Source organism: Streptomyces sp. NPDC048436, assembly GCF_043200355.1.
Classification (GTDB): domain Bacteria; phylum Actinomycetota; class Actinomycetes; order Streptomycetales; family Streptomycetaceae; genus Streptomyces.
This window is the reverse complement of the sequence record NZ_JBICXP010000001.1, coordinates 705,300-761,883: the sequence shown is the minus strand read 5'-3', so window position 1 is coordinate 761,883 and position 56,584 is coordinate 705,300. Positions and strand designations below refer to the sequence as shown.

General features: G+C 69.8%; 50 protein-coding genes and 1 pseudogene (1 of these 51 running past the window's edge). 22 read left to right on the top strand and 29 right to left on the bottom strand.

The features are described from left to right. The first annotated feature begins 16 nt into the window (after window positions 1-16). Window positions 17-709 carry a hypothetical protein gene (locus tag ACGFX9_RS03530; RefSeq protein WP_393463926.1) on the top strand — a complete coding sequence of 231 codons (693 nt, stop codon included), beginning with the start codon at window positions 17-19 and terminating at the stop codon, window positions 707-709. A gap of 27 nt (window positions 710-736) precedes the next feature. On the opposite strand, the gene ACGFX9_RS03525 is transcribed toward ACGFX9_RS03530, so the two are convergent. Together ACGFX9_RS03525 and ACGFX9_RS03520 are read right to left on the bottom strand one after the other, a co-directional pair. Then, window positions 737-3,499: a hypothetical protein gene (locus ACGFX9_RS03525; RefSeq protein ID WP_393463923.1), complete on the bottom strand. Its 2,763-nt coding sequence runs from the start codon at window positions 3,497-3,499 to the stop codon at window positions 737-739. 319 nt (window positions 3,500-3,818) lie between these two features. Then, a complete protein-coding gene (locus ACGFX9_RS03520; protein WP_393463920.1) occupies window positions 3,819-4,277 on the bottom strand; it encodes a MarR family winged helix-turn-helix transcriptional regulator in 459 nt (152 codons plus the stop codon). Between the two features lie 129 nt (window positions 4,278-4,406). On the opposite strand from ACGFX9_RS03520, the gene ACGFX9_RS03515 reads away from it, so the two are divergent. Further along, the gene (locus ACGFX9_RS03515; protein WP_393463917.1) at window positions 4,407-5,450 is read left to right on the top strand and encodes an NADP-dependent oxidoreductase; all 1,044 of its coding nucleotides are present in this window, start codon (window positions 4,407-4,409) and stop codon (window positions 5,448-5,450) included. Between the two features lie 150 nt (window positions 5,451-5,600). Continuing rightward, a complete protein-coding gene (locus tag ACGFX9_RS03510; RefSeq protein ID WP_393463914.1) occupies window positions 5,601-6,029 on the top strand; it encodes an organic hydroperoxide resistance protein in 429 nt (142 codons plus the stop codon). A 70-nt stretch (window positions 6,030-6,099) separates the two neighbouring features. Here ACGFX9_RS03510 and ACGFX9_RS03505 read toward each other — a convergent pair whose 3' ends face one another. Both ACGFX9_RS03505 and ACGFX9_RS03500 read right to left on the bottom strand, forming a co-directional pair. After that, window positions 6,100-7,257, bottom strand: a complete 1,158-nt coding sequence (locus ACGFX9_RS03505; RefSeq protein ID WP_393463911.1) for a serine hydrolase domain-containing protein — start codon at window positions 7,255-7,257, stop codon at window positions 6,100-6,102. A gap of 108 nt (window positions 7,258-7,365) precedes the next feature. After that, entirely contained in the window at window positions 7,366-9,966 is a 2,601-nt protein-coding gene (locus tag ACGFX9_RS03500; RefSeq protein ID WP_393463908.1) for a M14 family zinc carboxypeptidase, read from the bottom strand. 151 nt (window positions 9,967-10,117) lie between these two features. On the opposite strand from ACGFX9_RS03500, the gene ACGFX9_RS03495 reads away from it, so the two are divergent. Beyond that, window positions 10,118-11,005: an EI24 domain-containing protein gene (locus ACGFX9_RS03495; protein ID WP_393463905.1), complete on the top strand. Its 888-nt coding sequence runs from the start codon at window positions 10,118-10,120 to the stop codon at window positions 11,003-11,005. Here the strand turns inward: ACGFX9_RS03495 and ACGFX9_RS03490 are convergent. The 3 genes from ACGFX9_RS03490 to ACGFX9_RS03480 form a co-directional block, all read right to left on the bottom strand. Next, window positions 10,953-12,185, bottom strand: a complete 1,233-nt coding sequence (locus tag ACGFX9_RS03490) for a pyroglutamyl peptidase (protein ID WP_393465596.1) — start codon at window positions 12,183-12,185, stop codon at window positions 10,953-10,955. The genes ACGFX9_RS03495 and ACGFX9_RS03490 overlap by 53 nt on opposite strands. A gap of 171 nt (window positions 12,186-12,356) precedes the next feature. After that, window positions 12,357-13,478: an abortive phage infection protein gene (locus tag ACGFX9_RS03485; RefSeq protein ID WP_393463902.1), complete on the bottom strand. Its 1,122-nt coding sequence runs from the start codon at window positions 13,476-13,478 to the stop codon at window positions 12,357-12,359. Window positions 13,479-13,580: 102 nt separating this feature from the next. Next, the gene (locus ACGFX9_RS03480; protein WP_393463899.1) at window positions 13,581-13,991 is read right to left on the bottom strand and encodes a hypothetical protein; all 411 of its coding nucleotides are present in this window, start codon (window positions 13,989-13,991) and stop codon (window positions 13,581-13,583) included. Between the two features lie 71 nt (window positions 13,992-14,062). Here ACGFX9_RS03480 and ACGFX9_RS03475 point away from each other — a divergent pair, with 71 nt between their 5' ends. Continuing rightward, entirely contained in the window at window positions 14,063-14,878 is an 816-nt protein-coding gene (locus ACGFX9_RS03475; RefSeq protein ID WP_393463896.1) for an NAD(P)-dependent oxidoreductase, read from the top strand. A 208-nt stretch (window positions 14,879-15,086) separates the two neighbouring features. Here ACGFX9_RS03475 and ACGFX9_RS03470 read toward each other — a convergent pair whose 3' ends face one another. After that, window positions 15,087-15,647, bottom strand: coding sequence for a TetR/AcrR family transcriptional regulator (locus ACGFX9_RS03470; RefSeq protein WP_393463893.1), 561 nt, complete (start codon window positions 15,645-15,647; stop codon window positions 15,087-15,089). A gap of 169 nt (window positions 15,648-15,816) precedes the next feature. On the opposite strand from ACGFX9_RS03470, the gene ACGFX9_RS03465 reads away from it, so the two are divergent. Beyond that, window positions 15,817-18,270, top strand: a complete 2,454-nt coding sequence (locus ACGFX9_RS03465) for a beta-glucosidase (RefSeq protein WP_393463890.1) — start codon at window positions 15,817-15,819, stop codon at window positions 18,268-18,270. On the opposite strand, the gene ACGFX9_RS03460 is transcribed toward ACGFX9_RS03465, so the two are convergent. Beyond that, the gene (locus tag ACGFX9_RS03460; RefSeq protein ID WP_393463887.1) at window positions 18,260-19,243 is read right to left on the bottom strand and encodes an aldose epimerase family protein; all 984 of its coding nucleotides are present in this window, start codon (window positions 19,241-19,243) and stop codon (window positions 18,260-18,262) included. The genes ACGFX9_RS03465 and ACGFX9_RS03460 overlap by 11 nt on opposite strands. A 10-nt stretch (window positions 19,244-19,253) precedes the next feature. Further along, window positions 19,254-20,162 carry an SGNH/GDSL hydrolase family protein gene (locus ACGFX9_RS03455; protein WP_393463884.1) on the bottom strand — a complete coding sequence of 303 codons (909 nt, stop codon included), beginning with the start codon at window positions 20,160-20,162 and terminating at the stop codon, window positions 19,254-19,256. 292 nt (window positions 20,163-20,454) lie between these two features. Between ACGFX9_RS03455 and ACGFX9_RS03450 the strand changes: the two genes are divergently transcribed. Continuing rightward, window positions 20,455-20,949 carry a DUF3145 domain-containing protein gene (locus ACGFX9_RS03450; protein ID WP_393463881.1) on the top strand — a complete coding sequence of 165 codons (495 nt, stop codon included), beginning with the start codon at window positions 20,455-20,457 and terminating at the stop codon, window positions 20,947-20,949. 106 nt (window positions 20,950-21,055) lie between these two features. Here the strand turns inward: ACGFX9_RS03450 and fabF are convergent, their stop codons facing one another. From fabF to fasR, 5 genes are all read right to left on the bottom strand, one after another. After that, the gene (gene fabF / locus ACGFX9_RS03445; protein ID WP_393463878.1) at window positions 21,056-22,318 is read right to left on the bottom strand and encodes a beta-ketoacyl-ACP synthase II; all 1,263 of its coding nucleotides are present in this window, start codon (window positions 22,316-22,318) and stop codon (window positions 21,056-21,058) included. 70 nt (window positions 22,319-22,388) lie between these two features. After that, complete coding sequence (locus ACGFX9_RS03440; RefSeq protein ID WP_393463875.1) at window positions 22,389-22,640, bottom strand: acyl carrier protein; 252 nt, start codon at window positions 22,638-22,640, stop codon at window positions 22,389-22,391. 97 nt (window positions 22,641-22,737) lie between these two features. Continuing rightward, window positions 22,738-23,739: a ketoacyl-ACP synthase III gene (locus tag ACGFX9_RS03435; protein WP_393463872.1), complete on the bottom strand. Its 1,002-nt coding sequence runs from the start codon at window positions 23,737-23,739 to the stop codon at window positions 22,738-22,740. 17 nt (window positions 23,740-23,756) lie between these two features. Further along, the gene (locus ACGFX9_RS03430) at window positions 23,757-24,704 is read right to left on the bottom strand and encodes an ACP S-malonyltransferase (protein WP_393463869.1); all 948 of its coding nucleotides are present in this window, start codon (window positions 24,702-24,704) and stop codon (window positions 23,757-23,759) included. 89 nt (window positions 24,705-24,793) lie between these two features. Next, the gene (gene fasR / locus ACGFX9_RS03425) at window positions 24,794-25,933 is read right to left on the bottom strand and encodes a fatty acid biosynthesis transcriptional regulator FasR (RefSeq protein WP_393465593.1); all 1,140 of its coding nucleotides are present in this window, start codon (window positions 25,931-25,933) and stop codon (window positions 24,794-24,796) included. A 185-nt stretch (window positions 25,934-26,118) separates the two neighbouring features. Between fasR and ACGFX9_RS03420 the strand changes: the two genes are divergently transcribed. Further along, window positions 26,119-26,793: a pirin family protein gene (locus ACGFX9_RS03420; protein WP_393463866.1), complete on the top strand. Its 675-nt coding sequence runs from the start codon at window positions 26,119-26,121 to the stop codon at window positions 26,791-26,793. 248 nt (window positions 26,794-27,041) lie between these two features. On the opposite strand, the gene ACGFX9_RS03415 is transcribed toward ACGFX9_RS03420, so the two are convergent. Both ACGFX9_RS03415 and ACGFX9_RS03410 read right to left on the bottom strand, forming a co-directional pair. Next, a complete protein-coding gene (locus tag ACGFX9_RS03415) occupies window positions 27,042-27,863 on the bottom strand; it encodes a serine hydrolase domain-containing protein (protein ID WP_393463863.1) in 822 nt (273 codons plus the stop codon). 4 nt (window positions 27,864-27,867) lie between these two features. After that, complete coding sequence (locus tag ACGFX9_RS03410; RefSeq protein WP_393463860.1) at window positions 27,868-28,365, bottom strand: GNAT family N-acetyltransferase; 498 nt, start codon at window positions 28,363-28,365, stop codon at window positions 27,868-27,870. Window positions 28,366-28,488: 123 nt separating this feature from the next. Here ACGFX9_RS03410 and ACGFX9_RS03405 point away from each other — a divergent pair, with 123 nt between their 5' ends. Both ACGFX9_RS03405 and ACGFX9_RS03400 read left to right on the top strand, forming a co-directional pair. Further along, window positions 28,489-29,007, top strand: a complete 519-nt coding sequence (locus ACGFX9_RS03405) for a MerR family transcriptional regulator (RefSeq protein ID WP_393463857.1) — start codon at window positions 28,489-28,491, stop codon at window positions 29,005-29,007. 5 nt (window positions 29,008-29,012) lie between these two features. Beyond that, a pseudogene (locus ACGFX9_RS03400) lies at window positions 29,013-30,051 on the top strand (aldo/keto reductase). Window positions 30,052-30,162: 111 nt separating this feature from the next. Here ACGFX9_RS03400 and ACGFX9_RS03395 read toward each other — a convergent pair. The 7 genes from ACGFX9_RS03395 to ACGFX9_RS03365 form a co-directional block, all read right to left on the bottom strand. Further along, window positions 30,163-31,392: an acyltransferase gene (locus tag ACGFX9_RS03395; protein ID WP_393463854.1), complete on the bottom strand. Its 1,230-nt coding sequence runs from the start codon at window positions 31,390-31,392 to the stop codon at window positions 30,163-30,165. Beyond that, a complete protein-coding gene (locus ACGFX9_RS03390) occupies window positions 31,389-32,636 on the bottom strand; it encodes an alpha/beta hydrolase (protein WP_393463851.1) in 1,248 nt (415 codons plus the stop codon). The genes ACGFX9_RS03395 and ACGFX9_RS03390 overlap by 4 nt, the downstream gene beginning before the upstream one ends. A 159-nt stretch (window positions 32,637-32,795) precedes the next feature. Then, window positions 32,796-33,467, bottom strand: a complete 672-nt coding sequence (locus ACGFX9_RS03385; RefSeq protein WP_393463849.1) for a response regulator — start codon at window positions 33,465-33,467, stop codon at window positions 32,796-32,798. Beyond that, a complete protein-coding gene (locus tag ACGFX9_RS03380) occupies window positions 33,464-34,828 on the bottom strand; it encodes a sensor histidine kinase (protein WP_393463846.1) in 1,365 nt (454 codons plus the stop codon). Before ACGFX9_RS03380 ends, ACGFX9_RS03385 begins: the two co-directional genes overlap by 4 nt. Before the next feature lie 165 nt (window positions 34,829-34,993). Continuing rightward, on the bottom strand, window positions 34,994-35,866 hold the full coding sequence (locus tag ACGFX9_RS03375; protein ID WP_393463843.1) for a DUF4429 domain-containing protein: 873 nt from the start codon (window positions 35,864-35,866) through the stop codon (window positions 34,994-34,996). A 75-nt stretch (window positions 35,867-35,941) separates the two neighbouring features. Next, complete coding sequence (locus ACGFX9_RS03370; protein ID WP_393463841.1) at window positions 35,942-37,153, bottom strand: alpha/beta hydrolase; 1,212 nt, start codon at window positions 37,151-37,153, stop codon at window positions 35,942-35,944. Between the two features lie 287 nt (window positions 37,154-37,440). Next, window positions 37,441-38,142, bottom strand: coding sequence for a TetR/AcrR family transcriptional regulator (locus ACGFX9_RS03365; protein ID WP_393463838.1), 702 nt, complete (start codon window positions 38,140-38,142; stop codon window positions 37,441-37,443). A 119-nt stretch (window positions 38,143-38,261) separates the two neighbouring features. Between ACGFX9_RS03365 and ACGFX9_RS03360 the strand changes: the two genes are divergently transcribed. Together ACGFX9_RS03360 and ACGFX9_RS03355 are read left to right on the top strand one after the other, a co-directional pair. Continuing rightward, window positions 38,262-39,872: an MFS transporter gene (locus tag ACGFX9_RS03360; RefSeq protein ID WP_393463835.1), complete on the top strand. Its 1,611-nt coding sequence runs from the start codon at window positions 38,262-38,264 to the stop codon at window positions 39,870-39,872. Window positions 39,873-40,093: 221 nt separating this feature from the next. Continuing rightward, a complete protein-coding gene (locus ACGFX9_RS03355) occupies window positions 40,094-40,510 on the top strand; it encodes a peptidase inhibitor family I36 protein (RefSeq protein ID WP_393465590.1) in 417 nt (138 codons plus the stop codon). On the opposite strand, the gene ACGFX9_RS03350 is transcribed toward ACGFX9_RS03355, so the two are convergent. Further along, window positions 40,491-41,438 (bottom strand): potassium channel family protein, encoded by a 948-nt coding sequence (locus ACGFX9_RS03350; protein ID WP_393463832.1) that lies wholly within the window; start codon window positions 41,436-41,438, stop codon window positions 40,491-40,493. The two genes, ACGFX9_RS03355 and ACGFX9_RS03350, sit on opposite strands and share 20 nt — an antisense overlap. 123 nt (window positions 41,439-41,561) lie before the next feature. Continuing rightward, window positions 41,562-44,294: a pyruvate dehydrogenase (acetyl-transferring), homodimeric type gene (gene aceE, locus ACGFX9_RS03345; RefSeq protein ID WP_393463829.1), complete on the bottom strand. Its 2,733-nt coding sequence runs from the start codon at window positions 44,292-44,294 to the stop codon at window positions 41,562-41,564. A gap of 413 nt (window positions 44,295-44,707) precedes the next feature. Here aceE and ACGFX9_RS03340 point away from each other — a divergent pair, with 413 nt between their 5' ends. The 6 genes from ACGFX9_RS03340 to ACGFX9_RS03315 all read left to right on the top strand — a co-directional run bounded on the left by ACGFX9_RS03340 (window position 44,708) and on the right by ACGFX9_RS03315 (window position 49,386). After that, window positions 44,708-45,145 (top strand): DUF3052 domain-containing protein, encoded by a 438-nt coding sequence (locus tag ACGFX9_RS03340; protein WP_393463826.1) that lies wholly within the window; start codon window positions 44,708-44,710, stop codon window positions 45,143-45,145. Window positions 45,146-45,331: 186 nt separating this feature from the next. Continuing rightward, window positions 45,332-45,799, top strand: coding sequence for a peroxiredoxin (locus ACGFX9_RS03335; protein ID WP_393463823.1), 468 nt, complete (start codon window positions 45,332-45,334; stop codon window positions 45,797-45,799). A 181-nt stretch (window positions 45,800-45,980) separates the two neighbouring features. After that, the gene (locus ACGFX9_RS03330; RefSeq protein WP_393463820.1) at window positions 45,981-46,556 is read left to right on the top strand and encodes a TerD family protein; all 576 of its coding nucleotides are present in this window, start codon (window positions 45,981-45,983) and stop codon (window positions 46,554-46,556) included. A gap of 152 nt (window positions 46,557-46,708) precedes the next feature. After that, window positions 46,709-47,284, top strand: a complete 576-nt coding sequence (locus tag ACGFX9_RS03325; protein WP_393393324.1) for a TerD family protein — start codon at window positions 46,709-46,711, stop codon at window positions 47,282-47,284. 64 nt (window positions 47,285-47,348) lie between these two features. Then, window positions 47,349-48,497, top strand: a complete 1,149-nt coding sequence (locus ACGFX9_RS03320; protein WP_393463817.1) for a DUF475 domain-containing protein — start codon at window positions 47,349-47,351, stop codon at window positions 48,495-48,497. Window positions 48,498-48,639: 142 nt separating this feature from the next. Beyond that, window positions 48,640-49,386, top strand: coding sequence for a Tellurium resistance (locus ACGFX9_RS03315; RefSeq protein ID WP_393463814.1), 747 nt, complete (start codon window positions 48,640-48,642; stop codon window positions 49,384-49,386). Window positions 49,387-49,454: 68 nt separating this feature from the next. On the opposite strand, the gene ACGFX9_RS03310 is transcribed toward ACGFX9_RS03315, so the two are convergent. Beyond that, window positions 49,455-50,291, bottom strand: coding sequence for a TerD family protein (locus ACGFX9_RS03310; RefSeq protein WP_393463811.1), 837 nt, complete (start codon window positions 50,289-50,291; stop codon window positions 49,455-49,457). Window positions 50,292-50,471: 180 nt separating this feature from the next. On the opposite strand from ACGFX9_RS03310, the gene ACGFX9_RS03305 reads away from it, so the two are divergent. The 4 genes from ACGFX9_RS03305 to ACGFX9_RS03290 are packed head-to-tail and all read left to right on the top strand — an operon-like array spanning window position 50,472 to window position 55,328. Beyond that, on the top strand, window positions 50,472-51,638 hold the full coding sequence (locus ACGFX9_RS03305; protein WP_393463808.1) for an HpcH/HpaI aldolase/citrate lyase family protein: 1,167 nt from the start codon (window positions 50,472-50,474) through the stop codon (window positions 51,636-51,638). A 59-nt stretch (window positions 51,639-51,697) separates the two neighbouring features. Continuing rightward, a complete protein-coding gene (locus ACGFX9_RS03300; RefSeq protein ID WP_393463805.1) occupies window positions 51,698-54,229 on the top strand; it encodes a phosphoribosyltransferase in 2,532 nt (843 codons plus the stop codon). Next, on the top strand, window positions 54,226-55,044 hold the full coding sequence (locus ACGFX9_RS03295; protein ID WP_393463802.1) for an HAD family hydrolase: 819 nt from the start codon (window positions 54,226-54,228) through the stop codon (window positions 55,042-55,044). Before ACGFX9_RS03300 ends, ACGFX9_RS03295 begins: the two co-directional genes overlap by 4 nt. Before the next feature lie 59 nt (window positions 55,045-55,103). Beyond that, window positions 55,104-55,328: a zinc ribbon domain-containing protein gene (locus ACGFX9_RS03290; RefSeq protein WP_393463799.1), complete on the top strand. Its 225-nt coding sequence runs from the start codon at window positions 55,104-55,106 to the stop codon at window positions 55,326-55,328. 93 nt (window positions 55,329-55,421) lie between these two features. Here ACGFX9_RS03290 and ACGFX9_RS03285 read toward each other — a convergent pair whose 3' ends face one another. Beyond that, complete coding sequence (locus ACGFX9_RS03285) at window positions 55,422-56,411, bottom strand: sugar kinase (protein ID WP_393463796.1); 990 nt, start codon at window positions 56,409-56,411, stop codon at window positions 55,422-55,424. Continuing rightward, window positions 56,408-56,584, bottom strand: partial view of a bifunctional 4-hydroxy-2-oxoglutarate aldolase/2-dehydro-3-deoxy-phosphogluconate aldolase gene (locus ACGFX9_RS03280; RefSeq protein WP_393463793.1) — the final stretch only. 486 nt of this gene lie beyond the right edge of the window; only the last 177 of its 663 coding nucleotides appear in the window; its start codon lies beyond the right edge, outside the window — the gene reads right to left on this strand; its stop codon occupies window positions 56,408-56,410. The genes ACGFX9_RS03285 and ACGFX9_RS03280 overlap by 4 nt, the downstream gene beginning before the upstream one ends.

The window sequence follows — 56,584 nt, the reverse complement described above, 5'->3', positions numbered from 1 at the left end:
TTAGCCTCCATGCCTCATGGACTACTGCCACCCGTGCCACAGGCACCTCAACGGCGCCCTGGCCTGCCCGGGATGCGGAACCCCGGCCGAAGCCTGCCGTGAGTACGCGGAGGCGGTCACCGCGCAGAACGAGCCGGACGGTTCCGATGGCCCGTACGACGACGAGGGCCCCCGTACGAGGAGCCGCCGCCGGGAGCGCGGGCGTCGCGCGCACCGCCGCAGACGGCGCAAGATCCTGCTGATCACCGCGGGGCTCGCGCTGGCGGCCGGCGGTCTGAGCCTGGCCGAGCTCGGCATCGAGGGCCCATCGGACGAGCCGGCGGCGGCCTCCGCGCCGGACGCGGAGTCCAGCCGGTCCGCTTCCCGGCAGTCGGCGGACCCGGACAGCGGGGCGGCGGCGGGCGCGGAGTCCACGGCGGCCACCTCTGGCGCGCCCTCGGCTTCGGCGTCGGCCACGGACAAGGAGTCCAAGAAGGCCAAGGACGACGAGAAGGCGACGGACGAGGCCGCCCAGGACCCCGGCTCGGCCGACCCGGCCACGACCTCGGCGCCGAACGCACCCGACGACGACACCCCCGGCAGCCCCGATGCACCGGGCACCCCGGGGACCACGCGCCCCACGCCCCCGCCGAGCTCGCAGCAGCCGGACCCGACACCGGAGCCGGAGCCGACAAAGACGTGCGACCGCTTCCTGTGGTGGTGCACCTAGACCGGCGTCCTCCCCGAGCCGGCTCCGCTACCTCTTCTTGCGGTGGGTCGGCTTGGCCTTGCGCCCGTGGATCGTCACGCGGGTCTCCTCCGCCTGCGCCTGGATGGTCTTCTGGACCGGCGCGGGCAGACCCTTGCCCCGGAACGTGGCGACCATCCTGTCGAGCACGGCGTCCGCTTCGACGAGGTTTCCGTCCTTGGCGTGTACGCGGGCGAGGCGGCGCATCGTCTCGTTGAGGGTGATGTTGTCGAGCCCCTCGTCACCCAGGGACGCGTTGATGGCCGCGCCGAGCTGTTGGACGCTCTCCTTGATGTCGGGTTCGCGGACGACGAGCCGGCCGTCGCGGATGTGCTGGAAGTGGCGGCCGGCATTGGCACCGCGGGCCAGGCGGGCGTGCGCTGCCAGGGGGTGGTCGCCGTGACGCTCGATGACCTCCCGCAGTGCGTCGTTGCCACCCTGGAGCTGCGACGCGTCGGAGCCGGTGAACGTCAGCAGCTGCCCCTGTTCGTCGCCCATCAGGAGCTCGCCGACCTGCTGGTCCTCACGGGAGAGCGGCTGGCGTACCCGGACCGTTCGCGGAGCGGAGACCACGCGAGAACCGTCGGGAGCCTGGTAGGCGGCAGCCACCTTGTACAGGCCGGGCTCGCTGAAGTAGAGCCCGTCGGCGCCGTAACCGAGGTACACACTGGCATAGACGGCCGGTGCCTCGGCCGTGAGCGCGGTGGTGTCGTGCCCTGCGCACGTGCGTGAGAGGGGCTGGAACAGGCGGGTGTGGCCGTAGGGATCGGTGATGGCGACGAGCACGTGTCCTGCCGAGGGATCCAGGTCGGGAAGTACGGCGACCGTGCCGCGGCTGCCGGTGCGGCCCAGCTTGAGCTGTGCGACGACCGGTTCGCCGTATTCGAACGCCGCCTGCCCCTCAAGTTCCAGGATGAGGCCGGACTCGTCGGTCAGCGGCTGCGCGAACAGCTCCGTGCCCGGCCGGTCCTTCGCGGCGCCGGCCATGAAGTCGCTGCCTCCCATGACCAACTGCCGGTAGAAGCCGTGCCGCAGGTGCCCGATCTCGTCGTCGGTGAACCGGAACGCGAAGGCACGGAAGAACGCGACGGCCCGATCGGACCCGGTCTGCGCCGCTTCGTTCCCCTGGTAGAGATGCGGATAGGACATCCACGACAGGTCGCCGTAACCGCTCAGGGGCCCCAGCGGTGCGGGCGGGTCCGCCTTGTGCTTGTCGAACGAGTGCAGCAGGTTGAAGGCGTGGCCGATCTCGTGGACGTAGGTGTGCAGCTCGTCGTTCGTACCGGCCGTGTTGCTCTGCGTGAACACCGCGAGACCCTGACGGTGCAGCCCCGTCTGGTCGAACATGGTCCCGGCCGCGCCGCGCTCGCTCCGGCCCGCGATCAGGGTCCACAGCTTCCACTGCGGTATGTCGCGGTGTCCGCTGAAGTTCGCCACCATGGCCGCGTGCAGCTCGGCGTTGGACCACATCAGGTCCGTACCGGCCCCGGTGGTGTCCAGGACGTTGCGGGTACCGGCGGTACGCAACTCGACGCCCGCCTCGGCGAACGAGGAGGGCACGGTGAGCACCCGGTCGGCGTATCCGGGCGGCGTCGCGGCGTTGGCGGTGTCGTAACTGGCGATCTCCTTCTCGCCGACCACGGTGTCGACCTCGTAGTCGACGGTGCGGAAGTACGTCGACACCCTGGGGAGTTCGTACCACAGGGCCCGGGAGTAGCTCGCGTCCTCCAGGCACAGCCACCCGGCCGTCCGCGGTGGCCTGCCGGTCTCGGTGAGATGTATCAGGATCCGGAGCTGGGTGATGTCGGGCGACGGGGTGGCCCAGGTGAGTTTCTTCCCGTAGATCACCATGTAGTCCAGGGTCTGCTCCACCTCCACACCGGTCGCCCGGAAGGAGTTGGAGTAGGCCGTGGTCCCGCCCGCCTCCGTGAAGAGGTCGCCGCTGATCGTGGACAGCGTGCCGGGTCGGTCGATGTCGACCCGGACTTCGACGGTCCGACCGTCGTCGTTGGTGGCCCGATAGGTCCCCGACACCGGCAGGTACGGCGTCTTGTAGCGCGCCGGAAGTACGCCGAGGCCCGTGGTCAGCGAGGTGAGTTCACCGGCTTTCTCCACCCCGGTGCGCCAGTTGAGAATGAGTCCCTGCGCTCCCTTGACCAGGAGTGAGCGGCGTACGCCGCCGGAGGCGGGGGGCAGTGCGACGACGTGGTCGAGGTCCGACCGGAAATCGGCCGGGAGCTGGGCCCAGCCCGGCTCGCCCGCGTCCGGACCCTCGGTGATCAGTACATTCCGTTCGACGGGCGGGGAGGAGGCGCCCCAGTTGAAGGTGAGGACGCGGTTGCCCTTGAACAGGTAGGTGCGCCACTCGCCCGCCGACGAGCTGGGTGCCTGCAGCAGGACGTCGACGTTGTACCGCCAGTCGGCCGGCAGCCAGGAGAGCATCATCAGCTGCTCGCGCCGGACGACGCCGGTGCCCACGAGGTATCGCAGGCTGTCCGTGCCGGTGACGAACATGTACTGCTTCGACCCGTTCTCGTGGGCGGGCAGTTCCAGCACGGCTTCCGGGTACAGGTAGAAGCGCTGGTACTGGTACTGCCGCAGGTCTGCGAACCGTCCCTCGTACGCGTCATAGGTCGCCGCGTCGAAGAGCAGGGCCGTTTCGCTGATACCCACAGCAGCGGAGGGCTGCAGGAACATCGCGGACCACCCCTCGCCGGTCGGGCACGCCACCGCACAGCGGAACCCCGTCGACTTGTGCCTGAGAAACGCCATGAGCGTCCCCGCCTTCTCTTGAGTGATCGCCGCTCCGGGCACGCGACCGCTGGGCCCTCACTTCAACACCGAGCCACTCGTTCCCCCCTGCGCGCTACCGGCCAAGTCGCCCGGCACCGGGTCGCCGGTCAGCGGACGTTCCACCGGGCGGTCCAGTCCTCAGCGGACCGGATGTGACCCATGCCCCCCGGCTGTGCCCGAAGCTGCCGAAGTCGTCGTACGACGAACGTCCTCAGGCCTCACCCGTTGGCCTCGGGGGCTTCCGGCGTCCGGAAACTGGACAGAAGCAAGGCCGGTCTTGGCGGAGGAGCGGCTGAGATCAGGCCGTGGGTGCGCCGTCCTCGCCGATCATCCTGCGCAGCAGCGCCCGCAGCGAGAGCCGCTCCTCGCGGGAGAGCTCGGCCAGCGGCTCCCGTGCGAAGTCCAGTGAATCGCGCAGGCTGCGGGCGACCGTCATGCCCTCTTCCGTCGGCGCCGCGAGCTTCACCCGGCGGTCGGCCGGGTCGGGCCGCCGCTCGACGAGTCCACGCGCTTCGAGCCGGTCGACGATTCCCGTGATGTTCGACGGTTCGCACTTCAGCTTCTGGGCTATACGACGCATGGGCAGCGGTGCGAGCGAGAGCAGCCCCAGGACGCGTGCCTGGGCGCCGGTGAGGGCGTGTTTGCCCGCCGCGTCGTCGTACTCCTCGTAGTAGCGCGCGACGACCGTGCCGATGAGCTCGACGACTTCGAGCGTCAGCGGGTCCGTGCGCGGGCTGCGGGAGCTGGTGGTGGCCATGCACACCAGGCTACCCGGATACTTGACATCATGAAATATGTAGGAGCATGGTTGTTTCACAACCTGAAGCATTTTCGATGTCGCAGACTGCCGGACACGGCAGCCTGAAGCAGCAGGAGGACGCCCCGCATGCCCGTCACCCCCGAGGCCAACACATCCGAGCTCCCCGCCGTCAGCCGTGAATGGCACCTCGTGCGCCGTCCGCACGGCTGGCCGGTCCCGGAGGACTTCGCGCTGCGCGAGGCCCCTGTCGCCGCCCCGGCCGACGGTGCGGTCCTGGTCCGCAATCTGCACTTCTCCGTGGACCCGTACATGCGCGGCCGGATGAATGACGTGAAGTCGTACACCCCGCCGTTCCAGCTGGACGAGCCCATGCAGGGTGGCGCGGTCGGCGAGGTCGTCGCGTCGAACGCCGAGGGCTTCGCGCCCGGCGACCACGTCCTGCACTTCGCGGGCTGGCGCGAGTACGCCCAGGTCCCGGCCAAGCACGCCGTCAAGGTGGACGCGCAGGCCGCGCCGCTCTCGGCGTACCTCGGCGTGCTCGGCATGCCGGGCCTGACCGCGTACGCGGGCCTCTTCGAGGTCGCCTCCTTCAAGGAGGGTGACGCGGTGTTCGTCTCCGGCGCCGCGGGTGCCGTCGGCTCCCAGGTCGGCCAGATGGCCAAGCTCAAGGGCGCATCGCGCGTCATCGGCTCGGCGGGCTCGGACGAGAAGGTGAAGTACCTCGTCGAGGAGCTCGGCTTCGACGCCGCGTTCAACTACAAGGACCCGCGCCCGGTCGTGGAGCAGCTGAAGGAGGCGGCCCCCGACGGCATCGACGTCTACTTCGACAACGTCGGCGGCGAGCACCTCGAAGCGGCCATCAGCCGCATGAACGTGCACGGCCGCGCCACCATCTGCGGCATGATCGCCGCGTACAACGACACCGAGCCGACGCCGGGCCCGCGCAACATGGCCATGATCATCGGCAAGCGGCTCCGTCTGCAGGGCATTCTCGTCGGGGACCACGAGGCGCTGCAGCCCCAGTTCGTCTCCGAGGTCGGCGCGTGGATCCGCTCCGGTGAGCTCAAGTACAACGAGACGGTCGTCGAGGGCGTCGAGAACGGCGTGGAGGCCTTCCTCGGCATGCTGCGCGGCGAGAACACCGGAAAGATGGTCGTTTCCCTCGGCTGAGAGTGGTGAGCGGAGACGTGAGGGCGACGGGCGGCGGCAGCCGGAGCAGGGTGGCCGCCGCTCTTCGTTTTCCGTCATCCGATATTGTCATTCCACATTGTCGCGGCTGTGGGCGCGCGTCGCGGCACGTCTCAGGAGGAACCGGCACTTATGTCCATCCAGCAGATCGACGTCAAGTACACCGCCGTCGCCACCGCCGAGAACGGCCGTGACGGCCGCGTCGCCACCGACGACGGCAAGCTCGACGTCGTCGTCAACCCGCCGAAGGAAATGGGCGGCAGCGGCGCCGGCACCAACCCCGAGCAGCTCTTCGCGGCCGGCTACAGCGCCTGCTTCCAGGGCGCGCTCGGTGTGGTCGCCCGCAAGGAGAAGGCCGACATCTCCGGCTCGACCGTGACCGCCAAGGTCGGCATAGGCCAGAACGAGGCCGGCGGCTTCGGCCTCGAGGTCGCGATCACCGCCTCCATCCCGAACGTGGACGCGGCCACCGCGCAGTCCCTGATCGAGAAGGCGCATCAGGTGTGCCCCTACTCGAGCGCCACGCGCGGCAACATCAAGGTGGAGCTCGCCGTCGCCTGATCCTTGCGACGCGTACGTGGCACAGGGCCGCACCCCAGGCAGGGGTGCGGCCCTCTGTCGTGCCCGGCCCTCAGCCGGTGACCGCCGCCGTGTGGATCGCCCGTACGAGGCGCTCGTCCTCCGGGACCGGTCCTGCGGGGTAGGGAAACCGGCGCCGCGTGTACCCGTAGGCGAGCCCGGTGCGCGGATCGGCGAACGCCTGCGAGCCGCCGACGCCCTTGTGCCCGATGGAGCCCACGCCGAGGAACGGATACCAGGCCTCGGCGACGTTCTGGAACCCCACCCCGAACGATTTGTGGGCCCGCGCCACCAGGTCGTACCCGTTGGAATGGATCTGCCCGAACTCGGCCACGGTCTCCGCCTTCAGGAGGGGCTCCCGCCCGTCGAGCCCGCTGACCGCCGCCGCGTACATCCTGGAGAGACCGCGCGCGGAGGCGACACCGCCGACGGACGCCGGGCCCTTGGCGCGCACCAGGCGGGAGTTGGGGAGCGACTCCAGGGCGGTGGGGTGTGCGCCGTTGCGGTTGAACGCGATGGACGTGAGGCTGCCCGGGTCCGGCGGCTGCGCGTCCAGCAGGGCCCGCTCCGTGGGCGTCGGCATCATCGGCAGTACGGAACGGAAGCGGGGCTCAAGCGCCTCGGGCAGCCCGAGGTGGAGGTCAAGCTCATACGGGACGCGGACCCGCTCCTCGTACACCTCCTGCAAGGTCTGCCCGGTGACCCGGAAGACGACCTCACCGGCCAGCGCGCCGATGGACAGGGCGTGGTAGCCGAACGCGGTGCCGGGCCGCCAGTAGGGCCGCTGGACGGCGATACGGGCGGCGATGGCGCGGTCGTCCGCGATCTCCTCCGGAGTGAATCCACTGTCGGCCCCGACGACGCCCGCGCGATGCGAGAGAAGCTCCCGGAGGGTGACGCCTCCCTTCCCCTCGGCGGCGAACTCCGGCCAGTAGTAGGCCACTTCACGGTCAAAGCCCAGGACGCCCTCCTGGACGAGCAACGCCACGGTGAGGTAGGCGGCACCCTTCGTGGAGGAGTAGACCCCGAAGAGGGTGTCCCCGTCGGTATCCGGCCCCACCCACAGGTCGACGACCTGCCTGCCCTTCACATACGCGCAGAGCTGCGAGGCATGGCCGGGCTCCGCACCGGCGAGCAGGGCGGTGAACTCGTCGCGTACGGGTTCGTAGCCGGCCGCGGTGGTGCCTCGAACCTTGATCTCACGGGTCATGTGGTGCCTTCCTGGGCCGGACGGGCTGGAAATCCGGCCCGTCCGGCGTTCGAGGACGAACTCGGCGAGGCCGGTGACTCTCCCCGGCCTCGGTGATTCTCCCCGACCTCAGCTCACACTCAGCAACGCCCGCCCCACCTGCGGGAACGCCCCCTTGGGGTGATCACGGAACAGCGGCTCGGTGCCGAAAAGGACGACTCGGGACCCCGCGGCGGACCCACTGACGACGGAAGCCTGACCCGCGGCGTCCGCTGGACCACCCGCACCGTCCACCGCCCGCCAGTGCCCCGAAAGCAGCGGATTCCCCGCCCCGTAGGACTGATCGACCCGCACCCCGCTCCCAAGGCCCGTGAACCACATGGGCGCGTACACGAAGGAGTGCTCGATCGCACCGCCGGTGACCGGCCCGCCGGAATTGACCACCCGCACCACTCCATTGGCGTCCCCGTTCCCGGCGACGGCCTTCACGGACAGAAGCTTCGCGTCGGAGTTCAACGCCGCCCCCTCCGCCCCGCGCCCGACAAGCCCGCCCCCATCGGCGAGAAACGCGTCGAGCCCGGCCTTCGCACCGGCGTTCAGGTCCCCGTACGCGAGCCCGGCCGAGACGAACAGCGCGTCCGCGCCCAACTTCTTCCAGTCGAAGCCTGCGTTGAGGACATCCGTCGAAACCGGCACCACGTCGAAGTTCATCTCCCGCAGGGCGAAGAGTTCCCCGGGCGTGACGGCCGCGGCCACCCGCGTGCGGTGCACGACGGCCCCGCCCTTCGCCTTGGTCGCGTCGAAGGCGACGTCATACTTCTTCGCCGCGGCAGCCGCCGCACCCCGCGCCGACGCGGGCACGATCACGCTGCCGTCATCGGCCCGGCGTACGGAAACACCCTTGCCCGTAAGCCAGTTGAGGGCGGCCACCTCGCGCGAGTCGTCCAGCCGCAGCCGAAGGTTCCCGCGCGGTGCGACATACCCGACCCGCGAGGCCGCTTCCACGACCCGCGACCGCCCACCGTTCAGCGAATCACCCTTCACCGAGTCCACCGTGGCGCCCCACAACCGCCCGAGGCTCCACCCCGAGATGTCGTACATGGTGGACACCTTGTCGCTGATGTCGCGGCCGTCAGCGAGCATCACGTTGGCGATCCCGCGCTTGGGCTGACGCATGTCGACGACGTAGGAACCAGCGTCGTACGACTTCCCGCCCAGCCTGAAGTCCCTTGTCGCCTTCCGCACTTCGACGTCATTGGCGAGCAGATGCTCCACGAGCCGCGACGCGGCGGCGGCCGACCGCTGACCGCGCTCGCCCTTCCCCTTCGCCTCGCCCCGCGGAATCACGTACGCACGAGGGAAGTCCGTCGTGTAGACGTCCTCAGGGCCGATGCCCGGCACCCCGGGCACGGTCTCCGGTGAGACCGGAACCTGCGCCGCGCCCGTGTCACCCCGCCGGAACGTCTCGATCTGGTCGGCGATCACCGAAGTCCGGTGCTCCTGCGTGTACTTGAGCGTCGCCGACATCGCGGCGCCCGCGATGTCCACGTTGATCGCGGACCGCCGCCGCAGCTCCGGCACCGGCAGCTCGTCGTACTCGTCGTTGTTGACCGTCATCGGGAACTCGATGGTGTGCGCCGCGACCGCGCCGTGGAACGGCATGTACTGCGGGGTGAAGATCGGCGGCCAGTCGTCCCAGCCCTCTTCCTGGTCGCGGAAGGGGATGATGGCGGGTTCCACGCCGTCCTTCTCGGGCGTGTAGCCGAGGCCGTTGACCGCGGCCTCCATGCCGAGGGCGTTGGCGTAGCTGTTCTTGAGGAAGAGGTCGTACTCGTAGTTCTCGCCGTGCGGGGGAGTCGTCGGCTCGATCAGTGTGCCGTTGACGTACCCGTGCAGGTCGATCATGACCGCGGGCTGCTTGTCGATGGCGATCTGCCGCATCGCGCGGACCTCGGGCTGCGAAGCGGTGATGAAGTCACGGTTGAGGTCGAAGCCGTTGGCGTTCTCGCGGGTGCCCGCGATGCGGCCGTCGGGGTTGGCCGTGACGTTGAAGTACAGCCGGTTGTGCGCGAGCAGATCGGCCGTGCTGCCGTCCTTGGCCTTCGCGAGCTTCTCGATCAGCTTGAGGGCGGCGTCCGTGCCCTCCCACTCGTTGCCGTGGATGTTGTTGTTGATGAAGACCGGCGTCTTGTACGAGGACTTGACCGCCGGATCCTTGGCCGCGGCGCCCGGCGCGTTCTCGATCAGGTCGCGCATCCGCTCCTGGCGGGCGGCCTCCTTGACCGACTCGGGCGAGGTGACGGTCACCAGGTAGAGCTGGTGCCCGCCCGCCGAACGGCCCGCGCTCTCCACGCTGACGCGGTCTCCGATGCCCTGGATGTCATTCAGCTTCGGAGCTATGGAGTGATAGGGCGCCAGGCCCAGTTTTATCGACTTGTCGTCCGGATTGGCGGGCGGTGCGGCGAGCTTCTGCTCACGCGGATAGCCGCGGTCCTTGCCGACACCCAGATGGGGACTGTCGGGGGACCCCAAGGTCCGGTCGGCGGCGCTCTCCGGCGCCTTCGCGGCCCGCTCCGTGGAGCTGAGGGGCGAGCCCTCGCGGAGTATGTCGCGAGCGCGGGGACCGGGGTCCGCGGTCGCGGCGCCCGGGGCGAGCGTGGTGAGGACGAGGGCGCCCGCCGAGGCGAGGGTGGTGAGCAGAACGGGTCTTGATGGCCGGGATATGCCCATACGTGCCTCCTGGAGGAACAACTGGAAAGAAGTCAGCCGGAAAGAGTCAGTACGCGTGGTCTACCGTTTCAACCCCCGCGCAACAAGAGGGCCTTCGACCCCACGGGTCCCCTGAGCCGCACGGCCGTGACCGGCGGATAGGGTGTGCCGCATGCGTGATCTGGGACGGGGCTTCGGCTACTTGATGAAGGGCCAGCGCTGGGTCGCCCAGCACGGCAAGCAGTACGGAGTGGGCCTGCTGCCCGGCCTGATCACCCTGCTCCTCTACGCGGCGGCGCTCGTCGGGCTCGCCCTCTGGGGCGAGGACTTCGTCGGTTGGGCGACGCCCTTCGCGGACGACTGGTCCTCGCCGTGGCTCGGCCTGTTCCGCGGCTTCCTCACGGCCCTGCTCTTCGCGCTCGCGCTGCTCCTCTCGGTGATCACGTTCACCGCGGTGACGCTGCTGGTGGGCCAGCCCTTCTATGAGTCCCTTTCGGAGAAGGTCGACATCTCCGTCGCCGGGTACGCCCCCGAGTCGGGACTGCCGCTCTGGCGCGAACTGTGGATCTCCGCCCGCGACAGCCTGCGCATCGTCCTGCGGGCCGCCGTCTGGGGAGTCCTCCTCTTCGCCCTCGGTTTCATCCCGGTCGTCGGCCAGACCGCCGTGCCGGTCATCGGCTTCTGCGTGACGGGCTTCTTCCTGGTCGAGGAGCTGACGGCGGTGGCTCTGCAACGCCGGGGCGTCGAACTCCGCGACCGGCTCGCGCTGCTGCGCGGCAGAAAGCAGTTGGCCTGGGGCTTCGGCACTCCGCTCGCCGTGGCCTTCCTGGTGCCGTTCGTCGCGGTGTTCCTGATGCCGGGCGCGGTCGCGGGCGCGACGCTGATGGCGCGGGACCTCGTGGGGGAGGACGCCGGGCACGGCGCGGACGACGATCCGCGGGACCCGGCCGATCCGCGGGACCCGGCCGGCCCAGGTGGACCGGCGGGCCCCGGCGGACCGCAGGCCGCTACCGGCGGGCGTTCATGGCCGCCGTCAGGATCTGCCGCACCTGGGCGATGATGTCGACGCGGTTGCGCACGAACTCCGGATCGGTGATCTGGCCCGTGGCCGGATCGGTGTTGCCCGCGCCGAACTGCAGCACCGGCGTGTGCACATGGCCTCCCGGCAGCCTCTCGTGCAGCCCGAGGCGGTCGCGCAGCAGCGTCGCCCGGTAGGCGATCTCGTTCGACAGGTAGTTGCCGCCGCCGCCCTCGCGGGCCGTGGAACCCGCCGTGGGCCCGTCGGGACGGACCACCGGCGCGCTCTGGCCCGCCGGGATCTCGGTCACCAATGTGTTGTCGTACACGGGGAAGCGGCCGGTCTCCGCGCTCACGATGTCCTTGTACGGGAGGGTCGTCGACGTCCACTGGGGCTGCGAGGCCGGATCGCCGACCGGCACGGTCTCCGTACGCGAGAGGTTCTCGTTGTCGGGGAATCCGCCGCGCCAGGCCCCGTTGGTCCGCTCTATGTCGAAGCGGCCGACGCGGCCCTGGCTGATGGTGGTGAAGAGGTCCACGCGGGGAAGATGCGGGCGCAGGGTGCGCTCGACCGTCCCGTCCGCGAAGTCCTGCCAGCGCACGGGGAAGACGGTGGTCTCGACACGGGCCGGCCCGTCGGCGGTCTGGATGACGGTGCCGTCAAGGGCGAGGGCGGTGGCACCTGAAGGGTTGCTGATACGGGTGTCCCGGTCGAGCGTGAAGGGGTCGAAGCCGGTGACGAGGACGCGCTTGAGGCGGTGGCCCGCGGCGTCCCGCTTCGGGTAGCGGATGGAGTCGTGCCCACGGGAGGCCGTCTCCAACGCGCTGATGAGACTGCCGCCGCGGGCCTCGCTCAACCCGAAGCGGGTGGGCTCCCACTGCCGCAGCTCCCGGGTCATCCCGAGCCGGGCCCAGTACAGCGGCCGGTCGTCGTCCCGGCTCAGTCCGTCACCGGGCCCCCGCCCCTGTGCCCGGTCCACGGCACGCCTCCACAGCGCCGAGCCCTGGCGTACGACGATGCGCCTGGCCTCGGCGTACGAGTGGGCGCGGCCGAGCGCCTGGGCCAACTCCGGGGCCGCGGAGTCGAATCCGCTGCGGCGCAGTATCTCCTGCGGGGCGGCGCGGTCGAGGCGCTGCTCCTCGACGGTGGCTTCCGTGGTGGCTTCCGTGGCGGCATCCGTGGTGGCCGCCGAGGAGGCGGGCGCGGCGGCGAGGGAGAGCAGAAGCGTGACGCCGAACGCGACGACGCGGCGAGGAGCGAGGCTCGTGCTACGAGGGGAGTGCGGGGGGCGAGGGGAGCGAGGGGAGCCATGGTGCGTGGGTGACACGGGAGTCCTTCCGTGGCCGGTGGGGTGGCCGCAGTATCCCGGCAGGGGCGGCGCCACCGCTACGGGTCACCCCCGGCGCCCCGCACGCGCGAAATGCTCCGCCACCGTGTGGAACGCCTCCTTCGGCTCCCAGTGCCAGCGCCCCGCCGCCCCTTCCCGGATCGTCTTCACAATGCTGTAGCTCGCCATGTCGAGGTCGTGGCGCGCGTCCGCCGTGTGCGGGGCGTCGGGGCTGACGAAGTTGTAGAGCGTCGCCGAGTAGAGGTTCATCGACTCGAAGACCTCCAGCACGTCGGCGATGTACGCCGCCTGGGTCCGCTCGCTGCGGACGAGCCCGCCCTTGATCTCCGGCGGTTCCTTGGAGTAGTCGACGACGTCCCACCCCATGCCGCCCTGCTCCGGCGCGCCCCGGAACGTGCACGTGCCGAACTCGGTGACCGCCACCGGCTTTCCCCAGCGCCGGTAGGGCTTCAGATCGCGGACATAGGCGTCCCGACTCCGGTGGTACGCGTAGTAGTTGACGCTCACGATGTCGAACAGGCCCCAGTCGACCTCGTCGTCCTCCGCCGCGCCATACGTAAGGCTGCCGCCGAAGACGGATCTGCCGACCGCCGCCGCCCGCCCGATGAACCGCTTCAGGCGCCGCTGCATCAGCACGGGGTCGAAGTTCCCCTTCATGATGTTCTCGATCCGCTCCACCGCGCTGTCGCCCGGCACGATGCCCGGCACGAACAGCACGAATTCGCAGCCCACGCTCAGATGGACCCGCGCGCCGTGCCGCCGCAGCCGCTCGGCGTACCGGCCCGTCTCCGCGAGGTGGTCCAGGATCTCCCGCTCGGGGCGGTCGCCCAGGCGTGGCTGCAGCCAGACGTGCAGTCCGCGTTCGGCGGCCTCCGACGCGGTGGCGCAGAGCCGCTCGACCCCGTCGCCGAAGACGGAGACGGTCGTGGCGTGCAGCCGGTCCTTGATCGCGCACATGTCCGCGCGCATACGGGCCGCGTTCCAGCCGGTCGCGGGTGTCTCACCTGCGCCGACCTCGTAGCAGACCCCTCGATAGGTGAGTCCGCTCTTCCTGGGGCCGGTCGCGGAGGCCGGACCGGCCCCGAGCAGCTCCCCTGCCGCCGCCGCGACTGTCACCGCCCCCGCCCCCGCCAGAAACTGCGCCCGGTTGATCCCGCCACTCGGCACGGTGCCTCCCTGTGTCGCCTGCGTCGCCTGTGTCCGTCCGTACGGTGCGTACGGTGGACCCAGTCTCGCCAGCGACGACGCCCCGCCTCGCCCGCCTTCGGTCTACGGCGCGGCCGACCTTGGTAGCCGCTCGCCGCCCCGCGTCGCGACTTGAGTAGCCCGCAGCGCCGCAAGGAACGGCTCCACCGCAGGTGGAAGCGCCCGCCCGCGCGCCGTCGCCGCGTACACGGTGCGCGGCGTCAGACCCTCCTCGCGGGTGAGCGTCACGCCGGGGTGCCGGGACCGGAACGCCGCGATCGCCCGTGGCACGAGCGCCGCGTCGGCCGTCGCGAACGCCCCGAAGCGCAGGGCGCTGCCGGTCAGCTCGCGCTTCGCCGCCAACTCCCGTACCAGGGCGCCGAGTCGGGCCATGGTCTCCTCGGCGTGCGGCAGGAGCGTACGGCCGTGGGCGGTCAGGCGTACGCGGAGACGGCGCCTTGGCCTGGGACCTGGCCTGGGCCATACGTGCGGCATGCGAGGTCGGCATGGCCGGCATGCTGGACATTCGCTTGTCGCATCACGTGGGCGGGCCTAGCGTCGGACGCATGAAGAAGATCGCGTTTCTGGGACTGGGCCACATGGGCGCACCTATGGCCCGCCAACTGCTTACCGCCGGACACCCGTTGACCGTATGGAACCGCACCGCCGAGAAGGCCGAGCCGCTGGTGGACGCCGGTGCCGTGCTCGCCACCGGTCCCGCGGAGGCCGTGCGGGACGCCGACGTCGTCATCACCATGCTGGCGGGCCCCGACGCGGTGCGCGCCGTCGCCGACGCCGTCGTGCCGGAGCTGCGGGCCGGCATGTACTGGGTGGAGATGTCCACCGTCGGGCCGGATGTCGTAAGGGAGTTGGGGGCGAGGCTGCCGGACGGCGTGACCCTCGTAGACGCCCCCGTCATGGGGAGCACCGACAAGGCCGCATCGGGGGAGCTCGGCATTCTCGCGGGGGGTGACGCGGACGGGATCGCACAGGTGCTGGCCTGCTTCGGGCCCGTGACCCGTACGGGCCCGCTCGGTTCGGGGGCCGCGCTGAAGCTCGTCGTCAACACCGCCGTCATCGGCGGCGTGGCCCTGGTGGCCGAGGCGATGAAGCTGGCCGACGCGCTGGGCCTGGACGAGGAGACCGCGAGGGGCGCGCTGGCCAAGGGCCCTCTCGGCGGCGCGGTGGGCCGCGCGTTCGCCACGGATGTGCACTTCGGCAGTGACCTCGCCGTCAAGGACGTGGCGCTGGCGACAGCCTCGGCCCAACTCCCCGCCATGGAGGCGGTGCTGGCCCACTACGAGGCCGCCGCGGCCGACCCGGACGTCGTCCACGAGGACATCGCACGGGCGGTCGCCCACATTCGACGCAGGACAACGTGAAACGTGAAACGTGAAACAGAAAAGACAGCTCACCCCATGCGCATAACCCTCGACAACCCCACGACCGCCCCTCAGCCCCTCGGCCCCTACTCCCAGGTCGCCCGCGTCGAACTCGACGGCGGCGGAGCCCTGTTGTACCTCTCCGGACAGAGCGCCGAAGGCGACGACGACGCTCGACGACGTCATCAACATCCGTACGTCCGCCTGATCACCCGCTGCCCTCCAGCAGGGCCAGGAAGTCTCTGAACGCCCCCGCCATGTCCACCGATTCGGGGTCCAGGAGCCACTGGTACTGCAGCCCGTCCATCACCGCTACGAGCAGCGGCGCCGCCGCCTCCGGAGTGAGGCCGCCGGGGAGCCGCTCCCCGTACTCCGCACGCAGGACCGCGGCGAACCCCCCTCGCACCGAGCGGTACCGCTCGGTGAAGTACCCCCGTGCCGGATGCCCCTCCGTGACGCTCTCGCCGAGCAGCGCGGAGAAGGTCTGGATGATGCCGGGGCGCATCGCGTTGTACTCGACGAGCGAGCCGAGCAGGTCGAGGCGGATGTCGCTGGCCGGCACCGCGTCCCACTGGTCGCGGGCCTCCAGGACGGCGACGAGGAGGGCGTCCTTCGTGGGGAAGTAGTGCAGCAGGCCCTGCTGGGTCAGCCCGACCCGCTCGGCGACGGCCCCCAGGCTCGCACCGCGGTAGCCGCGCTCGGCGATCACCTCCAGGGCGGCTCGGAGGATCTCCGCACGCCGCTCCTCACTTCTGGCCCTGGTCGCCATGGTGTCCGCCCTTCACGTTCTCGGTCCTGCTCGCGGGACGACCGTACGTCACGCCTTCCATGATTATAACGTCCAGGTTACGAAAACTACCGACCTACAGGTAGTCGAGGCAGGATGGAGGGAACGTACGGAACGGACAGCACCCGGACTTCAACGAGGAGGCACCGCCATGGCGGGAACCCAGGACCCCGGAGCCACGAAGGCGGACCAGGCGCGCGAGGTGGTCGTCGAGGCCGCGCTCGCCGTGCTGGATCTGGACGCGAAGGCGCGGCTGCTCGGCGGGCGCGACATGTGGTCGCTGCACGCGCTGCCCGAGATCGGCCTGGAGTCCCTCGTGATGTCGGACGGCCCGATCGGCGTGCGCGGCACCCGCTGGACCGCGGACGACCCGTCCATCGCCCTGCCGTCCCCGACAGCGCTCGCCGCCACCTGGGACCAGGACCTCGCCCGCCGCGCGGGCGCCCTCCTCGCCCAGGAAGCCCGGCGCAAGGGCGTCCACGTCCTCCTCGCCCCCACCGTCAACCTGCACCGCTCGCCGCTCGGCGGCCGGCACTTCGAGGCCTACAGCGAGGACCCGTATCTGACCGGCGTCATCGGCACCGGCTACGTCCAGGGCGTGCAGTCGGGCGGCGTCGGCACGACCGTCAAGCACTTCGTGGCGAACGACGCCGAGACCGACCGCTTCACCGTGGACAACAGGGTCGGCGCGCGCGCCCTGCGCGAGCTGTACCTCGCGCCCTTCGAGGCGATCGTCACCAACGCCCACCCCTGGGGCATCATGACCGCGTACAACCAGGTCAACGGCTCGACGATGACCGAGCACCGCTACCTCGTCAACGAGGTCCTGCGCGGCGAGTGGGGCTTCGACGGCTACAACGTCTCCGACTGGATGGCCGCCCGCTCGACCGCCGGTGCCATCGAGGGCGGCCTCGACGTCGCCATGCCGGGGCCACGGACCGTGTACGGGGAGGCGCTCGCCGAGGCCGTGCGCGCGGGGCAGGTCAAGGAGACGACGGTCGACGAGGCCGTGCGCAACGTCCTGCGGCTCGCCGCCCGCGTCGGCATCCTCGAAGGCGCCGAGCCCGTGGTCGCCGACGTCCCCGCCGAGATCGACGGCGAGGCCCTCGCCCGCGAGATCGCCCGCCGCGCCTTCGTCCTCGTCCGCAACGAGAACGACGCGCTGCCCCTTGGCCCCGCCGCCTCCGTCGCCCTCATCGGCGCCGCAGCACGCGACGCCCGCGTCCTGGGCGGCGGCTCCGCCACCGTCTTCCCCGCACATGTGATCTCCCCGCTAGACGGGCTGCGGGCAGCACTGGGCGAGGACGCCGTGACGTACGCCGTAGGCGCCGACCCGAGCGACGAACTCGCCCCCGCGGACAAGGGGTTCGGGCTGCGCGCCATCTGCCGCGACGCGCAAGGCACCGTCCTCGGCGAGGGCAGTCTGCCCTCCGGTCAGGTCCAGTGGATCGGCGACGACCTGCCCGACGGCGTCACCCACGAGACGCTGGCGAGCATCGAGGTCGTCGGCACGTTCACGCCGCGCGTGAGCGGCGAGCACTCCTTCGGCACGCGCGGCCTCGGCGCCTTCACGATCACCGTCGACGGCGAGACCGTCTTCGACGGGGCGCAGGTCCTGGGCTCCGAGTCCGACCCGTTCGAGGCGTTCTTCGGCTCACCGGTCGAGCGCGCCAAGGTGAGTCTCACGGCGGGCGAGACGGTCGACGTCTCCCTCTTCCACCCGCTCGACAAGGAGTACGCGGCCCCGCTGCCCGGCGTCGTGTTCTCCTTCGTTCACCTGGAGCCGCGGCGGGACGCCGACGAGCTGATCGCCGAGGCCGTCGACGCGGCGCGGGCCGCCGACACGGCGGTCGTGGTCGTCGCCACCACCGAACGCGTCGAGTCCGAGGGCTTCGACCGGCGGGACCTGCGCCTTCCGGGCCGCCAGGACGACCTGGTGCGCGCGGTGGCCGCGGCCAACCCCCGCACGGTCGTGGTCGTCAACTCCGGTTCCCCGGTGGAGCTTCCGTGGCGCGAGGACGTGGCGGCGGTGCTGCTTAGCTGGTTCCCCGGGCAGGAGGGCGGCGCCGCGCTCGCCGATGTGCTGGTCGGCACCGAGGAGCCGGCAGGCCGGCTGCCCACGACGTGGGGCGCCCTGGCGGACGCCCCGGTCACCCGGGTCACCCCGAGCGACGGCGAACTCGCCTACACCGAGGGCGTGTTCATCGGCTACGCCGCCTGGGAGAGGGCGGGCGCCACCCCTTCGTACGCCTTCGGTCATGGCCTCGGCTATACCGACTGGACGTACGACTCCCTCACCGTGGAGGGCGCGACGGCCACGGTCCGCGTCCGCAACTCCGGCCCGCGCGCCGGCCGCGAGGTCGTCCAGATCTACCTCGCCCCGGCCACGGACGACGGCACCCGCCCGGCCCGCAGGCTCGCCGGCTTCGCGGGCGTGGAGGCCGCACCCGGCGAGACGGTGGAGGCACGGATCGAACTCCCGCGCCGCGCCTTCGAGGTCTGGGACGAGGGCACCAACGCCTGGGCGTACCAAGGGGGTTCGTACGAGGTGCAGGCATCCCGCTCGGTCACCGACCGCCGCCTGAGCGAGACGATCACCGTCTGAAGCCGTACACCGTCTCCGACCTGTACACCTCACCCGGCCGCAGCACCGTGCTCGGAAACTCCGGCCGGTTGGGGGAGTCGGGGAAGTGCTGCGTCTCCAGGGCGACCCCGTCGCCGGGGGCGAACGGGAGCCCCTCGTCGAAGTGGTCCGCCGTGTACAGCTGGAGGCCGGGCTCCGTCGTCGCGATGGTCAGCACCCGGCCGGACGCTGCGTCGCTCAGCTCGGCCACCTCGACCGGCTCCGCGGTCAGGCCCTTGTCCAGCACGTAGTTGTGGTCGATCCCCGCCCCGACCTTCCGCGCGGCCCGGAAGTCGAAGCGCGTCCCGTCGACATCCTCGTACGCCCCGGTGGGAATCTGCGTCCCGTCCGTCGGCGTGAACCGCGACGCGTCGATCCGCACCTCGTGCCCGCCCGCGCCACCGCTCCCGGCCCCGGCGAGGTTCCAGTACGTGTGGTTGGTGAGGTTCACGACCGTCGGGGCGTCGGTCCTCGCCTCGTACGCGATCCGCAGTCCGCCCGCCTCGTCGAGCGTGTACGTCGCCGACACCGCGAGCCGGCCCGGATACCCCTCGTCGCCGTCCGCGCTCACCAGGGAGAGCCGCACCCCGTGCGCCACCTCCGCGGCCTCCCATACGCGCTTGTCGAAGCCCGTGTCACCGCCGTGCAGCGAGTTGGGCGCGTTGTTGCGCGCCAGGCGGTACGCACGGCCGTCGAGCGTGAATCCGGCGTCCGCGATCCGGTTCGCGTACCGGCCGACCAGCGCCCCGAAGTACGGCCCCGGGTGGTCGAGATATCCCTGGAGGGCGTCGAAGCCGAGAGCCACCGGCTCCCGCCGCCCCGACCGGTCGGGAACTTCCGCCGACTGGATGATCCCGCCGTACGTCAGGACACGTATCCGCGTCCCGCCCCTTTCCAGGGTCCAGCGGTGGACGGGCGTGCCGTCGGGGAGCGTCCCGAAGAGTTCACTGCGCATGATCGGGACCCTACGCCTGAGGATTCTTGGCCTTCACCTGGTGGTAGGCCAGCTCCGCGAGCCGCGACTGGCCGTCCTTGCTGGGGTGGAACCAGTCCCAGTGGCTCAGCTGGTCGCCGTCGAAGCGGTAGTCGAAGACCGCCCCGCCGTCGTAACGGCAGCGCAGATCCTTCGCGCACACGTCCTTGAGTACGTCGTTGTACGCGATCACGCGGCCCTGCACCGTGTCCCGCCGCTCCGTCGCCGCCGCGTCCCGCGCGTCCGGGTCGGCCAGCATCGAGGCGCAGATGCCCAGCTTCCAGACCTGCTTGCCCAGCGGGTTGGTGCGCCCCTTGGACCAGAGCCGCTTCAGGTCCGGCACGGAGGTGACGTACACCTGCGTCTTGGGAAGCTCGCGCCGCAGGGTCCGCATCGCCTCCGTGAAGTCGGCGCGGAACTCGGAGACAGGAGTCATGGAATCCGCCGAGGGACGGCAGGCGTCGTTCGCGCCCGCCATGACCGTGATCAGCTCGGGGCGCTTGGCCGTTGCCTGCTCTACCTGCCCGGTCAGATCCGCCATGCGGGCGCCGGTCTTCGCGTAGTTCCAACTGCGCTCGGCGGCCCGCTCCTTTCCCAGGAGGCGGGTCGCAAGGCTCCGCACCCCGGAGTCCGTGCCGGTCGCCCAGGACGCTTCCGGGCAGTCGGCGAGCACGGAGCAGGCGTCGAAGCCGCGGGTGATGGAGTCGCCGACGGCAGCCAGGGAGTTCGGCGTCGAGTCCCAGGTGGGGGTGGGCTTGGGGGAGGGCTTGTTCGCGGACGGGCCATGGGGCGCCGGGGCGTTGCCACCGGAGGCGTCGCATGCGGCGAGAGCGGTGGCGCCGAGGAGAACGGCCGTCACGGCGGCGACGGCGGCGCGCGGACGGTGCCTTCGGTTCCGCATCCCGTATCCCCTCTGTTGTCCCACGCGGTCATACGCCAGCCGCCACATTCAGGCGCCCCCTGCGAGTGAATGGTGGGTGATTCCTGGCCTTGGGACCGACGGTACGTCACACTCCTTGCGCCGCCGCACGGTAGCCTCGCCACCCAGTGGCACCGTCTTCGCTCGCTTCCGCTAAATTACATCACGTCACATCTGTCCCGTTTTCGGGAGTTTCCGAATTCAGGGCGACAACGCTCGGCACGGGCGCGAGGCCGCTGGGGAAGGCGAACCTCGACCCACACTGGAGGTCCCGGTGACGACACGTGGAGTTCTGTACGTGCACTCCGCACCGCGCGCGCTGTGCCCGCATGTCGAATGGGCAGTCGCGGGCGTACTCGGCGCGCGCGTCAACCTCGACTGGATCAGGCAGCCCGCGGCGCCCGGCAGCTGGAGATCCGAGTTCTCCTGGCAGGGGTCCGTGGGCACCGCGTCCAAACTCGCCTCCGCCCTGCGCGGCTGGCAGCTGCTGCGCTTCGAGGTCACATCCGAGCCGTGCCCCACGGCCGAGGGCGAGCGGTACAGCGCCACGCCCGAACTGGGCATCTTCCACGCGGTCACCGGCATCCACGGCGACATCCTGATCCCGGAGGACCGCCTGCGCGCCGCCCTGGGCCGCTCCCAGCGCGGCGAGAGCGACCTGGAGGCCGAGCTCGCCAAACTCCTCGGCAAGCCCTGGGACGACGAGCTGGAGCCCTTCCGGTACGCGGGCGAGGGCGCGCCGGTGCGGTGGCTGCACCAGGTCGTCTGACGGGTCTCTGACGCACGTGAAGGGCCCCCGCCATGTGGCGGGGGCCCTTCACGTGCGTACAGCTGACCGCTCAGACAGACCTGACCGTTCAGAGAGACCTGATCGCTCAGACAGACCTGAACGCGAGCACCACGTTGTGCCCGCCGAAGCCGAACGAGTCGTTCAGCGCCGCGATCCTGCCCTCGGGCAGCGCGCGGGCCTCGTCGCGGATGATGTCCGCGTCGACCTCGGGGTCGAGGTTCTCGATGTTGATCGTCGGCGGGGCGATCCGGTTCTTCAGCGCGAGGACCGTGGCCACGGTCTCCACGCCGCCCGCGCCACCGAGCAGGTGACCGGTCATCGACTTCGTACTGGCGATCGCCATGTGGTCGACGTCGTCACCGAACGCCTTGCGCAGCGCCTTGATCTCGGCGACGTCACCCTGCGGCGTCGAGGTCGCGTGCGCGTTCACGTGCACGATCTCGGCGGGCTTGAGGTCCGTGCCGTCGATGAGGTTCTGCAGCGCCGCCGCGATGCCGTTGCCGGACGGCTCGGGCTGCGTGATGTGGTGGGCGTCGGCCGAGATGCCCTGGCCGACGGCCTCCGCGTAGATCTTGGCGCCGCGGGCCTTGGCGTGCTCCTCGGACTCCAGGACGACCACGCCCGCGCCCTCGCCGAGCACGAAGCCGTTGCGGTCGACGTCGTAGGGGCGCGAGGCGCCCGCCGGGTCGTCGTTGTTCTTGGACATCGCCATCATGTTGCCGAACGCGACGATCGGCAGCGGGTGGATCGCCGCCTCCGTACCGCCGGCGACGACGACGTCGGCACGGCCGGTGCGGATCATCTCGATCGCGTAGCCGATGGCCTCCGCGCCCGACGCGCACGCCGACACGGGAGTGTGCACACCCGCGTGGGCGCCCAGCTCGATGCCGACGTTGGCCGACGGGGAGTTGGGCATCAGCATCGGAACGGTGTGCGGGGAGACGCGGCGTACGCCCTTCTCCTTGAGCACGTCGTACTGGTCGAGCAGGGTGGTCACGCCGCCGATGCCGGAGGCGATGACCGCGCCCAGACGGTGCGGGTCGACGGAGGTGTCCTCGCCGGCCTTCGCGGTGTAACCCGCGTCGGCCCACGCCTCCTTCGCCGCGATCAGCGCGAACTGCGCCGAACGGTCCAGCTTGCGGGCCTGCGGACGCGGAATGATCTCGCCCGGCTCGACGGCGATCTGGCCCGCGATGCGGACCGGAAGCTCGGCGGCCCACTCCTGCTCCAGAAGACGGACACCGGAGCGGCCCGCCAGCAGACCTTCCCAGGTCGAGGCTGCGTCGCCACCCAGCGGTGTGGTTGCGCCGATACCGGTGACGACCACGGTGCGATTGGTCGAGTTCACAGGAAAATTCTCCACGGTGTTGAGGGGATCAGCGGCGCCACCGCCGGGTGGCGACAGCAGAGCAGCCTGGTCAGGCGGCCTGGTGCTTGAGGATGTAGCTGGTCGCGTCGCCGACCGTCTTGAGGTTCTTGACGTCGTCGTCCGGGATCTTGACGTCGAAGCGCTCTTCGGCGGCGACGACGACCTCGACCATGGACAGCGAGTCGACGTCCAGGTCGTCGGTGAAGGACTTGTCCAGCTGGACGTCCTCGACCGGGATGCCGGCGATCTCGTTCACGATGTCGGCGAGACCGGCGACGATCTCTTCCTGAGTGGCGGCCATGTTGGCGCTCCTTCTATGTATCCAGAGGGTGTGGCGCCCGCCGCGGCAGCGGCAGGTTCGTTACAGCTGTACGGATCGGGTGATCCGGACATGATGCCTAGGGGAGGGTAACGACCGTGGCGGCGTACACGAGACCCGCCCCGAAGCCGATGACGAGCGCGGTGTCGCCGCTCTTCGCCTCGCCGGTGGCCAGAAGCCGCTCCATCGCGAGCGGAATCGAGGCTGCCGACGTGTTGCCGGTGGTGCGCACATCACGGGCGACCGTGACGTGTGCCGGCAGTTTGAGAGTCTTCACCATCGAGTCGATGATCCGCTCGTTGGCCTGGTGCGGGATGAAGACGTCCAGGTCGTCCGGGCTCAGGCCGGCGGCGTCCAGCGCCTCCTTGGCGACCTTCGCCATCTCGAACACGGCCCAGCGGAAAACCGCCTGGCCTTCCTGCGTAATGGCAGGGAACTTGGCGAGGGAGCCGTTGCGGTACGCCTCCCAGGACTCGGTCTGCTTGATCGTCTCGGACTTGTCGCCCTCGGAGCCCCAGACCGTCGGGCCGATCATCGGCTCCTTGGCGGGGCCGACGATCACGGCGCCCGCGCCGTCACCGAACAGGAAGGCCGTCGCGCGGTCCTCGAGGTCGGTCAGGTCGCTCAGCCGCTCGACCCCGATGACCAGGACATACTCCGCCGAACCCTCGACGACCATGCCCTTGGCGAGCGTCAGGCCGTAGCCGAAGCCCGCGCAGCCCGCGGAGATGTCGAACGCGGCGGGCTTGCCCGCGCCGATCTTGTGCGCGATCTCGGTCGCGATGGCCGGGGTCTGCTTGAAGTGCGAGACGGTCGAGACCACGACCGCGCCGATCTGCTCGGGGGTGATGCCCGCGTCGGCGATCGCCTTGCCGGAGGCCTCGATGGACATCGCGGCCACGGTCTCCTCGTCGGAGGCCCAGTGGCGGGTCGCGATGCCGGAGCGGGAGCGGATCCACTCGTCGGACGAGTCGATCGTCTCGAGGATCACCTCGTTGGGCACGACACGGGTCGGGCGGTAGCCACCGACACCCATGATGCGTGCGTACGGGGCGCCCTTACTGGGCTTGATCTTCGACATGCTCTCCTGGCTCCTTCTCAGGCACCCGCCGCGTCGGCGGCGGATGCGGTGTCGGCGATGAGCTCAGATGCGGCGTCGAGGTCGTCGGGGGTCTTCAGGGCCACTGTCCGCACGCCGGGCAGGGCGCGCTTGGCGAGGCCGGTCAGCGTGCCGCCGGGGCACAGCTCGATCATCGCCGTGACGCCCAGTTCCTTGAACGTCTCCATGCACAGGTCCCAGCGCACCGGGTTGGCCACCTGGCCGACCAGGCGGGACACGACGTCGGCGCCGCTCGCCACGGTCTTGCCGTCACGGTTCGAGACGTACGTCAGCTTCGGGTCGGCCGGGTCGAGGGCCTTGGCGGCCGCTTCGAGCGTGGTGACCGCGGGAGCCATGTGGTGCGTGTGGAACGCGCCGGCGACCTTCAGCGGCACGACGCGGCGCACCCCTTCGGGCTTGTCCTCGGCGAGGGCGGCGATCTGCTCGGCGGTGCCCGCGGCCACGATCTGGCCGGCGCCGTTCACGTTCGCCGGCGTCAGGCCGAGCTTCTCCAGGTGCGGGATGGTGACCTCGGGATCGCCGCCGAGCAGCGCCGCCATGCCGGTCTCCGTGATCGCGGCGGCGTCGGCCATGGCCAGACCCCGCTTGCGCACGAGAGCGAGCGCGGCGTCGTCCGTGAGGACACCGGCGTACGCGGCGGCGGTGATCTCGCCGACGCTGTGACCCGCGACCGCACCGGGCTTGTTCGCGGCCAGGGCGTCACTGAGTGCCGCGGCGGAGAGCAGACCGGCAGCGACAAGCAGCGGCTGGGCCACTGCGGTGTCACGGATGGCGTCCGCGTCGGCCTGCGTGCCGTAGTGGGCAAGGTCGAGCCCGATGGCGTCAGACCACGCGGCGACGCGGTCGGCGGCGCCGGGGAGGTCGAGCCAGGGAGTCAGGAAGCCGGGCGTCTGAGCGCCTTGGCCGGGAGCGACGAGTACGAGCACTCTCACACTCTCTCTTGTGGACGGTGGTAGCCGCCCGTGGGGACAGGGACGAAGAACCGCTGGGGGAATTGTAGGGGCCCGACAAAAACCTACGGTTGGAGATCGCCGTCGGCCAGACGCCCCAGGATCAGCGCGATCCGCAGCGTGAATGCGGAGCGCACGTCGGACGGTGACCAGCCGGTGACGTCTGTCACACGTCGCAGCCGGTAGCGCACGGTGTTGGGGTGCACGAAGAGCATCCGAGCCGCCCCTTCGAGGCTGCTCGCCTGCTCCAGATAGACGCTCAGCGTCTCGAGGAGAGCGGAGCCCGCTTCCTCCAACGGTCTGTAGATCTCCTCCACCAGTTGGTCACGCGCGGCGGGATCACTCGCGATCGCGCGCTCCGGCAGGAGATCGTCCGCGAGGACGGGCCTCGGAGCGTCCTGCCAGGCGGCGCACGCCTTGAGCCCGGCGGCCGCGGCCTGCGCGGATCGGGTGGCGGCGAGCAGGTCGGGGACGATGGGCCCGGCGACGACGGGTCCGGCCGCGTACGGGCCGATCAGCCCCTTCGCGACCTGCAGCGGATTGTCGCTGCCGCCCGCGATGACGACCAGGCGGTCACCGAGCACCCCGGTCAGGACCTGCAGCTTGGCGTGCCGGGCGGCGCGCCGGATGGCCTCGACGGTGAGCTCGCTGTCGCCGTCGGGCGCGGTGCCGAGGACGACGCAGACGTGCTCGGGGGAGTTCCAGCCGAGCGCGGCGGCCCTGCTCACCGCCCCTTCGTCGGCTTCCCCGGAGAGCACCGCGTTGACGACGAGGGACTCGAGGCGGGCATCCCAGGCACCGCGTGCCTCGGCGGCCTGCGCGTAGACCTGGGCCGTGGCGAAGGCGATCTCGCGGGCGTAGACGAGGAGCGCCTCGCGGAGGATGGACTCATCTCCGGGGGCCGCGACCTCGTCGATCGCGGACTCCATCACCTCGATCGTCGTACGCACCATCTCCACGGTCTGGCGCAGGGTGATCGCCCTGGTCAGCTCGCGCGGGGCGGTGCCGAAGACGTCGGTGGAGATGGCCTGGGGGGCGTCGGGATGCCGGAACCACTCGGTGAAGGCGGCGATGCCGGCCTGCGCCACCAGACCGATCCAGGAGCGGTTCTCCGGCGGCATCGCCCGGTACCAGGACAGCGTCTCGTCCATGCGCGCGATGGCCTGCGCCGCGAGGCTGCCGGATGACTGCTCCAGGCGCTTCAGCGTGGCCGAGTGCGCGTGCGCCTTGCGGTGCGCGTCCTGGCGGGCAGCCTCCTCGTGGCGCGCGGCTTCGTCGTGGGCTGCCTGATGGGCGTCCTGGCGGGCTTCGTTCGCAGAGGGTTCGGGCACGGGGACAAGACTGCCTTATCGGGACGGGGGTGTGCGGTGCCGGGTCTAACGTGGGGTGCGTGATTGATGTACGGCGCTCCATCGATCGGTACCGCGGCGGGGAGCCCGGCACCGGTATCGAGACCTTCCACGCCTTCTCCTTCGGGCCGCACTACGACCCCGACAACCTCCGCTTCGCCGCGGTCCTGGCCTGCAACGAAGAGCGGCTCGCACCCGGTGCGGGCTTCGACGAACACCCGCACAGCCACACCGAGATCGTGACCTGGGTGGTACGGGGCGAACTCACCCACCGCGACTCGGCCGGCCACGCCTCGGTGGTCCGCGCCGGCGACGTCCAGCACCTCAGCGCGGCCGGCGGCGTCCGCCATGTGGAACGCAACGACGGCGCCGACCCCTTGGTCTTCATCCAGACATGGCTCTCCCCCCTGACCCCTGGTGGCGAGCCGTCCTACGAGGTGGTCCACGGCATAGCGGACTCCACCCCATACGCGATCCCGGCAGCGGGCGCACTCCTCCACATCCGCCGCCTGACACCCTCCGAACGCACAGCCCTCCCGGCCGCACCTTTCGTGTACGTCCACCTGGTACGGGGTGAAGTCCGCCTGGGGGATGAGCAGTTGGAGCTAAGCGAGGGGGATGCGGCGCGGATCACGGGAGTGGAGGGGGCACAGGGCCTGGAGGTGGTGGCCGACGCGGGGTCGGAACTGCTGGTTTGGGAGATGACGGGGGAGTGAGGGCGCACCACGGCGGTGGGCTGTGGGCAGTGGTGCGCCGCGCCGCCGCTGTGGGCAATCGTGCCGCTGGGGCGGCACGGGTGGGCACAGCGGCACCCCACCCCCGCCGGGCTGCGGAAACGCTCCTTGCGGCAACGGCACTGCGGGGTACGGCTCAGGGCCTGGCGGGGCGCAGCTCAGAGCAGGGCAGCTGCGGGGCACGGGTCAAGGCTGGCCCCCGCAGCGCTAACCGCGCCCCGCGAGCCCCCTCAGAGCTCAGCAAGCACCGCATCAGTAAACGCAGGCCACACCTCAACCGCCCAAGGCCCAAAGGCCCGATCCGTCAGAGCCACACACGCCGCCCCCGCATCCGGATCCACCCACAGGAACGTCCCGGCCTGCCCGAAGTGCCCGAACGTCCGAGGCGAAGACGAACTCCCCGTCCAGTGGGGCGACTTGGCGTCCCGGATCTCAAAGCCGAGCCCCCAGTCGTTGGGACTCTGATGCCCGTACCCGGGAAGCACACCCTTCAGCCCCGGATACGCCACGGACATCGCCTCCGCCACCGTCCGCGCGTCAAGCAGCCGCGGCGCCTGCACCTCGGCGGCGAACTTCACCAGGTCGTCGACGGTGGACACCCCGTCCTTGGCGGGCGACTCGTCCCCCTCCAGCGCGGTGGACCGCATACCCAGCGGCTCAAGCACCGCCTGCCGCAGATACTCCCCGAAGGGAATGTCCGTCGCCTTGGCGATGTGATCCCCCAGCACCTCGAACCCGGCGTTCGAGTACAGCCGCCGTGTCCCGGCAGGCGCCGTCACCCGGTGCTCATCGAACGCGAGCCCACTGGTGTGCGCCAGCAGATGCCGCACGGTCGACCCCTCGGGCCCGGCGGGCTCATCGAGCTCGACGGCCCCCTCTTCGTACGCCACCAGCGCCGCATACGCCGCCAGCGGCTTGGTGACCGAAGCCAGTGCGAAACGGTGCCCAGCGGGCCCGTGCACCCCCACGACCGTGCCGTCCGCACGGACGACGGCGGCGGCAGCGGTGGGTACCGGCCAGTTCTCGATCAACGCCAGGCTCTGCATGGACACGAGCCTAAGCGTCCCGGAGGTTCAGCCGCATCGAGGGGTCAGGCTTCCGGACGAAGCCGAGCGAGGCATACAACGGCTCCGCCTCCGCCGAGGCATTGAGATCAACACTGCCCGCTCCCCGCTCCCGAAACCAGTCCAGCAGCACCTCCATGCAGGCCCGCGCATACCCACGCCTCCGGTGATCGGGATCCGTGGCGACGCTGAACACATGGCCGATGACCCCCTGCGGATTCCCCGCCCGCCCGATGCGGTACTCCAGCGTCCCCACCACCAGAGCCGCGAGCTTCCCCGGCCGGCCGGGCTGATCGATGACGAAGGCCGCGAAGTCCCCCTCCGACTCGGCCAGTTTGGTCCGTACGATGGGGGTTCCCTCGGCATGCCACCCGGTGTCGGACTCGGCGCTGGTCGCCGAACGGCCGGCAAAGATCGAGTCGATCATCACCTGCCGCAACCTGATCAGTTCTTCGGCGTCTTCTGGCCTGGCGCGTCGCACATCACTCATGATCGGCACCGTAACCACGACACGAGCCGGCGTCCTCCGATTTTCCCAGGGCTTGTCGCCGTCACATATTTCCTCCCGGTTCCACTTGCCTGGAGTGCACTCCAAGGTTTTAGCGTGGTGGTCATGACGGTGATGGAGACCGAGACCACCCGCACACCGAGCCCCGCACAGAGTCCGGCAGAGGGCCAGAACACTGACGGCGGTTCTGACACCAAGGCGGACACGTGTGCCTCGGCACCCTCCGCACACCCGCGTCCCAGCGGGCAGGACCACTACACGATCAGCGAGGTCGTCGCCTTCATCGGCCTGACCGCGCACACCCTGCGCTGGTACGAGCGGATCGGCCTGATGCCCCACATCGACCGCTCCCACACGGGCCAGCGCCGCTACCGCAACCGTGACCTGGACTGGCTCACCTTCGTGGGCAAGCTCCGTCTGACCGGCATGCCGGTGGCGGACATGGTCCGCTACGCCGAGCTCGTGCGCGAGGGCGACCACACCTTCGTGGAGCGCCAAGAACTCCTTGAACAGACCCGCCGCGACGTCCGCACCCGCATCACGGAACTCCAGGACACACTCGCCGTGCTCGACTACAAGATCAACTTTTACGCTGACGCCCGCCCGGTGTCGGAGAGGCTCTGAAACTGATGACCGCAGAGACACCCAATACCGCTTCCGACCAGATCGCGAAGGTGCAGCTCGGCACCGACGGTCCCGACGTCGGCATCCAGGGACTCGGCTGCATGGGGATGAGCTTCGCCTACGGCCCCACCGACGCTGACGAGGCCCGCGCCACCCTGGAGCGCGCCCTCGAACTGGGCATCACCCTCTACGACACCGCCGACGCCTACGCCGCCGGCGAGAACGAGAAGTTCCTCTCCCCCCTTCCTCAAGGCCCACCGCGACGAGGTCGTCCTCGCCACCAAGTTCGCCCTGGCCATCGACCCGGACGACCCGACCAAGCGGATCATCAACAACGACCCCGCCTACATCCGCGCCTGCGTCGACGCCAGCCTCCAACGCCTCGGCGTGGATGTCATCGACCTCTACTACATGCACCGCCGCGCCCCGGGGATCCCGATCGAGGAGACGGTCGGTGTGATGGCCGAGCTCGTCGCCGCGGGCAAGGTCAAGCACCTCGGCCTCAGCGAGGTCACCGGCCCCGAACTCCGCGCCGCCCACGCCGTTCACCCCATCGCCGCCCTCCAGTCGGAGTGGTCGCTCTTCAGCCGTGACATCGAGCAGAGCGTGGTCCCCGCCGCCGCCGCACTCGGCGTCGCCCTCGTCCCCTACTCCCCGCTCGGCCGCGGTTTCCTCACCGGCTCGTTCGTCAGCGCCGACAAGGAACTCGGTGAGGACGACTTCCGCCGCCAACAGCCCCGCTTCACCGGCGACAACGCCGCCGCCAACTCGGCCCTCCTCGCCCCCGTCCGCGCCGTCGCCGACGCCCACGGCGCGAGCCTTGGCCAGGTCGCCCTCGCCTGGGTCCAACAGCAGGCCCAGGCCCACGGACTGGCCGTCGTCCCCATCCCCGGCACCCGCAAGCGCACCCGCGTCGAGGAGAACGCCGCCGCCACCCGCATCGAACTCACCCCCTCCGAACTCGCCCTGCTGAACCCCATCGCTTCCCAGGTCGCAGGCGACCGCTACGCCGACATGACGTTCACCTCGGCGGGCCGCGAGTAGCCAGGGGAGGCGGGCCCCGCCTGGCCGCTGGGGCGCCCTGCCGCGCGCTCCGTGCACCCCACCCCTGGACAGCCCTTGTCCGGCAGGGGCCCGCGTGCTCCGAGGCTCCCCTCACGCCAGCCCCAACGCGAAGACCGCGAACCCGGCCGCCAGGAGCCCGGCGAGTGCCCGCCGCGCATGGGTGGCCCGCATCCATGGCGCTTCGAAGCCGCGGGTATAGCGGCCTATCAGCAGCAGGAGCGCTCCGAATACCGGAAGCCAGGCGATCCGGGCCGCTATCCAGCCCCAGGTGTCCGGACCCGCCGTCAACCCGGGCACAGTGCCACCGAGGAACGAGCCGGGCACGGCAGCCGCGAGCATCGCCGTCTGGTGCCAGCACAGGATCGTCATCGCCGACAGATTGATGACGACGACCGGCGCCCACAGGGCGGGCCTGCGCAGCAGCTTGCCGATGCGATCACGCAACAGGATCGCCGCACCGCTCTGCGCGGCCGCCAGCGCCAGGACCAGCAGGGACGGAGGATGCGAATTGGTCCGGGCCTCGCCCGGGACGCCGACCATCGACGCCGGATAGTGGAAGACCAGGAGCAGGGCGGCGAAGAGCACTGTCCCGCCGACGAGCAGCAGCCACGCGCCACGCCTGCCGAGCTTCTTCTCGCCCCAGCTGACGCCCAGTTGGTACGCGAACATCCAGCCGGGCAGCAGATTCAGCAGGCTCAGCCAGGACGGCATGGAGTCCCCGAACGGTCCGTAGCGCAGGAAGTCGACGACGGCGACCGAGCCGAGCAGTGGCACCGCGGCCCATGCTCCGAGCCGCTCGGCCGCCCTTATGCACCATGGGGTGAGCGCGGTGATCACCGCGTAGATCCCGACGAACCACAGCGGCTGTATCACCAGCGTGGACCCCGTGCGCAGAGTCGTCCCCGGCACCCCCATCGCGTACAGCACCGGGATCAACGCGGCCCACACGGCCGTCACCCCGAGGACCGGGCGCCCAAGGCGCGCCACCCGCCCGCGCAGCCAGCGCCCCGTCGACTCTCCGCGCACGACAGCCCGGCGATACGACAGAACGGAGGCGTAGCCGCCGACCAGGAAGAAGATGCCCAGCATCTGCAGCGCCCAGCTGAGCGGCGCGAAGAAGCCGAACGAGGCCAGGGGGCTGGCATTGTGCAGCGCGCCTCTGGCGTCGAGAGTGAAGCCGCCGAGCAGCCAGTGCCCGGTCGGCACGGCAAGCAGGGCGAGAGCACGCAGCCCGTCTATGGCCCGGTCGCGATGAGCAGGTGTCTTGGCGTCGATCGCCGACGCTGACTTGCGCAGGGTGGTCAGGGGGGCGAGGCTCATGGCCGCTCTCCGAGGGGGTGTGCGTCGGCCGCAGACGCGCTCTTGCCGGTGCCGGTGTCGTCGTCGGTGCTGGTACGAGTGCCATTGGCCGGTGTGCTGGGGGCAGTGGCCTCCGCGATGTCGGCGAAGGCCTGGAGGGAGTCCGTCCCAGGGGCGAAGTAGCCGGTGTGTCCCTCGGCTCGCTCAGCGGGAACGCGTCGGGCACCGAACCCTGGATCGGCGGGGTCCTCGCCATGGCCGAGCCCGAGCAGCTCGACGTTCGGCACGTCACCGATCCAGTCGCTGTCGTCCTTGGCCGCCCAGACGCGGGCGGAGGTGTGCAGATCGGCCACGCTGTCCGCACGCATGCCGGGGGAGCCGAGTACCACCAGGTCGGACGCCGTCAGTTGGGGAGCCGCGAGGCCGCACACCACCGAGCCGTAGCTGTGGCAGAAGACGGCGGGGCGTGGCGAACCTGATGCCGTGAGGCCCCGCACGAACCGCGCGAGCCGGGGTGCGCCGGCCTCCGCGAGCCGTCCGGTTGCGGCGTCGGGGCCGAGACCGACCGGGGTGGTGTAGCCGACCCACGCCACCACAGCCGTGCGGTCACTGGCCGCGGCGCGCAAGGACCGTGCCATACCGGCCGGTGTGCCGTACTCGTCTTTCGAGCGGTCGAAGGTGCTCAGGTCCATGTCGGAGCCCGGCACGACGACGGACACGTGCTCGGCCGCCACCAAGTCTCCGTATACCTCGGCCACTTGGCCTCTGCCGCGCGGGTCGAAGGCCAGTATCTGCCGACCGGGACTGAGGAGCTTTTCGTAGCGCGAGACAAGGGAACGGGACCGTTCGTGGTCCTGCAGAGTGAGGCTCGGGTCAGCCTCGCGGGCCTGCTCACGGGCACGCTCGGCCCTCAGCGCAAGAGAGTTGGCCTCGTACCGCAAGGCGATCGGGGCGCCGTCCAGATTGCCGACGACCGAGGGGTGCCGCCCGGCCAGCCTGTGCTGCTCCTCGTCGCTCAATGAACTGAAGAACGTGGCGATTCGGGCAGGGGACGCGGTTGCCGGGTCCGGCAGCCGAACCCCCGACGTATGGTCCGCACGCCAGGCTTGTGTGCCCGGCGGCGGCCCCGTGATGGGCTGTTGCTCATTGCCGACTGCCCAGCCGGCCGTGCCCGCCACGATCGTCGTCGTGAGTGCCGCGGCGATCAGAGTCCGCTTGCTGCGGGTCTTCCAGCTCCTGCGGGCTTTCCAAGAACGAAGGCGCATGGCCCGTCTCCCTCCCCATCTCGCGTCACGCTCCGGCGTGACGAGGGGAAAAGTAGGGAGACGGTGCCCGTCGGCGCCTCACACCGGGGAGCCAACTCGCAGCTCATACCGGGGTATGGGGTGCTGCTACCGAGGTATGGCGGAGTGGGGAGGCGCGCCCTACTGTTCGCCGGGCGTGATCAGCCCCGACTCGTAGGCGAAGATCACGGCCTGCGCGCGATCCCGCAGGTCAAGCTTGGAGAGGACCTTGCCGATATGGGTCTTCACCGTCTGCTCGGCCAGAACCAGCTGCTCGGCGATCTCCTGATTGGACAGGCCACGCGCGATGAGAACCAGTACCTCGGTCTCACGGGGCGTCAGACCGTTCAGCCGCAGCGACTGGTCATTGCGGGGCCGCTGCTTGGCGAAGTCCGTGATCAGCCGACGTGTCACCGAGGGTGCGAGCAGCGCGTCTCCCGCCGCGACCACGCGGACCGCCGCGATGAGATCGGCGGGCGGCGCGTCCTTGAGGAGGAAGCCCGAGGCTCCGGCGCGCAGCGCCTCGTACACATAGTCGTCCACGTCGAAAGTGGTGAGCATGAGCACCTTCGGCACGTGCACCACCCCGGGCGGCGGATCCAACAGGGCGCGAGCCGCGGCGAGTCCGTCCATCTCCGGCATACGGACGTCCATCAGGACCACATCGGGATGGGTGTTGCGGCTGACGTCGACACCCTTCTTTCCGTTCGGTGCCTCGCCCACGACGTCGATGTCGCTCTGGGCCGCGAGCAGTGCGGCGAAGCCGGCCCGCACCATGTTCTGGTCATCGACGATGATCACGCGGATGGTCATGCGGTGCCGGAGTCCTTTTCGCGGAGGGGGAGTTGGGCCGCCACACGGAATCCGCCGTCGGGCAGTGGCCCGGCGTCCACCGTGCCGCCGACCAACCGTACGCGTTCGCGCATGCCGACGAGTCCGTGACCTGTGCCGCTGCCCTCCAACGAGTCGGGTGCTTCGGCGGGCGGGCCGTTGACCACGAGAATCAGCAGGTGTTCCTCGTCCAGGGTCACGGTGATGGTGGTGCGCGCTCCCGGGGCGTGCCGCATCACGTTCGACAGGGCTTCCTGGACGATGCGGTAAGCGGAAAGGTCGACGGCGGGTGTCACGTCGGCCAGCTGTGTGAGTACCGCCAGTTCGGGACGCGACAAATCAATCGGGATGCCCGCGCGCACCGTAGCCTCCACCAGATGCGGAAGCCTGCTGAGCCCGGGCTGCGGAGTCAGCTCACCGGGGGTTCCCTCGCTGCGCAGTACCGCGAGCAGCCGTCGCATTTCGGTGAGGGACTCACGGGCGCTCGCCGCTATGCTCCCGAACTCCTCGCGTGCCGCGTCCGGAAGGCCGTTCAGGCGGTAAGGAGCGGAGTCGGCCTGCACGGTGATCACGGACATGTGGTGAGCGACGACATCGTGCAACTCCCGGGCGATACGGGCCCGTTCCTCGAGGAGCGTGCGCTGGGCGCGCTCGGCCTCGCTGATGGTCTCCTGCTCGACGAGCCTGCGCTGTGTGTCGCCACGTTCGCGCAGCAGCGCGCCCAGCAGCAGCGCGACACCGCTCAGTACGATCAACAGCACGCTGGTGTCCTGGCTGCCGTCGTCGCGGAACGCACCGAGGACGAGGCTTACGACGACGGTGATCAGCCAGATGCCCAGAAGTGTGCGCCGGCTCTCCCGCAGGGACAGCATGAGGGACACGACCACATAACCCACGATGATCATTGCCGTCCACGGAGCGGGGCGGTCGTGGCCAGTGGACAACGTCGCGATCGCCCCGAGGACATCCGCGACGATCATGATGCACCAGGCAGGCAGAGGACGGCTGACCGCGAGGAGCAGCGGCGCGCACTGGGCGACGCCGAGGGCGCCCGCCAGGCCTCCACCCACCCCGTAGTCGTTCGCCAGGACCTGCGTGGTGACCGGGATGAGTGTCGCGACGAAGCCCAGCGCCGTGATCAGGGGAAGCAGCCGCATCCAGCGCTTGGGCGCGCGGGAAAGGAGCGGCTCGGTCCGCCCCGCGGGCGTCGAGAGGAAGGCTCCCGCTTTGCCCAGCCCTTCGCGGACGCCCGCGGTCGCATGCTGAAGGGTGATCCCGGCTCTGCCCGGCTCGGTCGCCGGTCGGCGGGGATCCTGGTCCGGTGGTGTCGATGCGCTGCTCATGGCCTGATCAGCGTAGGCATCAAGTGCTCCGGACGCCGTCGTACTGCGGAGCTGACCCGCACTTCATACCCAGGTACGAACGGAGCTTCCCGCGATACCCAGGTATGACCCTGGCCGCCCCACAGGCCACAGGCCACACGTCCCGCCTCACCCCACCGGGGAGGATCACAGCTCCGCCAGCAGCTCAGCCTTCTTCGTGGTGAATTCCTCGTCCGTGAGCAGACCGGCCTGGTGCAGCTCGCCGAGGTGCCGGATGCGTTCCGCGATGTCTGCCGGGTCGCGACGGGCCACCGGGGCGGTGTCGGCGGGCGCACCCGGAATCAGTGCGGGGCCCGATGCCCGCACGGCGGCGAGCACCGCCGCCGCGAACGGCAGCGACTCGTGCACCGGGCCGTACCCGAGTCCGAAGACGACGGCTGCGGGATCCTGGTCCGCCTGCGTGGGCTGGGCGAGCGGCGTTTCACGGCGCAGCAACCGCAGATGGCCCTCGAAGACCTCGGGGGAGCGCCACTCGACGCCACTCAGGTCCGTGACCAGGAAACTCTGGTCGCCGGCTTTCCACTTCGCGGACGAAGCGCCCGTCCAGAACCATCGGAAGGCCACCGACTTGCCATCGAAGGACGCCTTGCCGTCGTAGGCCTTGAACTGCAGCGGTGTCTCCGGTGCCGCGACCAGATAGCGGTCCGGTGGCCCGCAGTCTTCTTGCGTGATCCGGGCCCGCAGCTCGTCCGCGTAGTACTCGGCGAGCGTCTCCCGCTCGGCGGGCAGCACGAGCCGGTACGGGTCGCAGCCGTCCTTGAGCTGGCCCGCGGCGGCCTCCATCAGCGGATCCGCGCCCGGTCTCGGCACTGCGTGCAGGACGACTGTCCCGCGCTTGCCAGGAGTGAGTGTCACCGCTGCGATCGCCTCGTGAGGGATGCGGCGTTCACCGAGCGCCTGGAGCAGCTTCGGCGTTCGAATCCCCCGTTCGAAGCGGATGAGCACGGAGTCGGACTCGAACTCCCAGGCGGCATGAAATCCGGCCAGTACGTCACCCATGCGGCTCATCGTAGGCGGCACGCGCGCCTCCGTCCCTCCTGCGGCGGGCCGCTGTTTTGTCGATTTCTACGCGCGTCAGGCCGCTGTCGTTCCGGAAAATTCCTTCCGGCACGCGTCATCCCCACTCGCGCACCGCACCGAGCGGTACGAACCGGTGCCGATGTCGGCGAAGTTGCTGAGGCTGTCCGTGCCCGGCTGGAAATAGCCGGTGTGGCCGATTGCTCCCCGCGCGGACAGCACCCGCGCGCCGAAGTCCCGGGAGACGGGGTCCGCACCGTGACCGAGCCCGCCGACCTCCATGTTTGGTACATCCTGGATCCAGTCGTCGCCGTCCCTGGTGGCCCAGATCCGGGCACCTGTGCCCAGCTGCGACGCCGTGTCGGCGCGCATGCCGGGGCTGCCCGCGACCGCGATGTCGGAGACGCGGGAGGGCAGCTGCCGCGCGGCGACCCCACACACCACCGAGCCGTAGCTGTGGCAGTACAGCGCGACAGGTGAGTGCCCGGGAAGCCCGCGCACCAGAGAATTGAGCCGAACCGCTCCGTCGTCCGCACGCATGGACGTCGCCGCGTCCACGCCGAGGCCGATGGGCGCGGTGTAGTCGGCCCACGCGATCACTGCGGTACGCGCGCGTGGGCTCGCTTTGTGCTCCGCGCGGTACAGGGCCTTGGCCATGCCGACAGGCGCCGAGTACTTGCGGTACGTCCGCTCGAAGGTCAGCACGTTGGTGTCCACGCCGGGCACCACGACCGACACCCTGGAGGCCCGGTCGAGATCTCCGAAGACCTCGGCGATTCGCCCCGACCCCATGGGGTCGAAGGAAAGGACCTGCCGACCCGGGCGCATCATCACGCCGAAGCGCTTCATCCGGCGCTCTGCCTCCTGCTGCCCGAGGGGAGAGAGCCGGTTGTCGTGCATGCGTCGTCGTTCGGTCTTGCTCGCTTGCCCCAGCGCGACGTGGTTCGCGCGATATCGCAGCTCTACGGGCGCACCGTTCATGTTGCCGACCGCAAGGGGATAGCGAGTGGCGAGACGGGTGCGCTGTTCCGCGTTGAGCGAGGCGAAGAAGTGGGCAAGCCTGCCGGCCGGGGCACTGGCGTCGGGCAGGTCCCGTCCGTTTATGTGCCCCCGGTCCCAGGCGGAGAGCGAGGCTGCGAGCGGCGACGCAGCGTCCTTGTGGTGGCGTACCGCTGTCCAACCCGTGGTCGCCAGCATGACGAACACGACGGCGAGCGCGAGTACTGCGCGCCAGGCGCTGAGTTGAGGGGAGGAGTCGAAGGAATTCACTACGGAACACCCTAGGAGAATCGTGGTGCCTACCGTGCACCGGGTGAGGTAGATCACGTTTCCCATGGGGTAATTGAGGCAAAGCGGGCGCGCGACGAGCGATTCCGTCACGCTCCGTAGATGGCGCATGCGCACAGCGCACCTGGGGCGCGCGGCTACTGACGGTGGATCAAACCGTCACTCAACGTATCGAACCGCCCTGCAAGTTGATCTATGCCGTGACGTGGGCGCGACGCAAGCGCGACGCAAGTGCGACACGGGCGCGGCGCAACAGGGTGCGCACAGGCTCACTCGGTGCGCCAGTTCTCTGCCAACGCAGGCCCTACGTGGTCGAGATAGGTCTCGGTGATCGTACGGATCGACTCCACGCTGGAGTCCTCGCCCGCGCCCCACAGTCGCCCGGTCACGCGCATCACTCCGTTGAAGGCGCCCACCAGTACGCGCGGTCGCGGGTCCGTGTCGATGTCGAGCCCTTCGCGCTCGGCGATCACTCGTGCGACCTCCTCCTCCATCTCGATGGAGCGGCGCAGGTGGGCCGCCAGCAAGGAGGGAGTGGATTCGATCATCTGGTAGGCCCGCATGTGGAGTTCGACCGGGACGACCTCCTCGATGGACCGGCCCATCGCGTCCCAGGCGCCGATGACGGCCCCACGCAGTGCCGCGAGCGGAGCTTCGTCGGCGGGGCGTTCGCGCAACGTCTCCACGAACCGCTGCTCCACCATTTCCTGCACGGCGAAGGCGGTCTCCTGCTTGTTGGTGAAGTATCGGAAAAATGTGCGCTGGGAGACATCGACGGCTTCGGCGATCTCGTCGACCGTCGTCTCCTCGTACCCCTTGGTCGTGAAGAGTTCGAGCGCCGCGCGCAGAAGTGCGTCACGGGTGCGCTGCTTCTTGCGCTCGCGCAGTCCCGGGCGTGAGGGCTCGCCAGGGCTGTCCCCGGAGGCCTCCGTCTGCGGTTTCGCGGGGTCCACCGCGCGCTGCTCGGTCATCACGCCATGGCCCTCTTTCCGCCGGTTTGGCCAGCTCAGCATACCTGTGAGCTACGTGACAGTTACCGACTAGTGAAACAGTTTGTCAACTGTCAGCGGCTGACACTAATCTCGAACGCATGACTAGTCAGATCACCGTCGACAAGGCGGACAAGGCGCCGGAGCCGTCATCCGCTCCGGCCCCGGCCAAGGGGCTCCGCGGGCATCCTTGGCTGACGCTCTTCTCCGTCGCGATCGGCGTGATGATGGTCGCCCTGGACGGCACCATCGTGGCCATCGCGAACCCGGCCATCGCCAAGGACCTCGGCACCACGATGTCCGGCGTCCAGTGGATCACCAACGGCTACCTCCTCGCGCTCGCCGTCGCACTGATCACCGCGGGCAAGCTCGGAGACAGGTTCGGCCACCGGCAGACCTTCCTGATAGGCGTGGCGGGCTTCGCCGTCGCCTCGGGAGCCATCGGCTTCTCCAGCAGCGTCGGCCTGGTCGTCGCCTTCCGTGTGCTTCAGGGCCTTTTCGGAGCCCTGCTGATGCCGGCCGCGCTCGGCCTCCTGCGCGCCACCTTCCCCGCCGAGAAGCTGAACATGGCGATCGGCATCTGGGGCATGGTCATCGGCGCGTCGACCGCGGGCGGCCCCATCGTCGGTGGCCTGCTCGTCGAGCACGTCAGCTGGCAGTCGGTCTTCTTCATCAACGTGCCCGTCGGCGTCATCGCGCTCGCCCTCGGCTTGGTGATCCTCAAGGACCACCGCGCCGAGAACGCGCCGAAGTCCTTCGACATCCCCGGCATCGTTCTGTTGTCGGGTGGCATGTTCGCGCTGATCCTGGCCCTCATCAAGGGCTCGGAGTGGGGCTGGGGCGGCCCCAGGACGCTGCTCTTCCTGGCGGGCGCTGTGGTTCTCTTCGCGCTCTTCGCCTTCTGGGAGACGAAGGTCAAGGAACCGCTCATTCCGCTGGGCATGTTCAGGTCCGTCCCGCTCTCGGCCGGCACGATCCTGATGGTGCTGATGGCCTTCGCCTTCATGGGCGGGCTGTTCTTCGTCACGTTCTACCTGCAGAACGTGCACGGGATGAGTCCGGTCGACAGTGGACTTCACCTTCTGCCGCTGACGGCCATGATGATCGTGGCATCGCCCATCGCCGGTGCGCTCATCACCAAGTTCGGCCCGCGCGTCCCGCTGGTCGGCGGCATGGTCGCCACCGCCGTCGCCATGTTCGGCATGTCCACGATGACCACGGACACCGCGACGCTGCCGATGTCGCTCTGGCTCGGTCTGCTGGGTCTTGGTCTCGCGCCCGTGATGGTGGGAGCCACCGAGGTCATCGTCGGTAACGCCCCGTTGGAGCTTTCCGGTGTCGCGGGCGGTCTCCAGCAGGCCGGCATGCAGGTCGGCGGCGCTCTCGGCACGGCGGTACTCGGCGCGGTGATGGCCGCACGGGTCGACAGCGAGCTTCCCGCGAACTGGGCCGACGCCAAGCTGCCGCCGATGACGTCCGGGCAGCAGGACCAGGCCTCCGCGGTGATCGAGATGGGCGGGGCCCCGGTCCCGCCGAAGGCGCCGGAGCCGATCGCCGAGTCGATCACCTCGGTCGCGCATGACACGTTCGTGTCCGGCATGGGCCTGGCCTTCACCGTCGCCGGTGTCGTCGCGGTCGTCGCGGCCCTGGTCGCCACGTTGACCAAGCGAGGCGCCAACGCCGAGGCGGGCGCAGGCGTCGGGCACATTTAGCCGGACGCGATGGCCGGGATATTCCGGTCATTCGAGGCTCGGGTCGAGCCAGTATCCGCCGGACGCTCACGCGTCAGGGAAAGCCCCTCAGGGTTCAACTGGGGGGCTTTCGCCTATCAGGGTGACGCACATCCGTACCCCTTCCGACGGAGCTGGCGAGTGGGTCACAGTTCTGGCAAGTGATCGACACGACACGGGAGTTGAACCAGATGCGTACGACCATGCCCACGACCGTCGCTGCCGCCGCACTCGCCGCGGTGATCCTGACCCCCGCGCAGGTAGGAGCCACGACACCCTCCGCGCAACTTGATTCCGCGAAAGCTCCGGGGCACGCGGGCAGTGCCGCGCCACCGACGCTCGCGGGCTGCGGCCCAGGTGAGCTCTGCCTATGGGAGAAGGCGGAGTTCCGAGGCGCCCGGCAGACGTTCGAGCTGTCCGACATCGACATCGAGAGCTGTGTAGCGCTGCCGGAGGGGGGCAGCGCTCAGGCTCTCGCCAACCGCACGGGCCGGCCGGTCACCACGTATCAATCCGCGGAGTGCGCCGAGACCGGCGAGTTCGACACGTATCCGGGAGGAGGCACATGGACTCCCCGATCGCCCTACCGGGTGCGGGCGTTCAAGGTCTGGGAGAGCTGACCGGAGGCGCGTGAGGGGTCTCTGCCGCTGAATCGGCGGAGCCCTCGCGGGAGTCCTCGTCGGAGTCCTCGTGGGACACGGGATGCGGCACATCCCGCGGCACCGCACCTGGCGCCAGGTGCGGCACCCCGCCCGGCACGGAACTTGGCGCCGCCCCCAGCGCCTCACCCGGGACAGCCGCCTGCACCCCGGCAGGCAGCATCAACGCCGTCACCTGCGCCCGCAAGCCCCGCACCTCCGCCGTCAGCGCCTCGATCGCCGCCGTCTGGCGTCGCTCCTCGACATCGTCCCGGTCGAAGCGTGCGATGAACCATGCCGCGATATTGGCGGTCACCACACCAAGCAATGCGATGCCCGACAGCATCAGACCGACCGCCAGCACCCGGCCGAGCCCGGTCGTGGGCGCGTGATCGCCGTAGCCGACGGTGGTCATCGTGGTGAAGGACCACCACACCGCGTCGCCGAGGGTCTTGATGTTGCCGTTCGGCGACTCCCTCTCCACCGAAAGGACAGCCAGTGAACCGAACATGAGGAGGCCCACGACGGCCCCGGCGACGTAGGTCGTCAGCTGTATCTGAGACGCCATCCGGGCCCGGCGCCCGACCAGCATCAGAGTCGAGACGAGCCGCAGCAGCCGCAGCGGTTGGAGCATGGGGAGGAGGACAGCGCAGAGGTCGAGCCAGTGGGAGCGGACGAACCGCTTGCGTTGGTCGGTCAGGCAGAGGCGTACGAGGTAGTCAGTGGCGAACGAACCCCAGACGATCCACTCCACCAACGTGCAGGTGGTCGCGACGCTCTTGCTCGCGTCGGGCACCACGATGGGCACGGCGTAAGCGACGGCGAAGGCCACCGCGAGCGCCAGGAGCGGACGTTGGGTGCGTCGCTCCCAACGGAGCTGTGCCGGCGGGTGCTTTTTGGGCGCTTCCATGCGCGCATAGTAGGAAACGCCGGAAGGCGGCGGGACCCATCGGCCCACCGCCCTCCGAACGATCTACGTGCTACAGGCGCTCCGCCTACCGCACGGCTACGCGCACCTCGCACACCACGCGGACTAGGCGTCGCCCCCAGCGGCGCCCGGGTCGGCCGCCGTGACGTCGAGCAGTTGGTAGCGGTCGATGGCCTGCTTCAGTACGGAGCGGTCGAGCTTGCCGTCGCGGGCCAGCTCGGTCAGTACGCCGACCACGATCGACTGCGCGTCGATGTGGAAGAAACGGCGGGCCGCACCGCGGGTGTCCGCGAAGCCGAAGCCATCGGCGCCCAGGGACTGGTACGTGCCGGGGACCCAGCGGGAGATCTGGTCGGGGACACTCCGCATCCAGTCGGAGACGGCCACGAACGGGCCCTCGGAGCCGGACAGCTTCCGCGTCACGTACGGGGTGCGCTGCTCCTCCTCGGGGTGCAGGAGGTTGTAGCGCTCCACGTCGACCGCCTCGCGGCGCAGTTCGTTCCAGGAGGTCGCCGACCAGACGTCCGCCTTGACGTTCCACTCCGATGCGAGGATCTGCTGGGCTTCGACCGCCCACGGGACCGCGACACCGGAGGCGAGGATCTGCGCCGGGATGGCGCCCTGCTCGCCCGCCTTGAAGCGGTAGATGCCCTTGAGGATGCCGTCGACGTCCACATCGGCGGGCTCGGCCGGGTGCTGGATCGGCTCGTTGTAGACGGTGAGGTAGTAGAAGACATCCTCGCTGTCGGGGCCGTACATCCGGCGCAGGCCGTCCTTGACGATGTGCGCGATCTCGTAGCCGAAGGCGGGGTCGTAGGCGACGCAGCCCGGGTTGGTCGAGGCGAGCAGCTGCGAGTGGCCGTCGGCGTGCTGGAGGCCTTCGCCGGTCAGTGTCGTGCGGCCGGCGGTGGCGCCCAGGACGAAGCCGCGCGCCAGCTGGTCGGCCATCTGCCAGAACTGGTCGCCGGTGCGCTGGAAACCGAACATCGAGTAGAAGACGTACACCGGGATGAGCGGTTCGCCATGGGTGGCGTAGGCCGAGCCGGCGGCGATCAGCGAGGCGGTGCAGCCGGCCTCGGAGATGCCGTCGTGCAGCATCTGGCCCGTTGGCGACTCCTTGTAGGCGAGGAGCAGTTCGCGGTCCACGGCCTCGTACTGCTGGCCGAGCGGGTTGTAGATCTTCGCGCTCGGGAAGAAGGCGTCCATGCCGAAGGTGCGGTACTCGTCGGGGGCGATCAGCACGAAGCGCTTGCCGATCTCCTTGTCCCGCATGAGGTCCTTCAGGATGCGGACGAACGCCATGGTCGTGGCGATCGACTGCTGGCCCGAACCCTTCTTCGCTGCCGCGTACGTCTTTTCCTCGGGGAGCGGGAGGGGCTTCGAGCGGACGACGCGGGTCGGGACGTAGCCGCCGAGGCCCTGGCGGCGGTCGTGCATGTACTGGATCTCTTCCGAGTCGCGGCCCGGGTGGTAGTACGGCGGGGCGCCGCCCTCCAGCTGTGCGTCCGTGATCGGGATGTGCAGGCGGTCGCGGAAGCCCTTGAGGTCGTCGACCGTCAGCTTCTTCATCTGGTGGGTGGCGTTGCGGCCCTCGAAGTTCGGGCCGAGCGTCCATCCCTTGACCGTCTGCGCCAGGATGACGGTCGGCTGGCCCTTGTGGGCCTTGGCCGCCGCGTAGGCCGCGTAGACCTTCTTGTGGTCGTGACCGCCGCGGCCCAGGTGCAGGATCTGCTCGTCGGTCATGTTCTCGACCATGGCGCGCAGCCGGTGGTCGTCGCCGAAGAAGTGCTCGCGGATGTACGAGCCGGTCTCGGTCGCGTACGTCTGGAACTGGCCGTCGGGCGTGGTGTTCAGGCGGTTGACCAGGACACCGTCGCGGTCCTGGGCGAGCAGCGGGTCCCAACTGCGGTCCCAGACCAGCTTGATGACGTTCCAGCCGGCGCCGCGGAACTGTGACTCCAGCTCCTGGATGATCTTTCCGTTGCCACGTACGGGGCCGTCGAGGCGCTGCAGGTTGCAGTTGACGACGAAGGTGAGGTTGTCCAGGCCCTCGCGGGCGGCGATGGAGAGCTGGCCGAGTGATTCGGGCTCGTCCATCTCGCCGTCGCCGAGGTAGGCCCAGACGTGGGACTTGGAGGTGTCGGCGATGCCGCGCGCCTCCATGTAGCGGTTCATACGTGCCTGGAAGATCGCGCCGAGCGGGCCGAGGCCCATCGAGACGGTCGGGAACTCCCAGAAGTCGGGCATCAGGCGCGGGTGCGGGTAGGACGAAAGGCCGTGCGGGGCCTTCGACTTCTCCTGGCGGAACGCGTCGAGCTGCTGCTCGGAGAGCCGGTCGAGGAGGAAGGCGCGGGCGTAGATGCCGGGGGAGGCGTGCCCCTGGAAGAAGATCTGGTCGCCGCCGTCGCCCTCGTCCTTGCCGCGGAAGAAGTGGTTGAAGCCGACGTCGTAGAGCGAGGCCGAGGAGGCGAAGGTGGCGATGTGACCGCCGACGCCGATACCGGGTCGCTGGGCGCGCGACACCATCACGGCGGCGTTCCAGCGGGTCGCGTTCAGGACCTTGCGCTCGATTTCCTCGTTGCCGGGGAAGAACGGCTCATCCTTGGTGGCGATCGTGTTGATGTAGTCCGTGCTGCGCATTTCGGGCACAGCGACACGCTTCTCGCGCGCGCGTTCGATTAGCCGGAGCATCAGGTAGCGAGCCCGCTCACGACCGCGTTCATCGACCGCGGCATCGAGGGAGTCGAGCCACTCCTGGGTCTCTTCGGGATCGAAGTCCGGGACCTGACTCGGCAGGCCGCCAATGATGATCGGGTTGCGATCGGATCCGGAAGCCACGCTGTTCCTTCGCTGTTGGGGCTTTCGCCTGGGTTCTGCCTGGCCGTGAGACGTTCCCCATCGTGTACCGCGTGGGCGAAATCGTCATCTCTACTGAGGGGTAACCGACGCGTTCGCCCGGCGGCCCTGGGGTAGGCTCGACCAAATCGCAACGATACGCCCATCCTGCCTAGCCGGTTCGTAAGGCCGTTCGGACCTCAGTTCCGATCGGTGTCGTACGAGCGAAGTGCGAGCGGAGAAGCATCTGGCAGGTGGGTCTTGAGGTGCGGCGACACGGCCGGGAACGTCACCGTTTCAGCGGTCTTGACGGCCGGGTACTTGCGCGATCCGGTCCGCCCGTGTGGACTACCGCCAATGTCCCGCGCACGCGCGTGGATGAAGGCATTCCCGAAAACATGATCAGGAGGCAAGCCGTGAGCGCGACCGCGGACCACGCGGAGGAGCGGACCAACCCTGCCGCGAGGCTGGGTTTCCAGCCCAAGCAGGTGGTCCAGGAGATCGGCTACGACGACGATGTCGATCAGGAGCTCCGCGAGGCCATTGAAGATGTGATCGGCAGCGAGCTCGTCGATGAGGATTACGACGACACTGCCGACGCTGTGGTGCTGTGGTTCCGCGAGGACGACGGCGACCTGACGGATGCGCTGGTTGACGCCACCCAGCTGATCGAAGAGGGCGGCGACCTCTGGCTGATGACGCCCAAGACCGGCCGCGACGGTTACGTCGAGCCGAGCGACATCAACGAAGCGTCCACGACCGCAGGCCTCGCTCAGACCAAGAGCATCAACGCGGGCAAGGACTGGACGGGCAGCCGTCTCGTCACGCCGAAGGCGGCAGCCAAGAAGCGGTGAAGCTGCCGCTCAGGCAGCAGGAAGTCGACTGAGCCAATCGCTGTGGGCCCCCACTGACGCATGTCGGTGGGGGCCTACGCGTGCGCGGGGCGCCGCGCTGTGTCCGCACTGCGGGGTGATCGGACGAAACGCCCGTTGCGTAGGGTGGTCGTCACCCGAACAGCCCCACCGAAGGGATGCGAACTCATGGCGCTCGCTGGACTCGCGGTCGGCACCAAAGCCCCGGACTTCGAGCTGAAGGACAACCACGGCAGGACCGTGAAGCTGTCGGAATTCCGCGGGCAGAAGAACGTGGTGCTGCTCTTCTATCCGTTCGCGTTCACCGGCGTATGCACGGGCGAGCTCTGCGCGCTGCGCGACGAGCTGCCGAGGTTCGTCAACGACGACACCCAGCTGCTCGCGGTCTCCAACGACTCCATCCATACCCTGCGCGTCTTCGCCGAGCAGGAGGGCCTCGAGTACCCGCTGCTCTCGGATTTCTGGCCGCACGGTGAGGCGTCGCGCGCCTACGAGGTCTTCGATGAGGACAAGGGCTGCGCCGTGCGTGGAACCTTCATCATCGACAAGGAGGGCGTGGTGCGCTGGACTGTCGTCAACGGCCTGCCGGACGCCCGCGACCTCGACGAGTACGTCAAGGCGCTCGACACCCTGTGATTCCTCAGGGGTGACACCCTGTGATTCTTCAGGTGCGGAGCCTGTGGCGGCCGGGAACCGGTCACTAGGATCCACTCGTTGATCCGATGGCAAGGCACGACGTGCACTGCATGACTGACAACGCACGACTGGCAAAGCATGACTGGGGCTCCCCGCCCCTGGACATCAATTGGGAGGACCTGTGGGAGTCAGCCTCAGCAAGGGCGGCAACGTATCGCTGAGCAAGGAGGCGCCCGGCCTGACCGCGGTTCTGGTCGGCCTGGGCTGGGACGTCCGTACCACCACCGGTACGGACTTCGACCTCGACGCCAGCGCCATTCTGACGAATGCCGAGGGCAAGGTCAGCAGCGACGGCAACTTCGTGTTCTTCAACAACCTGAAGAGCCCGGACGGATCCGTCGAGCACACCGGTGACAACACCACCGGTGAGGGCGAGGGCGACGACGAGGCGATCAAGGTCGACCTGGCAGCCGTCCCGGCCGACGTGGACAAGATCGTTTTCCCGGTCTCGATCTACGACGCCGAGAACCGCCAGCAGTCGTTCGGCCAGGTCCGCAACGCGTTCATCCGCGTCGTGAACCAGGCGGGCGGCGCGGAGATCGCGCGGTACGACCTCTCCGAGGACGCCTCGACGGAGACGGCGATGGTCTTCGGCGAGCTGTACCGCAACGGCGCGGAGTGGAAGTTCCGTGCCGTCGGCCAGGGCTACGCCTCGGGCCTGCGCGGCATCGCGCAGGACTTCGGCGTCAACGTCTGAGCCGAGTAGCACCCTCCGCCTTGTCGTCCGGCGCCGCACGCCACCAGTGCGGCGCCGGACGTGCTCAAACACCGGCCCCCGGTCCACGGGAGCCAGGGGAACTCTTGCTCTCGAACCACGGGGAGCTCTCGAACCACGGGGAGGACCACATCATGGGCGTCACGCTCGCCAAGGGAGGCAATGTCTCCCTCTCCAAGGCCGCACCGAACCTCACACAGGTCCTGGTCGGCCTCGGCTGGGACGCGCGCTCCACCACCGGAGCACCCTTCGACCTCGACGCCAGCGCGCTGATGTGCAACTCGGGCCGGGTGATCGGCGACGAGTGGTTCGTCTTCTACAACAACCTCAAGAGCCCGGACGGCTCTGTCGAACACACCGGCGACAACCTCACGGGTGAGGGTGACGGGGACGACGAGTCGCTCCTGATCGACCTCTCCAAGGTTCCCGCCAACTGCGACAAGATCGTCTTCCCTGTCTCGATCCATGACGCGGACAACCGAGGCCAGACCTTTGGGCAGGTCAGCAACGCTTTCATCCGCGTGGTCAACCAAGCCGATCACCAGGAGCTCGCTCGGTACGACCTCTCCGAGGACGCCTCCACGGAGACCGCGATGATCTTCGGCGAGGTGTACCGCTATGGCGGGGAGTGGAAGTTCCGTGCCGTTGGGCAGGGGTACGCGTCGGGTCTGCGGGGCATCGCTCTAGACTTCGGGGTCAATGTTTCGTAAAGCCGGGGACCGGCGCGGGGGAGACCGCTAAACGGGAGCCCGTACACACACGATTGGGTAGCCAGTGCTTCTGAAAACCTTCGGCTGGTCGTTCGCGGTTACCGCGCTCGGCCTGGTCGCGGCGGTGCTCTACGGGGGGTGGACAGGTTTCGGGATCGTGGCGATCCTGTCGATCCTCGAGATCTCGCTGTCCTTCGACAACGCGGTGGTCAACGCCGGGATCCTGAAGAAGATGAGTGCCTTCTGGCAGAAGATCTTCCTCACCATCGGTGTGCTGATCGCCGTCTTCGGTATGCGTCTGGTGTTCCCCGTCGCGATCGTCGCCATCAGCGCCAAGATCGGCCCCATCGAGGCTGTGCGGCTCGCGCTCAACGACAAGGACCAGTACCAGCAGCTGGTGACCGACGCTCACCCGTCGATCGCCGCGTTCGGTGGCATGTTCCTGTTGATGATCTTCCTCGACTTCATTTTCGAGGACCGTGACATCAAGTGGCTCGGCTGGCTTGAGCGCCCGCTCGCCAAGCTCGGCAAGGTCGACATGCTGTCGGTCTGCATCGCGCTCGTCGTGCTCATGGTCACCGCGATGACCTTCGCCACCCACGCCCACCAGCACGGTGGCGCGCATGTGGACAAGGCACAGACCGTGCTCATCTCCGGTATCGCAGGACTCATCACGTATCTCATCGTGGGCGGTCTCTCCGGCTTCTTCGAGAACAAGCTGGAGGAAGAGGAGGAGCGCGAGCACGAGGAGGAGGAAGAGGCCAAGAAGAGCGGCAAGAAGGTTCCTGCCGTCGTCATGGCCGGCAAGGCAGCGTTCTTCATGTTCCTCTACCTCGAGGTCCTGGACGCGTCGTTCTCCTTCGACGGCGTCATCGGTGCCTTCGCGATCACGAACGACATCGTCCTGATGGCGCTCGGCCTCGGTATCGGCGCGATGTACGTCCGGTCGCTCACGGTCTATCTGGTCCGCCAGGGCACCCTGGACGACTACGTCTACCTGGAGCACGGCGCGCACTACGCGATCGGCGCCCTCGCCGTGATCCTGCTCGTCACGATCCAGTACGAGATCCACGAGGTCATCACCGGGTCCGTCGGCGTTCTCCTGATCGCCTGGTCCTTCTTCTCGTCCGTGCGCCGCAACAGGAAACTCGCGGCAGCGGAAGGCAAGGGTTCGGGCTCGGACGAGAAGGCCGAGGTCTCGTCCGGCGTGTGAGTCGGGTCCGGCTCGTTCCCGGCGTGTGACGCGGGGCCGGGTGAGGAACGCTTCTGAACGGGGCGGCCATCGAGGACGAGTCCTCCTGGCCGCCCCGTGGCTTTGGCAACGGGCCCACGGGCCCCGGCATTTGGGGGCGGCAATGTCCTTCTGGGACGGTTTGTGGCGTGGGCGCTCGATGGACTTCGAGTCGGGCAGCGCCGCGACCAACTCCATCGAACTCACCAAACGGCACCCGACGGTCTCGCTCAACAAACAGGGCGCGGCCACGGGCAATCTACGAGTCAACCTCTCCTGGCAGATGCGTACGTCCGACATCATCGGCAAACCGCGCCAGGGCGGCGGACTGCTGAGGCACCCCCTCAAGATGTTCCAGCCCGACGTGGTGCAGGCGCACACCCAGGGCGTGGTCAACGTGGACCTGGACCTCGGCTGCCTGTACGAACTGACGGACGGGGCCAAGGGAGTCGTACAGCCGCTGGGCAGCTTCTTCGGGAGCCTCAACGCCCCGCCGTACGTGAAACTCAGCGGCGACGACCGGTTCGGTTCGCCGTCCGGCGAGACGGTCTATGTGAACCTCGACCACCGTGAGTCGATCAAGCGGCTGCTCATCTTCGCGTACATCTACGACCAGACGCCGGCCTTCGACCGTACGCACGCCAAGGTGACGCTCTACCCCAGCAACGGCCCGCGGATCGAGATCGACCTGGACGAGCGCCAGCCGCAGGCACGGTCGTGCGCCGTGGCCACGCTGGAGAACGTCAAGGGCGAGCTGGTCGTGCGCCGCGAGGTGAAGTTCGTGTACGGCTTCCAGGCCGAGCTCGACCGCCTGTACGGCTGGGGGTTGCAGTGGGGCCGTGGCTACAAGTCCAAGGTGGGTGGCGGCTGAGCGGCCCCCTGCGGGGATCCCGGCAGGGGCTCAGCGCGCACCCGGCCCGACATCCGGCCCGCGTGTGCTCAGCGGGCCAGGAACTGCGGTCCCTGCGGAGGCAGCCGGAAGTTCGGGTCGGGCATCGGGGCCACGGGCTGCGGATAGCCGTAACTGGGCTGCGGGACCGGCGCCGGATGGGCGGGCGCGTGCTGCGGGTAGCCGTAGGAAGGCTGCGGGGCGGGCTGATGGCGCGGCGGCTCGGGAGGGTAGCCGTACGAGGGCTGCGGGGCCGGTGCGGGGAAGGGCTGCGGCTGCTGGGGGTAGGGCTGCGGGAGCGAGGCCTCGGGCGTCGGCTCGGGCACCGCCTCCGACTCGTCCACGGAGATGCCGAAGTCGCCGGCGAGGCCCTCCAGGCCGTTCAGATATCCCTCGCCGAGGGCGCGGAACTTCCAGACCTCACCGCGGCGGTAGAGCTCACCGCAGATCAGGGCCGTCTCGGCGCCCGTCTGCGGGGTGACGTCGAAGTACGCAAGCGGCTCGGCGTCGCCGACCGCGGCGTCGTACAACAGGATGCGCAGCGCGATTACGTTCTCGAAGGCGACGTTGTCGGCGGAGGCGACGAGCAGCACTCGGCTCACCGCCGGATCCAGCCCTGCCATGTCTGTCTGAATGGTGTCGGTCAGACCTTCGGCGAGACCCTGGGCGACGCGCTTCTTGCCGAGCCGCCAGACCTTGCCCGACGGGTGGCGGGGCTGGTTGTAGAAGACGAAGTCCTCGTCCGAGCGCACGCGGCCGTCGGCGCCGAGCAGGAGAGCCGACGCGTCGACGTCGGGGACGCCCTGACCAGGGGTCCAGCGCAGCACTGCGCGGACGGCCGTGGCTTCGAGCGGGACGTTCGACCCCTTCAACATCGCGTGCGTCATGCGGTCATCCTGCCTTCCCGGTGCTGGAGGGGACAACGCGGGGGTGACGGTGTGTGGCCGGTGTGTCTGACATGGCCGGGTTACCTGAATTTCATGCCCATGGGGAACCCTTGACACCCGTCCCTACGTACTATTACCGGCCACATCACGTCGGGCGCGCCGACGAGTACAGGGGAAATCATGCGTCATTTCGGGCATATCGCCCCAGAGGTGCGTCAGCGTCTCTTCTATCGGGAGCCGTGCGCCTTCACCGCGGACTCCGCCCCGCGCCTGCTCGCGGCCGCCTTGGGGGCCACGCTCTACAGCCCCGCCACGCGCCCACGCCTCGCCGATGACATCCTGAAACAAGCCGGGCGTGGCGTGATCTCGATGGTGCTCTGCCTGGAGGACTCCATCGAAGACTCGGAGGTCATCGGTGCCGAGGAGAACCTGGTCAGACAGTTCGCCGACCTGGCGGAGCGGGACAGCGCGGAGCCGCCGCTGCTGTTCATCCGGGTCCGGGCCCCCGAACAGATACCCGACCTGGTCGCGCGCCTCGGCTCCGGCATCCGGCTGTTGTCCGGATTCGTGCTGCCCAAGTTCACCGAGGAGCGCGGCGTCGCCTTCCTGGAGGCGCTCACCGCGGCGGAAGCAGCGAGCGGCCGGCGGCTCTTCGCGATGCCGGTCCTCGAATCGCCCGAGCTGCTGCACCTGGAGAGCCGCACGGAGACCCTCGACGGGATCGCCCGCACCGTCGACAAGTACCGCGAGCGGGTGCTCGCGCTGCGGCTCGGCGTCACCGACTTCTGCTCGGCTTACGGACTGCGCAGGCCGCCGCACATGACCGCGTACGACGTCCACATCGTGGCCTCGGTCATCGCCGACGTGGTGAACCGCCTCGGCCGGGCCGACGGCACGGGCTTCACCGTCACCGGTCCGGTGTGGGAGTACTTCCGCGTCCAGGAGAGGATGTTCAAGCCGCAGCTGCGCCGGAGCCCCTTCCTGGAGGGGCGGGCCGAGGAGCTGCGGCAGGCGCTCATCGAACACGACATCGACGGACTCCTGCGCGAGATCGAGCTCGACCGGGCCAACGGCCTGCTCGGCAAGACCTGCATCCACCCCTCGCACGTCCTGCCCGTGCACGCGCTCTCCGTCGTCAGCCACGAGGAGTTCAGCGACGCCCAGGACATCCTGCGTCCGGAGCGGGGCGGCGGCGGGGTCATGCGCTCGGCGTACACGAACAAGATGAACGAGGTGAAGCCGCACCGCGCGTGGGCCGAGCGGACCCTGCAGCGCGCCGAGGTCTTCGGCGTCGCGAAGGAGGACATCGGCTTCGTGGAGCTGCTCACCGCCGGGATCTCCGGCTGATCACCGCTTCGCCGGACTCTCCGGCCGACTGCAAGGAACGTAAGGACTGTGCGAGGACTGTGAACGACGACGTAGTGGGAGCAGCGACGGTGTGGTCGGGGACGTGGGTCGCCGAGCGGCTCGGCGTGGAGTTGGCCGGGAACCCGGGGCTGAGCGACCTGCTCGGCCTCGCCCTGCGCCGCAACCCGAAGCGGGCGCACCTCCTGGTGTCGAACGTCCTCGGCAAGCATGTGCCGCAGCGCCCCTCGGTCGTGTACGCGGCGGGGCGGGACCTCGGCGTCCGGGTGCGCGCGCTCCTGGGTGACGCGGAGGCCAGGCGCGCGGTCGTCCTCGGGTACGCGGAGACGGCGACGGGCCTCGGCCACTGCGTCGCGGACGGCATCGGCCTCGCGCCCTACCTCCACTCCACGCGCCGCCCGGTCGACGGGGTGCGTCAGGCGGGCGGCTTCGAGGAGTCGCACTCGCACGCGACCTCGCATCTGCTGCTGCCCGAGGACCCCCAACTGCTGTCCGGGGACGGCCCGTTGGTCCTCGTGGACGACGAGTTCTCCACCGGGAACACGGTCCTCAACACCATCCGCGCCCTGCATGAACTGCACCCGCGCGAGCGGTACGTCATCGTGGCGCTCGTCGACATGCGCTCCCCGCGGGACCAGGGGCGCCTGGCCGACTTCGCCCGGGAGATCGGCGCACGGGTCGACCTGATCGCGATGGCGTCCGGCACGGTGAACCTGCCGGACGGGGTGCTCGCGAAGGGGCAGGCGCTGGTCGAGGAGTACGAGGCGTCGGCGCCCGGGCCCGCCCCGCGCCAAGAGCCCGGCTCGGTCACCCGGGTCGACCTGGGCTGGCCCGCCGCGATACCGGACGGCGGACGCCACGGGTTCACCCCCGAGCATCGGGCGAAGCTTGGCGCGGCGATACCGGGGATGGCGGCCCGGATAGCGCAGGCCCTGGCTCCGAAACCCGCGTCGGAGGCCGCCGGTGCGGCGCACGCATCTCCGCGCCGTGTCCTCGTACTCGGCTTCGAAGAGCTGATGTACGCGCCGCTGGCCCTCGGCGTCGCGCTGGAGGAGAGACTGCACGCTGCCGACGCCGAAGCGGATGTGGATGCGGACGTGGACGTGGACGTGGACGTGGACGTGCGGTACTCCACCACCACACGCTCGCCCGTCCTCGCCGTCGACGACCCCGGGTACGCCATCCGCAGCCGCCTCGTCTTCCCCGCGCACGACGCACCCAGTGACGGGCCCGGCGAGCGGTACGCGTACAACGTCGCGGGCGGCGGCTTCGACGCCATCGTCCTCGTGGTCGACTCCGTGGGCGACCGCCCCGAACTGCACAGCCCCGACGGCCTGTTGGCCCAGCTCGCCGCGCACGCCCCGCAGGTACTGCTGGCCGTCGTGCCCTCGTACGTCCCCGAAAGGCCCTCCATGCTGCCCGAGCCCCTCCGCGGCCCCGACTTCTCCTCGTACGCGCCCGAAGACGTCGGCTGGCTGCTCCAGGACCTCTCGGACGTACGGCTCGAAGCGCCCACCGAGGAGCGCGAGGAGGCGATACAGAGCGGTGGCGCGCACTACGCCGAGTCGCTGCCGGTCGAATACCAGCCGAGCCCGCAGTACCGAGAGCTGTTCCGTGCCGCGCTCGGCACCTCCGCCGCGCGGATAGCGCAGGCCGTCGGCACCGTCACCGAGACGGTGCTCGCCGAGCGGTCGCCGCGCCCCGTCCTCGTCTCGCTGGCCCGTGCGGGCACGCCCGTCGGCGTACTGATGCGGCGCTGGGCGCACTACCGGCACGGCCTTGACCTGCCGCACTACGCCGTGTCGATCGTGCGTGGCCGCGGCATCGACGCCAACGCGCTGCGCTGGCTCGCCGCCCACCACGACCCCGCCGACATCGTCTTCGTCGACGGCTGGACGGGCAAGGGTGCCATCACCCGCGAACTGGCCGATGCTGTGCGGGAGTTCGAGGAGTCAGGAGGTCCGGCAGGCTTCGACCCGGAGATCGCCGTGCTCGCCGACCCCGGCTCCTGCGTCCGCACCTACGGCACCCGCGAGGACTTCCTCATCCCCTCGGCCTGCCTCAACTCCACGGTATCCGGCCTGATTTCACGCACCGTCCTGCGCGCGGACCTGGTCGGACCCGACGACTTCCACGGCGCGAAGTTCTACCGCGAGCTCGCCGACGGCGACGTCTCCCTCGACTTCCTCGACGCCGTCGTGTCCCGCTTCGACGAAGTGAGCGACGCCGTGGACTCCCAGGTCAAGGAGCTGCTCTCGGCGGACAGGACCCCGACCTGGGAGGGCTGGGCCGCCGTCGAGCGGATCAGCGAGGCGTACGGAATCCACGACGTGAACCTCGTCAAACCGGGCGTCGGCGAGACGACGCGCGTACTGCTGCGCCGCGTTCCCTGGAAGATCCTCGCGCGGGTGGGAGCGGGCGCCGACCTCGATCACGTACGTCTCCTCGCGGAACAGCGTGGCGTGCCGGTCGAGGAAGTGGGCGAACTCCCCTACACCTGCGTCGGGTTGATCCACCCTCAGTTCACGCGCGGCGCCACCGGCACGGACGGCAAGGCGGTGACCTCCAAGTGAGTACGCCCCGCCGGGTGCTCGTCGCCAGCGACCTCGACCGCACTCTCATCTACTCCGCCGCCGCCCTCGGCCTGACCATGCCCGACGCCGAAGCGCCGCGCCTGCTCTGCGTGGAGGTGTACGAGAACAAGCCCCTGTCGTACGTCACCGAGACCGCCGCCCGGCTCCTCGACGAGCTAGGCCGCGGCACGGTCTTCGTCCCCACCACCACGCGTACGCGCGAACAGTACGGCCGCATCCATCTGCCGGGCCCCGCACCGGAGTTCGCGATCTGCGCCAACGGCGGGCACCTCCTCGTCGACGGCGTGGCGGACGCCGGGTGGCGCGCCGGTGTCGGCCGTCGCCTCGCCGCCGAGTGCGCCTCGCTCGACGAGGTCCGCGCGCATCTCCTGCGCACCGCGGATCCGGCCTGGCTCCTCAAGGAGCGGGTGGCCGAGGACCTCTTCGCCTATCTGGTCGTCGAGCGGTCGCTGCTGCCGGAGGGCTGGGTCAAGGAACTCGCCGAATGGGCGGAAGGGCGCGGCTGGACCGTCTCGCTGCAGGGCCGCAAGATCTACGCCGTACCGAAGCCGCTCACCAAGAGCGCGGCGGTGCGAGAAGTGGCCCGCCGCACCGGCGCGGACGAGATCCTCGCCGCCGGTGACTCGCTCCTGGACGCCGACCTGCTGCTCGCCGCGGACCGCTCCTGGCGCCCCGGCCACGGCGAGCTGGCCGACACGGGCTGGACGGCGCCGGGCCTGACGGTGCTGCCGGAGCGGGGCGTGGCGGCGGGGGAGGAGATCCTTCGGGCGTTTTTGGCGGCGGGGGTGGGGTGAAGGGGCTGGCCCCTGGCCTTCAGGGGCCTTTCCCGATCCGCTGCGGCTAGCCTGGGCCCATGCCCCGATACGAGTACCGCTGCCGCTCCTGCGGCGACACCTTTGAGCTGAGCCGTCCGATGGCCGAGTCCGCCGCGCCCGCGGCCTGCCCCGCCGGGCACGAGGACTCGGTGAAGCTGCTGTCGACGGTGGCCGTCGGGGGTTCGTCCCCGGCGCCTGCCCCGCGTGGCGGTGGCGGCGGTGGTGGCGGGGGCGGTTGTTGTGGTGGCGGGTGCTGCGGATAACTGGGCAGGTGGCGTAACCGGTATTACCGGTTACGGTGTCGGAGTAGATGTCCGGTTGGTCGACCCCCGGCCTGTGAGGGTTACCTGTGAGGGTTAACGGACCACGGTCCCGGCCCCCGCCCCCAGGAGTCCGAGTTCGACGCGCGTGGGCGCCCCCTCCCAGTCTCCGTGCGACGCCACGGCGAAGGCTCCCGTCGTCACGGCACGGTCCAGGCGTCCCGCCACATCGCCTCCGTCGAGCAGCGCCGACAGGTACCCGGCGACGAACGCGTCCCCCGCGCCCACGGCGTCCACCGCCCGCACCGGGCGCGCCGCGGCGTGCAGTTCGCCCTCGGCGGTGTGCGCGGTCGCCCCGTCGGCTCCGAGCTTGACCACGACCTCGCCGATACCTGTGCCCGCGCCGAGCAGCGCCTTGGCCTGACCGGAGGCCGTCCCGGCCGCCTCCGGCGCGACGCACAGCGGCAGTTCGTCATCCGATGCGATGAGGACATCGACGTACGGAATCCATGAACGCATGACCGCGGCCGCCTCCTCCCGACTCCACAGCCGCGAGCGGAAGTTGACGTCGAGGCAGACCGTCGTGCCGTGCTCGCGGGCCAGTTCGAGGGCGCGGCGGCACGCGTCCAGGGCGGCAGGGCCGAGCGCCGGGGTGATGCCGGTGAGGTGCAGGACGCGGGGTGGTCCGGGAGTGGCGAAGGCGGCCTCGACCGCGGCTGCCGTGAGGCGTGAACCGGCGGAGCCCGCACGGTAGTAGTGCACGCGGGTCACGTCGGGCAGCCGCGGCTCGAAGAGGATCAGCCCCGTGGGCGCGTCCGGGTCGCGGGTCGCGCCGCTGACGTCGACCCCCTCGGCGCGCAGCGTGCGCAGCACGAGCTCGCCCGCCTCGTCGTCACCGACGGCGCCCGCCCACCGCGTCGAATGGCCGAGCCGGGCGAGGCCGATGGCCACGTTCGACTCGGCGCCCGCGATGGACACGTCCATCGAACCGCCCAGCTTGAGCGGCCCGCTGCCGCGCAGGGCGACCATGGTCTCGCCGAGCGTGAGGACATCGGTGGCGGTCCCGTGGGCGGCAGTCGTGCTCATCGACCGGCCCCCGCGACCGCCACGTACTCTGCGACCGCCACGAACTCCGCCGCACGCTTGCGCAGCGCGTCCAGGTCCCCGCCGTCCGCCGCGTCCCCGATGAGCGGCGAGCCGACGCCCACCGCGACCGCGCCGAGCGCCAGATACTCCGCGGCGGCTGCCGCGTCCACGCC

Coding starts and splice junctions, on each gene's coding strand:
- ACGFX9_RS03465 (WP_393463890.1), top strand. CDS start 15,817: ATGGCGGGAACCCAGGACCCCGGAGCCACGAAGGCGGACCAGGCGCGC.
- ACGFX9_RS03455 (WP_393463884.1), bottom strand. CDS start 20,162: ATGCGGAACCGAAGGCACCGTCCGCGCGCCGCCGTCGCCGCCGTGACG.
- ACGFX9_RS03305 (WP_393463808.1), top strand. CDS start 50,472: ATGCGTCATTTCGGGCATATCGCCCCAGAGGTGCGTCAGCGTCTCTTC.
- ACGFX9_RS03435 (WP_393463872.1), bottom strand. CDS start 23,739: ATGTCGAAGATCAAGCCCAGTAAGGGCGCCCCGTACGCACGCATCATG.
- ACGFX9_RS03315 (WP_393463814.1), top strand. CDS start 48,640: ATGTCCTTCTGGGACGGTTTGTGGCGTGGGCGCTCGATGGACTTCGAG.
- ACGFX9_RS03480 (WP_393463899.1), bottom strand. CDS start 13,991: ATGCCGCACGTATGGCCCAGGCCAGGTCCCAGGCCAAGGCGCCGTCTC.
- ACGFX9_RS03460 (WP_393463887.1), bottom strand. CDS start 19,243: ATGCGCAGTGAACTCTTCGGGACGCTCCCCGACGGCACGCCCGTCCAC.
- ACGFX9_RS03360 (WP_393463835.1), top strand. CDS start 38,262: ATGACTAGTCAGATCACCGTCGACAAGGCGGACAAGGCGCCGGAGCCG.
- ACGFX9_RS03470 (WP_393463893.1), bottom strand. CDS start 15,647: ATGGCGACCAGGGCCAGAAGTGAGGAGCGGCGTGCGGAGATCCTCCGA.
- ACGFX9_RS03310 (WP_393463811.1), bottom strand. CDS start 50,291: ATGACGCACGCGATGTTGAAGGGGTCGAACGTCCCGCTCGAAGCCACG.
- ACGFX9_RS03385 (WP_393463849.1), bottom strand. CDS start 33,467: ATGACCATCCGCGTGATCATCGTCGATGACCAGAACATGGTGCGGGCC.
- ACGFX9_RS03365 (WP_393463838.1), bottom strand. CDS start 38,142: ATGACCGAGCAGCGCGCGGTGGACCCCGCGAAACCGCAGACGGAGGCC.
- ACGFX9_RS03375 (WP_393463843.1), bottom strand. CDS start 35,866: ATGGGTGACGTACTGGCCGGATTTCATGCCGCCTGGGAGTTCGAGTCC.
- ACGFX9_RS03380 (WP_393463846.1), bottom strand. CDS start 34,828: ATGAGCAGCGCATCGACACCACCGGACCAGGATCCCCGCCGACCGGCG.
- ACGFX9_RS03410 (WP_393463860.1), bottom strand. CDS start 28,365: ATGAGTGATGTGCGACGCGCCAGGCCAGAAGACGCCGAAGAACTGATC.
- ACGFX9_RS03395 (WP_393463854.1), bottom strand. CDS start 31,392: ATGAGCCTCGCCCCCCTGACCACCCTGCGCAAGTCAGCGTCGGCGATC.
- ACGFX9_RS03325 (WP_393393324.1), top strand. CDS start 46,709: ATGGGCGTCACGCTCGCCAAGGGAGGCAATGTCTCCCTCTCCAAGGCC.
- ACGFX9_RS03290 (WP_393463799.1), top strand. CDS start 55,104: ATGCCCCGATACGAGTACCGCTGCCGCTCCTGCGGCGACACCTTTGAG.
- ACGFX9_RS03505 (WP_393463911.1), bottom strand. CDS start 7,257: ATGACCCGTGAGATCAAGGTTCGAGGCACCACCGCGGCCGGCTACGAA.
- ACGFX9_RS03390 (WP_393463851.1), bottom strand. CDS start 32,636: ATGCGCCTTCGTTCTTGGAAAGCCCGCAGGAGCTGGAAGACCCGCAGC.
- ACGFX9_RS03285 (WP_393463796.1), bottom strand. CDS start 56,411: ATGAGCACGACTGCCGCCCACGGGACCGCCACCGATGTCCTCACGCTC.
- ACGFX9_RS03335 (WP_393463823.1), top strand. CDS start 45,332: ATGGCGCTCGCTGGACTCGCGGTCGGCACCAAAGCCCCGGACTTCGAG.
- ACGFX9_RS03350 (WP_393463832.1), bottom strand. CDS start 41,438: ATGGAAGCGCCCAAAAAGCACCCGCCGGCACAGCTCCGTTGGGAGCGA.
- ACGFX9_RS03500 (WP_393463908.1), bottom strand. CDS start 9,966: ATGGGCATATCCCGGCCATCAAGACCCGTTCTGCTCACCACCCTCGCC.
- ACGFX9_RS03525 (WP_393463923.1), bottom strand. CDS start 3,499: ATGGCGTTTCTCAGGCACAAGTCGACGGGGTTCCGCTGTGCGGTGGCG.
- ACGFX9_RS03495 (WP_393463905.1), top strand. CDS start 10,118: ATGCGTGATCTGGGACGGGGCTTCGGCTACTTGATGAAGGGCCAGCGC.
- ACGFX9_RS03530 (WP_393463926.1), top strand. CDS start 17: ATGGACTACTGCCACCCGTGCCACAGGCACCTCAACGGCGCCCTGGCC.
- ACGFX9_RS03405 (WP_393463857.1), top strand. CDS start 28,489: ATGACGGTGATGGAGACCGAGACCACCCGCACACCGAGCCCCGCACAG.
- ACGFX9_RS03355 (WP_393465590.1), top strand. CDS start 40,094: ATGCCCACGACCGTCGCTGCCGCCGCACTCGCCGCGGTGATCCTGACC.
- ACGFX9_RS03510 (WP_393463914.1), top strand. CDS start 5,601: ATGTCCATCCAGCAGATCGACGTCAAGTACACCGCCGTCGCCACCGCC.
- ACGFX9_RS03475 (WP_393463896.1), top strand. CDS start 14,063: ATGAAGAAGATCGCGTTTCTGGGACTGGGCCACATGGGCGCACCTATG.
- ACGFX9_RS03515 (WP_393463917.1), top strand. CDS start 4,407: ATGCCCGTCACCCCCGAGGCCAACACATCCGAGCTCCCCGCCGTCAGC.
- ACGFX9_RS03520 (WP_393463920.1), bottom strand. CDS start 4,277: ATGGCCACCACCAGCTCCCGCAGCCCGCGCACGGACCCGCTGACGCTC.
- ACGFX9_RS03440 (WP_393463875.1), bottom strand. CDS start 22,640: ATGGCCGCCACTCAGGAAGAGATCGTCGCCGGTCTCGCCGACATCGTG.